This is a genomic window from Bradyrhizobium sp. MOS003, assembly GCF_003020125.1.
Lineage (GTDB): Bacteria > Pseudomonadota > Alphaproteobacteria > Rhizobiales > Xanthobacteraceae > Bradyrhizobium.
In genome coordinates this window covers 111771-168636 of the sequence record NZ_PYFW01000010.1, presented here as the reverse complement: position 1 = coordinate 168636, position 56866 = coordinate 111771, and the positions used below count along the sequence as shown (strand labels likewise).

Here is a 56866-nt window from a genome sequence, read left to right as displayed (position 1 = left end):
GTGCAGGTCCCACAGGCCGCCGTCGCAGACGGCGGCGGCAAGCCGCGGCTCCTGCAACACCGCGCGCGCCACGAAGGACGAGCCCCAGCCGTCGGCGATGATTCCGACCCGGGCGAAATCGATGTCGCCGCGCGTCTCCAGATAGTCCATGACGCAGGGAATCGCGCTTTCGAGATCCCCCCGCCGCAACAGCTCGTCGAGATAGTCGTCGCGCTGGTCGCCGAACAGGTCGAGCGCCAGCATCGAGAATCCACGCTCGCGCGCATGCGGCACGAGCTTGTGCAGGAATTCCTCCTTGCGGTGGCCGGGCTCGCCGATGCAGATCACGGTCGGAGCCCGCCCGCTCCCCGACGGCGCGGAAAGGAAGTAGCCCTGCAGCGCATGCCCGTCGAGCCAGGGGATCGTCACGACTTCGCCGGCGGGAGCGCGCGCCGCGAGGTAGCGGCGGGCGCATTCCTGCATCGCGAGCACCGCGACCCAGCGGCGCTCGTCGTCCGGCTCGAGCGGCATCGCCGCCGCACCATAATAGTTCATCGCGCGCAGCCAGTTGCGCTGCGCGCTCGCCATGTGGCCTTCCGCGAACGCTGCCTCGGCGCGATGCCGATTGGCCTGCGCCAGTTTCTTCCACTCGCGATGCCAGGACCGGTCGTCGCCCCGCTTCAGCTGCCGCGCGATCATCAGGCATTCGGCGATCGTGGCGCCGCCCTCCTGGGCCGCGGTCAAGAGCCGCGTGAATTCAGCGGAGATGTCCTCCCGCTCCGGGCAGAGGATCCAGTCGTCGGAGAGGCATGCGGGTATCATCGGAGCTACGCTCTATCGTCGCGTTACCCTTGATTGAGTAAACCAATTCAGTGCACCGACCAAGCAGCCGTGCACTGAATGAGAGCCGTCCGAGATCACCATCGCTTGAACGAAACCGGTCCGCTCGCATGCGTGACATTCCAATTCGTCATGAGGTGATCCCCATTGGCAGGAGACGGCACCTACAGATACCTGCACGCCTCTTGCCATGATGATGATCATACCTATATCGGCGCACCCTGGAGGCGATCTCAACCGAGCCGCCAGCCGACCTCCTGCGTAAAGCTTTCGTAGAAAGCGCGATCATAGGCCTGCTCCGGCGTGGCGCGGACGCGTTCGTCGAGGCGCTTGGCGTCCTCGCCGACGAGAATGCGCCAGCGCTCAGCCTTGACCCCGTCGAGAATGATCTTCGCGGCCTGTGCAGCCGTGGTCGGCGCATCCTCGAGGAAGCTGCGGGCGCGCTCGGCGAACACCGCCTGGATGTCCTCGTCCGACATCTTGTCGGCATCGGGCACGCCGGCCGCGACCATGCGCTTGCGCGTCAGCGCGACCTCGTCGGCGTTGAGCCGCTCCGAGCCGTCGGCGCTCTGCACCTTGCGCGAATTGGAGACGATCGAGGTGCCGATGTGGCCGGGCATCACCACCGAGCATTTGACGTGCGGCGCGTGCAGGCGGAGGTCGTTGATCAGCGCTTCGGTAAATCCCTTCACCGCAAACTTGGCCGAGCTGTAGGCGGTGTGTGCCTGGCCCATGCCGATCGAAGCCCAGAAGCCGTTGACGCTCGCGGTGTTGACGATGTGGGCCTCGTCGGCAGCCACCAGCATCGGCAGAAAGGTGCGCACGCCGAGATAGACGCCGCCCCAGCAGATGTTGAAGGTGCGCTCCCACTGCTCGCGCGTGTTGGTGAACAGGCTGCCGCCGCCGCCGATGCCGGCGTTGTTGAACAGCAGATGGATCCTGTCCGTCTTCTGCTGCTCGGCGAGCTCGTCGCGAAAGCGCTTCAGATGATCCTCGATCGAGACGTCGGCGACATGCGTCGTGACGCGCAGGCCTTGCGGCAGCTTCTCGACCTCGCAGAGCCGCTTGGTTTCCGCCATCGCGGCCTCCGAGACGTCGCACATCGCGACATTGCAGCCCTCTGCCACGAGCTGCCGCGCGAGCTCGCGCCCCATTCCCGTGCCGCCACCTGTGATGACCGCGATCTTTCCTGCGAAATCTTTCATGGGACTTTCGGCCCCTCCCCTTGTCGGTCTGTTTCTTCGTCTGCGCCGCTTGCCGGGCACGGGCGAAATGTAGCAGCGCCGCATCCGCAAATGAAAGCGGATCGACGATGCAGGCGTTATTTTGGCGCGCGGACTATCGGCCGTTCCGGTGCTGCTGCCACGCGGTTTGTGCATAAGAGGCACTTCGCCCGCGGCACATCCTTCGCGACGCCCGCCGTTGGCGGGCCCTCAGGATGAGGACTGGTTGCATGGCAGCAGCGTCAACGAACACCGACGTTCATCAGCCTCATCCTTGAGGAGCCCGCGCAGCGGTCGTCTCGAAGGACGAGGCGCTTGCTCGGCATTCGCCGTTGCAAGGCATGGCGGCCGCCCGGGGCAGTATGACTGCGGCTCCCGTATTTGTCCGGCTTCCGTTTAGGGGCAAACTTTTTACAATCCGAATCGTCAAATGGACGCCGGACGCTGAGTCGAGTCGGCCAGGCCAGCGTGTGGTTTGCGTGTCACAGGCTCTGGCACTCCGCTTGCATCTTCTTCGTGGTCAGAAACTACCTATGAGGTGACAGGAATGTTCGTGACCGTCGTTGCCGTGCTCTGCCGGCTGAGCGCAGCCAGCTCAGGCAGTTGCATCGAGGAAATCGTGACCGACAGCAACATGACGCCCGAAATATCGATGATGCAGTGTGCAATCGGCGCACAGGCGCCGTTGGCGAAATGGATGGGCGAGCATCCGATCTATCACGCCAATTGGCGCCTGGATCGGTACAAATGCGTGCCCGGCCATTACGAGATCAAGGGCCACGCCTAAGGCCCGCAAAACTACTGATCCGTCAATGACGGATACGAGGAAACGCCCGGGGGCCGGCTTGTCCCTCCGCGGGCACGACCAGCGCCAAGCCCCCGCGAGGCGGCCCGCCCTGTGACCACGGTCACACCTTTCACCTCAGGCCACCGCACGCATGATCAGCGCCCGCGCGCGCCGCCCTTCCGGCGTCGGCATCAGCGCGTAATTGTGCGGCTGATCACGCAGCAGATGCAGTTCGACCGGCACGCCCACCGCCCTCGCCCGGGCAGCGAGATCGACGCTGTCGGGATAGAGCAGATCGCGCGTGCCAGAGAAGATCGTCATCGGCGCGAGGAAACGGAAGACGCCGTTGAGCGGGCTGACGTAGGGATGGTCGACATCGAGCTCGCCGGCGTAGAGCCGCCCGGCCTCAACGAGGCCCGGAATATCCTGGATCGGATCGCGTGCCGCGATCGTCGCCTGCTCCGGACGACTGACCGACGCATCGGCCGCGGGCGAAATCAGCACCATCTGGTTCGGCTGCCGATGACCACGATCACGCAGCCATTGGCACGCGGCGAGCGCGAGCCCCCCGCCGGCGGAGTTGCCGACCACCGTCACCTTCGCAGACCCCGCGTCCTCCAGCAGCATGCGCAGGATCTCGGCCGTCACCGGCACCACGTCCTTCGCGGTCGCGCGCGGCGCCAGCGGATAGATCGGCACCACGCAGACGACGTTCGCCTTGCGCGTCATCTCGCCGACGAAGCGCCAATGCGCCGGCACGATCTCGTTGATGTAGCCGCCGCCATGCAGGAACATGACGAAGTTGCAGCCCTCATGACCCGAGGACGGCGCGGTGTAATAGACCGGCCATCCGCCCATCTTCGTCAGCGTCGCCTCGACACCGCGACCGAGCCCCGTCGGCTCGAAGGTGACAGGCTTAAGCGCGAGCTTCTGCACATGCGCGTGCACCGCCTCGGCTGATGCGAGCTGCTTCTTGTGGGGGAGCTGCGCCAGCACCGCGTTGAACAGGCGGCTCTGCAGGCTCGGCGCGGGATCGCGGTTTCGCGGCGCGCACATGACAGGACAAAACTGCAAGGCCGACACAAGTCTTGCGACGCTCATGGTCCCCTCTCCGCCTGGCTTTCGCATCAATATGGCGACGAAGACGCTTGCCGGAAGGTCGCCATGGGGCAATATAATGCGAGCATTCGCTCGCTTTTCCTACTCGCATTCGGATCGCATCGCCATGGCCCGCACGCCGCCGACAAAGCCTCGGAAAAACGCCCTGCAGGCGCGATCACGCGCCACCGTCGATGCGCTGGTCGAGGCGACCGCTCGCATTCTGGTGCGCGACGGCTTCGAGAAGACCAGCACCAACCGGATCGCGGAAGTCGCCGGCGTCAGCGTCGGCTCGCTCTACCAATACTTCCCGAGCAAGGAAGCGCTCGTCGCCGCCGTTATCGACCGCCACAACGAGGAGATCATGGGCATCGTCCGCGCCGCGCTCGCGGAGGTCGCGGACCTGCCGATCGACAAGGCGGTGCGAAAACTCGTCACCGTCGCGATCGACGCCCACCGCATCAATCCGAAACTGCATCGCGTGCTCGCCGAGCAGATCCCGCGCACCGGCCAGCTCAGGGATGTCGAAGCCTACAACCGCGAGATCCAGACCCTCGTGCGCGCCTATCTCGAAAGCCGCCGCAAGGAGATGCGCAAGGTCGACCTTGACGTCGCAACCTTCATCTGCGTCAGCACGATCGAAGCGACCGCGCACAACACGGTGCTACATGGCGCCGAGATGCTGTTGGAGAAGATGGTGCGGACGCTCGCGGACGAGACGACGCGGTTGGTGGTGGGGTATTTGAGGTAGGTCGCAGTCGATGCCCAAAGCCTGGACGCGCTTGCCAGAATGCGAGGACATGATGCGCCCTTTGGCGGGCGAAGAGGTCAGGCCGCAATGTCCGTGAAATGGGAAGACCCTATTGAGCGCACTGATCGAGCATGCCGACAAGCTTCGGCCTGCCGCTCCCGATGCTCATCCCCTCAAAACCGAGGAATATAGGTGCCTCATAGGAGACCTGAATCGCCACACCAACATTCTCCCCTTTGCGAAGGGCGACTATTTCCTTTTGCGACAGAGTGTATGTGACCTTGAACAGCCCGTTTTGAATCCGCTTGGAATCCGGACGCAGTCGGTACACCTGCCCATCGATCAAAAGAGAATGGGCGGCCATATTCATGAGCTCAGTATCCCGACGAAGGGTATCGAAGATGGCGAGTAAGAATGCGCGCCGCTTTTCGCAGTAGAGGATGAACTTGTTGATTCCGGATTCTTCGGTTGTTAGCTGTCCTTTCAGATAAAGCTGTCCGTCCGTACTTTCGATTGTCCAGACAGGTCGGGTCCGCCCGTTATTGACGACGTTCAGCCGCTCCAAAGTTACTTTGTCGACCTCCTGCATCCCGTCAGGGCTCGCGGCGGCGCTCAACGTGAATAGATCCGGATCAACATCCATCGAGCGCATGTATTCGACTGCCAGAGCGGAGATGACCTGAGCAGTCCCTTCAATGCGCTCATCGGCCCGCACCGACTTGAATTGGTGAACGCCGTATCGGGACCCCTGCTTCAAATACCTGAACTGACCGCCTAAATATGCGTACGCGCTATAACAGCCGCCCGCATCAATATCGTAGCGCTTCGAAGAGAATGGTGAATTCCGACCGATATCGGTGGACAAACCATATTTTCGGAACAGACGACCGAGTTCGATGCCTGCAGCCAAGCTTCCACCGGGTGAGTTCAGGTAGACAATAGACCGATCGGGAATACGGTTTTGCGTGACATACTGCTCAAACCGCTGGGGTGCATCGGGATCGATGTCTCCGTCCAAAAACACAAACCATCCATTGCCCGCTATCTCAGTGGGTAGCTCCGGCGGGAATCCCTTTACAGTCATGTTCGATTGCGCGTCCGCCGAACCCGACTGAAAAGCCAATAGAAGAGCGAGCGCGTAAATCTTCCGCCACGCCATGGCTTTCACAAGCTGCGCCATCGATCCAATTCCTGCCCCAAACGCCACAAATTAGCGCGGGAGTACAGGCCGTCGCTACACCTTTTGGTAGAAGCAAGCAGTTGCCGGCCCTGCGCCGATGCCAGGCAGCCACACCTCTATGGCAGCCTGCGCTCTCGGAGCTCCCGAATCTGCCTCGCGATCGCGATCGCCCTCTCCTGTGCCCACAGCTGGTCGTACTGAGCGACTTCATGCCGGCCGAGATCTTCCGTCGACGCCCCCTCAATGATCCGCTCTCTACTTCTCCGACTGCAGAAATGTGCAACGAGTCCCGAGATCTTTTGCTGCTCGTCTGGAGTTTGATTGGATAGTCGCGTCAAGCTCTCGCGCCATAGACAATCCTCGCGCGCGATCTCGTCACGAAGAACCTGCATGAGCCGATCAGTTTCTTGATTTTTGGGTCCGTCACCGGCCAAAGTGGCCGAGGTGGTCAGCGCGAGCGCGCAGAGCAGAGCGATCCGGAGCATTCCCAATCCCATTGGCTGGCAAGTGCCGGCATAATGCCGCTACTGCGCCGGACGGGTCAAATCGATTCGGAAAAGCGACATCTGATCAATGACATCGCTACTGTGCATGGGGTTGTTTTTCGACATTTTGGCTTGCCAACCATCAGGGGTCGCCGCGGTTGATCGCCGCGCACGCGTGCCCGGCGGGGAGCGCGTCCCAAACCGACGCTCAATCCGCCCAACCGATGCTTTGAGAAAAATGGTCGGAGCGAGAGGATTTGAACCTCCGACCCCTAGTCTCCCAGACTAGTGCGCTAACCGGGCTGCGCCACGCTCCGAACGTCGTTCCATTAGCTAGGATCGGAGCGATGCGCAAGGCGAGGCCGCAGCATTTTGCCGTCCCTGCCCACAGTCGCCGGAACTGCCCGCAATGCCGCTAAAAAGGCAGTCAGCCGTCCTTCAGCGCCTGGTCCAGCATCTCGCGGCAGGCGACGAGGTCGGCGAGGACGCGGCCTAGCCGTTCCCGGTCCAGCGCACTGGGGCCGGCCGGAGCCGCGGCAGTCGTGCCGCCCTTGCGGAAGGTGGTGAGGATGTCCTCGTCGTCGACCTCGGTGAAGCGGAAGTCGATGCCTTCCTCCTCATCGCCCTGGTAGTCGTCCTCGTCGCTGTCGGTGACGCCCTTGATCGGCGCCTCCTCGTCCTCGGGCTCCATCAGGCTCGCGCCGATGGCATCCTCGATGGCGCCGAACGAAACCGCGGCGGCGCTGTCGGCGAGGCCCTGCACCGATTTGACGCCGTGCTCCTTCAGGATCCGCTGCACCCCGCGGATGGTGTAGCCCTCGCCATAGAGCAGCCGGCGGATGCCCTTGAGCAGGTCGACGTCGTCGGGGCGGTAATAGCGGCGGCCGCCGCTGCGCTTCATCGGCTTGATCTGGGAGAACCGGGTCTCCCAGAACCGCAGCACGTGCTGGGGAATGTCGAGTTCCTGCGCTACTTCGCTGATGGTTCGGAACGCATCCGGCGCCTTGTCCAAATGCCAAATCCTTTGCGCAGGGCGCGACTTACGCCTCGGGTTGAATCTTGCTGCCGTCGCCGTTGGTACGATGCTGCGCGTTGATCCGCTGCTTCAGGATCGCCGATGGCTTGAACACCATGACCCGGCGCGGCGAGATCGGCACCTCGGTGCCGGTCTTCGGGTTGCGACCGATGCGCTGGCCCTTCTTGCGGACCATGAACGACCCGAACGAAGACAGCTTCACCGTCTCGCCCTTTTCCAGGCAGTCGGTGATCTCCTTCAGCACGAGTTCCACGAAGGCGGACGATTCCGTGCGCGACAGGCCCACCTTCTGGTAGACGGCTTCGCACAGATCGACACGCGTTACGGTTTTACTTTGATCGGTCATCGCCCTGCCCCACATCACGGCGAACAATTGTTGTCTGAAATTATGAGCTTACGATACGGCGGTCAACAGCGCTCATCAATGCAGGCGCATCGATAATGGCCGCGAATTCCGGCAAAATTTTATCGACTGTGGCTCTACCAGCGCACCATCGCCGAGCCCCAGGTGAAGCCGCCGCCCATCGCCTCCATGAGAACCATGTCGCCGCGCTTGATGCGACCATCCTTGCGGGCCGCCGACAACGCCAGCGGAATCGAGGCGGCCGAGGTGTTGCCGTGACGGTCCACCGTCAGCACCACCTTCTCCGGCGCAATGTGAAGCTTGTGGGCGGACGCGTCGATGATTCGCTTGTTGGCCTGGTGCGGCACGAACCAGTCGATGCTGTCGGCATTGAGCCCGGTCGCCTCGAAGGCGTCGACGATGACGTCGGTGATCATGCCGACCGCATGCTTGAAGACCTCGCGGCCCTCCATGCGCAGATGGCCGACGGTCTGGGTTGAGGACGGGCCCCCGTCGACGAACAGCTTTGCCTTGTGGCGGCCGTCGGAGCGCAGATGCGTGGTGACGACGCCACGATCGGTCGCAGCCTTGCCCGGCTGCTCCTGCGCCTCCAGCACCACCGCGCCGGCACCGTCGCCGAACAGCACGCAGGTGCCGCGGTCGTTCCAGTCGAGTATGCGCGAGAAGGTCTCGGCGCCGATCACCAGCGCGCGCTTGAAGGCGCCGGTGCGCAGGAAATTGTCGGCGGTGGCGAGCGCGAACACGAAGCCCGAGCACACTGCCTGGAGATCGAAGGCCGCGCCGTGGTTGATGCCGAGGGCGTGCTGCACGGCGACGGCGGTCGCGGGAAACGTGTTGTCCGGCGTCGAGGTCGCCAGCACGATCAGGTCGATCGACTGCGCATCCAGGCCGGCGTCGGTCAATGCAGCCTGCGCCGCCTTGATCGCGAGGTGCGAGGTGAACTCGCCCTCGCCCGCGATGTGCCGCTCGCGAATGCCGGTGCGCTGCACGATCCACTCGTCGGAGGTGTCGATACGCGCCGCCAGCTGGGCGTTGGTCACCACCTGCTCCGGCAAATAAGAGCCGCAGCCCAGCACGACCGAACGAATCTGAGTCACGAAACAGCCTCCTGCGCGGCCTGCACGGAATTGAGTGCACCACCTTCGCGGTTGAGCATCTGATTGATCTTGTTCAGGAGATCGAATTTGACCATCTCATAGCCAACATTGATCGCGGAGGCAAAGCCTTCGGCGCTGATTCCGCCATGGCTCTTGACCACCAATCCGTTCAACCCCAGGAACACGCCCCCGTTGGACTTGTTCGGGTCCATCTTGTTGCGCAGCGCCTGAAAGGCATCGCGTGCCAAGAGATAGCCGAGCTTGGTCATCCAGCTCCGCTGCATCCCTTCGCGCAGCAATTCCGCCATCTGCCGCGCGGTTCCCTCGGCAGCCTTGAGCGCGATATTGCCGCTGTAACCTTCGGTCACGATGACGTCGGCGTGCCCCTTGCCGATGCCGTCGCCCTCGACGAAACCGATATAGTCGAGTTCCGGAAGGTTCCTGGCGCGCAGGATTTCACCCGCCTCGCGGATCTCCTCGTGCCCCTTGATCTCCTCGACCCCGATATTGAGCAGCCCGACCGTGGGGCGCTTCTTGTCGAACAGCACGCTTGCCATCGCCGCGCCCATCACCGCGAGCGACACCAGATGGTGCGCGTCGCCGCCGATGGTTGCGCCGAGGTCGAGCACGACGGATTCGCCCCGCTTGGTCGGCCATACCCCGGTGATTGCCGGACGGTCGACCCCCGGCAACGTGCGCAGATGGAAGCGCGACATCGCCATCAGCGCGCCGGTGTTGCCGGCGGAAACCGCGACATCCGCCTCGCCCTTCTTCACCGCGTCGATGGCAAGCCACATCGAGGAGGTCTTGCGGCCGCGCCGCAGCGCCTGGCTCGGTTTGTCCGAGCCGCTGACGGCCACGTCGGTGTGGATGATCTTCGAAGCGGCCCTAAGGGCGGGATGCTTCGCGAGCTCGGGCTCGATCATGGCGCGGTCCCCGACCAGCAGGAACTCGGTCCCCCGATGCCTCTGAAGCGAGATAGCGGCGCCGGGAATGACCACGGCGGCGCCGCCGTCGCCCCCCATGGCGTCCAGCGCAATGCGAACCTTGCTTGGCATAAAAGTCCCGGAAACCTGGTCTGGTGCGGTCTTGAACGAGCGGGGCCGCAGAATGGGTTCGCCATCGACATGGCGATCGGTCGAGCGCCACGCCGCGCCCCGACCGGGGCGCGACAATAGCGTTTTGTTACCCCGAAACAACCTCTTGCCCCCAGCCTTTTGCTTTCAGGGCGGTCCGGCCGCCAAGCGGCAAATTCACAGGAAACGCATTGGAATCAAACGGATAAATCAGCTTTTCAAACCGCTCACGCAAGCACCTCACGCCCCGTAGCAAAGCGGTGCTGCCGGGAATGCCCAGCTATTTGCCCTTCTTCTTGTCTTGTTTCTTGTCTTGCAGCGCCTTCAGCACCGCAAATGGATGGTCCTCCGGATCGGGGGCGGTGACCTCCGCCTCGAACACAACCCCCTCCTTGCGCGGATAGGGATCGATCGCCAGGAACAGGGCGTCGGTGGCGAGGCGGCCGAGGTCGATGATGCCGTTGACGATCGGCTCCGGCGGGTCAGCGACCTCCGACGAATCCTTGTCGTCCCGCCCCTCCGCGATCAGGTCGGCCAGGCGGCGCGCCTCGGCCTCGGGGGCGAACGTCAGATCCACCTCCTCGTCGACCTCGCTCTCGATCGGATCGAGCGTGACCACGCAGGTTTGGCCGATTCGGGCCCGGACGCTGCCGGTCACCTGGACGCGGCCGCCACTCCTGGGCACCACATCGAAATCGGCCTGGGCGGACAGTATCTCGCGCAGGCCACCGGCCTCCGCCATGGCCTGCCGCTCGGCGGCCGAGGCCTCGAGCTTGCGGTGCAGGCCGGTGTCGGGGATCTGCGCAACGAGGACGGGGACCCGCCAGGGATCGGGCTCGGATCCGGTACTTGGTCGGCTCATGGCGTGTCACCCTCGGAAAGCGCTGGAGGAAACCTGAAGGCGCCGCGCAGCAGCGCGGCCTCGTCGGCCCGGCCGAGATCGGCCTCGCTGGCCCGCGCATAGGCCGCGAGCCGCTTCGCCCGGTCCAGCCCGGTCCCGTTCAAGATATTCTTGCAGATCGCCTCTGCCAGGGCCTCGCCGCCGGCCTCGACGGCCTGGTCGTAGGCCTGGACGCGACCGTAAAACGCCTCGCCGAAGGCCCGCATCCGCTTCGGGACGGTCTGGTCGCCTACCCCCATCTCGCGCAGATTGTCGTCCATGTCCTCGCAGAAGCGGTCGAACAGCGCCTGCGACAGCTCCGAGGCTCCCGCGGCGGCTCCCTGGACCGTCCGCAGGCTCCGCAGCAGCAGCCAAAGATGCAGCAGCAACAGGTCGAAACGCCCGTTAACCGTATCGGGCACGCCCAAGTCACGGTAAAATATGGGTTCTCGCGCCTGCGTCACGATCATGCCATAGATGGCTTCAATGGTGCCGCGCGGGGTTAGCCGGGGTTTCCTGAAGTGATTGAACGGCCAAAGCATTGTGGTTTCCGCAAGCGGGCGCGCGCGTGTTGCATTCAGACGCCCCGCCCGGTACTTCAGCGCCTCGCGCGATGCAAGGGGACGGAATCAGTTCCGCTATGACGATAACGAACCAGACCAGCCTGCGCGCGGACAAGCGGCGCGGCCTTCATGCACGCTGGCGCGGCTTGCGCATGCTCGCCGCCGTCGCCCTGGTCGGCGCCGCGCTCACGGGCTGCACCGGCGAGCAATTCCAGAAGGGCTACATTCTGCCGCCCGGCGCGCTGGAGCAGATTCCGATCGGCGCGAGCCAGGACCAGGTGCTGATCGTGATGGGCACGCCCTCCACGGTGGCAACCCTCGACGGCGAAGTGTTCTACTACATCTCGCAGCGCTCGGAGCGCATGGTCGCCTTCATGAACCAGAAGGTGGTCGACCAGCGCGTCATCGCGGTCTATTTCGACAAGAACCGGCGTGTGCGCCGCCTTGCGAATTACGGCCTGCAGGACGGCAGGATCTTCGACTTCATCAGCCGGACCACGGCGACGTCGGGTCAGGAGATGAGCTACCTCGCGCCGCTGTTCAAGCTGCTTAGCTTTAACTGAGAATCGCACCTGCGGCGTCCTGCCGCTGTCGTTGCAGCCGTCGCGGTCGCATGCGGCTTGCCGTCGCGCGCCTGGTTCCCTACGCTCCCTGCAAAACAAGAAGCAGGGAGAGGATTCGTGCCCAGACATTTGCTATCCCGACGTCGCGTGCTCACCGGTGCGGCCGGCCTTACGGCCGCAGCGATCCTGCCGCGATCGAGCCTGGCCGACTGGAAGCCGACCGAAAACGTCCGTCTCGTCGTGCCGGCCGCAGCCGGCGGCTCGACCGACGTGTTGGGCCGGCTCCTGGCCGCGCATCTGCAGACCGCCTGGGGCCAGTCGGCCGTCGTGGAAAACCGCTCCGGCGGCGGCGGCACCATCGGCACGGCCGAGGTGGTTCGCGCCAAGCCTGACGGCCACACCATCCTGGTCGGCAATCCCGGTCCGAACGCGATCGCCTACAGCATCTTCAAGAATCTGAGCTACAAGCCGGACCAGCTCCAGCCTGTCTCCAACATGATCCGGATTCCGAACATCGTGTCGGCGCATCCGAAAACCGGCATCAAGTCGATCGCCGAGCTGATCGCCTATCTCAAGGCCAATCCGGACAAGCTCAGCTACGCCTCCTCCGGCGTCGGTCAGAGCCCTCACCTCACCGGCGCCTGGTTCCTCCAGCTCACCGGCCTCAAGATGACGCACATCCCGTTCCGCGGCGCCGGTCCCGCGCTCCAGGCCGCGCTCGCCGGTGACATCCAGATCCTGTTCGACAATCTCTACCCGAGCCTGCCGCAGGTGCAGAACGGCACGCTCAACGGTCTGTGCGTCACCACCACCGAACGCAGCGACCTCGCGAAAGACCTGCCGACCATGCGCGAGACCGCGCCGGAGCTGGCGAATTTCGACGTGTCCTCGTGGTTCTCGGTGTTCCTGCCGAAGGGCGTCTCGCCCGAGGTGCTGAGCGCGCTCAATCTCCAGGTCAAGGCGATGCTGGAGCGCGACGACATCAAGAAGCAGATCGCCGCCATGGGCGCCCGCGCCGACTACGGCACGCCCGAGCAGTTCGCCGCCTTCGTGGATGCCGAGACGAAGAAGTTCGCCGGCATCATCCAGAAGGAAGGGCTGCAGATGGACGTGCAGTAGCTGACGTCCGCGATCCGTGTCGGCGGATGCACTTCGCGACCCCGATTGGCGCCGCGCCCAACGTGGCGATCGCATCGCACCTAGGACGACTTGTTGATCTTCTTGACCTTGGCATCGGTGGCCTCGATCGCCAGCGCGAGCTCCAGGATGGCCTTGGATAACAATTCGGCGGCCTCCTTCTGGTCCTGCGACTTGGCGGCGCGGAGCGCATAATTCCGGGCGGATGAGAGCGACATGGATTGATCTCCGTGTTTGTTCGCATGGAGCGAACGAGGTTGTTGCCAAGCAAAACCCCGCGGCTCGCGCCGCGGGGTTTTGTCTTGTCTGGTCTGCGCCGCTCAGTGCGCCAGGATCGCCAGCAGCAGCAGCGCCACGATGTTGGTGATCTTGATCATCGGGTTCACCGCGGGACCCGCGGTGTCCTTGTAGGGATCGCCGACGGTGTCGCCGGTCACGGCCGCCTTGTGGGCGTCGGAGCCCTTGCCGCCGAAATGACCGTCCTCGATGTACTTCTTGGCGTTGTCCCAGGCGCCGCCGCCCGAGGTCATGGAGATCGCGACGAACAGGCCCGTCACGATCACGCCGAGCAGCATGGCGCCCACCGCCGAGAACGCCGCCGACTTGCCGGCCACGCCGCCACCCGCGATCGCATAGATCGCGAAATAGACGAAGATGGGCGACAGCACCGGGAGCAGCGAGGGGATGATCATCTCCTTGATCGCCGCCTTGGTCAGCAGGTCGACCGCCTTGCCATAGTCCGGCTTGTCGGTGCCCTGCATGATGCCCGGCTTCTCACGGAACTGGCGCCGCACCTCCTCGACGATCGCGCTCGCCGCACGGCCGACTGCGGTCATGCCCATCGCGCCGAACAGATACGGCAGCAGACCGCCGAACAGCAGGCCCACCACGACGTAGGGATTGTTCAACGAGAAGTCCGGATTGACGCCGGCGAAGTAGGGATGATGCGCGGAGTCCGCAACGAAGAACTTGAGGTCCTGGTTGTAGGCTGCGAACAGCACGAGGGCACCGAGACCGGCGGACCCGATCGCATAGCCCTTGGTGACTGCCTTGGTGGTGTTGCCGACCGCGTCGAGCGCGTCGGTCGATTTGCGCACTTCCTTCGGCAGGCCCGCCATCTCGGCGATGCCGCCGGCGTTGTCCGTCACCGGGCCGAACGCGTCGAGCGCGACGACCATGCCGGCCAGCGCTAGCATCGTGGCAGTCGCGATCGCGATGCCGAACAGGCCGGCGAGGCTGTAGGTGACCAGGATGCCGGCGATGATCACGATCGCGGGCAGCGCGGTCGCTTCCATCGAGACGGCAAGCCCCTGGATCACATTGGTGCCGTGGCCGGTCACCGAGGCCTGGGCGATCGACTTGACCGGACGATAGTCGGTGCCGGTGTAGTATTCGGTGATCCAGATGATCAGCGCGGTGACGACGAGGCCGACCACGCCACATTCGAACAGCGCCATGCCGGTATAGTCGACGCCATCAAGCTTGCCGAAACCGATCAGGCTGTAGATCACGCCGGCGATGCCGATCAGCGACAGGACGCCGGTTGCGATCAGGCCCTTGTAGAGCGCGCCCATGATCGACTGGCTCGGCCCGAGCTTGACGAAGAAGGTGCCGATGATCGAGGTGATGATGCAGATGCCGCCGATCGCGAGCGGCAGCGTCATCATGTTGGCGAGGATCGGCGTCTTGGCGAAGAAGATCGCAGCGAGCACCATGGTTGCGACCGCGGTCACCGCATAGGTCTCGAACAAATCGGCGGCCATGCCCGCGCAGTCGCCCACGTTGTCGCCGACGTTGTCGGCGATGGTGGCCGGGTTGCGCGGATCGTCCTCGGGAATGCCGGCCTCGACCTTGCCGACGAGGTCGCCGCCGACGTCCGCACCCTTGGTGAAGATGCCGCCGCCGAGACGGGCGAAGATCGAGATCAGCGAGGCGCCGAAGCCGAGCGCCACCAGGGCGTCGATGACGATGCGGCTGTCAGGTGCAAGCTTCAGCGAATGCACCAGGAAGCCGAAATAGAGCGTCACGCCGAGCAATGCGAGACCTGCCACCAGCATGCCGGTGATCGCGCCGGCCTTGAAGGCGAGCTCGAGGCCGCCGGCGAGCGACGTCGTCGCGGCTTGCGCGGTGCGCACATTGGCGCGGACCGAGACGTTCATGCCAATGAAGCCGGCGGCTCCCGACAGGACGGCGCCGATCAGAAAGCCGATGGCAACGTAGATTCCGAGGAAATAGACGAGCAAGACGAAGATGACCACGCCAACCATGGCGATCGTCGTGTACTGGCGCCGCAGATATGCCTGTGCCCCCTCCGCGACCGCTGCCGCGATCTCCTGCATGCGCGGCGACCCCGCATCCGCGCTCAACACCGAAGACGTCGCCCAAATCGCGTAGACGACGGAAAGCACTCCGCAGAGCACAATCAACCATAATGCTGTCATGTGATTTTTGCCTCAGATCCTTGATGTGTCCCCGGCGCCTTTTGTTGTCCGTCGTGCGGTGCGGCGCCTTGATTTCGAACAAAGCCGCCCCCTACCCAAAAGGGGCGGCCTTAGTCGGTCACAAGCTTGCCAAAATCGAATTGAGGGTGCAACGCCGGATAAGGCCGAAAACGCCGATCTCGGCAGGTAATTAGGCCAAGCACCGAGAACTTGGATGCCGGTTTGGAGCAATTCCTAGAAGTGGCTGTAGGACAGCCGCCTCAAGACCAATTCCTGGCCCTGCCCGTCCAGGAAGCGCGGCCCCTGCTGGCCCGCGACGATCGTGCCGATCGCGGTAACGGCAAGGCCGGTCGCCCGCCCCGCGGCAATCAGCGCATCTGCCTGCGCCGGCGAGACGGTGCACAGCACCTCGTAATCGTCGCCACCCGCAAGCAGCGTCTCGACGCAAACGGCGTTACGGGCAACCAGGCCTGCGGCCGCGGCCGAGAGCGGCACGCGCGCCACGTCGACCGTGGCCGAGACCCCGGACGCCGCGCATAGTTTGGTCAAATCACCGGCGAGGCCGTCGGAGACGTCCATCGCCGCGGTCGCATGATCGCGCACGGCCCGTGCCAGCGGGTTGCGCGGCTGCGGCACCCGATAGCGTGACACCAGGGCCTCTCTCGCAGCGGGATCGGTCGCGAGCGCGGCCGCAGCGGCACCGCCGGTGAGCACCTCGAGGCCGAGCGCTGCGTCACCGATCGTGCCGGTCACCAGAATGCGATCGCCTGGCCTCGCACCGGTACGGCCGACCATCCGCCCCTTCGGCACGCGGCCGAAGGCGGTGATCGAGATCATCTGCGGCCCCGGCGTCGACACCGTGTCGCCGCCGAGCAGCGGACAGCCGAATTCTCTCGCGTCCTCGCCCAGCGCGTCCGCGAAGGGCCGCAGCCAGGCATCCTCCTTGCTGCGCAGCGCCAGCGTCAGTACGAAGCCGGCCGGCACCGCACCCTTGGCCGCGAGATCGGACAGGTTCACCCGCAGCGCTTTTCGCGCGATGGTGTCAGGCGGATCGGTGGCAAGATAGTGCACGCCTTCGACGACGGCGTCGGTGGTGACGACAATGTCGTCGCCCGACGACGACAGCACCGCCGCGTCATCGACCAGGCCGAACGCGCCGGGATCGGTCGCCAGCGGCTTGAAATAGCGCGCGATGAGGGAGTCTTCGGGGGAAGGATTGTTCGCCATCATCGGCAGCTACACCCACCACTGTCTTCGCCCTCGCGGGAAACTACCCGCGCCCGAACTCGTCGCCGCGAAACTGGCGGCCGATCTGGTCGAGCACGGCGTTGACCATTCCGGTCTCCTCGCGGTCGACAAAGGCGTTGGCGACATCGACATATTCGGAGACGACGACGCGGCCCGGCACGTCCTTGCGGTGCTGCAGCTCATAGGCCCCTGCCCGCAGCACCGCGCGCAGGATCGCTTCGATCCGCTTCAAGGGCCAGCCCTTCGACAGTGCCTCGTCGATCAGCGGATCGAGCTTCTGCTGGTCGCGCACGACGCCCGAGACGACGTCTCGGAAGAAGGCCGCTTCTGCCGGCAGGTACGTGTCGCCCTCGACCTCGTTGCCGAGCCAGTGGCTCTCGAACTCGGCGAAGATGTCGTTGATGCCGGCGCCGGCGATGTCCATCTGGTACAGCGCCTGCACGGCTGCGAGCCGTGCTGCACCACGTCGGTTCGCCTTCTTCTCCGTGGGCCCCGCCGGTTTCTTGTTGTCAGCCATGATCAAGCCCGCGCCAGCCGGCGCTTGATGCGCAGCATCGCGATCGCCGCGCGCGCGGCATCGCCGCCCTTGTTGAGCTCGCTGGCGCGCGCCCGCGCCCAGGCCTGGTCCTCATTGTTGACCGTGAGAATTCCGTTGCCGAGCGGCAGCTTGCGCGCCACCGCAAGGTCCATCAGCGCGCGCGAGGATTCCTGCGAGACGATCTCGAAATGAATGGTGTCGCCGCGTATCACGCAACCGAGCGCGATCGCCGCGTCATAGGGCTTGCCGTTGGCGGCAGCCGCGTCGACGGCGATAGCCACCGCCGCCGGAATCTCAAGCGCGCCCGGAACCGTGATCACGTCATGGGTCAGGCCAGCCGCCTTCAGCTCGGCCACCGCGCCGTCCAGAAGCGCGTCCTGGAGGTCGTCATAGAACCGTGCCTCGACGATCAGCGCGCGCGCGCCGGAAATGTCGGTCTGGTCCTTCAGGGGTGCGCGCCGCGCGTCTGCCATGGTCAACCTATTCTGTCATTGCCGGGCTTGACCCGGCAATCCATCGGGCTAGCCCCTCTTAAGAGGATGGATGCGCGGGTCAAGCCCGCGCACGACGACTTTGTACGCCGTCACTTCATTTCCGTCAGCCGCGCCGCGTACCGGGCCATCAGATCGACCTCGATATTGACCTCGTCGCCCGCCTTCCAGCCACCGATCGTCGTGACCGAAAGCGTGTGCGGGATGATCAGCACCGAAAACGTCACGTCCCTGACCGTATTGACCGTCAGCGAGACGCCGTCGAGCGTGATCGAGCCCTTGGTGGCGATGAAACGCGCCAGCTCCCGCGTGGTCGAAAGCTCGAACCGCGCCATGTCGGGCAGATCCTCGCGGCTGACGAGTGTGGCGACACCGTCAGCGTGGCCGGCGACGATGTGGCCACCGAGTTCGTCACCGATCTTCAGCGCCCGCTCGAGATTAAGCCGTGCGCCCCGCTTCCAGTGCCTTGCCGTCGTCATCGCCAGCGTCTCGGCCGCGGCATCGACGTCGAACCAGGTCCTGCCGCCTTCGACGCCGGAGGCGACCACCGTCAGGCAGACGCCGTTGCAGGCGATCGAGGCGCCGTCGGCAATGGTGGTCTGGTCATAGCGGCAGGCGATGCGCAGCCGGTGCAGCTGTCCCTGCGCCGTCGGCGTGAAGCCGACGATCTCGCCGAGATCGGTGACAATGCCAGTGAACATTACGCGCGCTCGTAGATGGTGAGAGTATCCTTGTCGAATGTTTCGCTAGCATGAACCTTGTAGGCCTGCGACTGCGTGATTTTCGACAGGGGCAATGCATCGAGCGCATCTATTCCGCCGGGCCCAACCGCTTCCGCTCCGCGGAACAGCCAGATTTCGTCGACGAGGTTGGCGGCAATGAACGATGCGGCGACCCGGCTGCCGCCCTCGACCATCAGCCGCGTGATGCCCTTCCCGGCGAGAGCATGGAGCACGGACGGAAGATCGAGCCCGGACGCGCTCCCGGGCGGTACGCGGATGATCTGCGCGCCGGCAGCGCCAAGACGGGTCGCGGCGGCGGCTTCGGCGAGATCAGAACCGACCACCCAGAGCGGCGCCTCGCGCGCGGAGCGCACCAGTTGGCTTGCGGCCGGGATGCGCAGATTCTGGTCGAGCACAACTCGCACCGGAGAACGCGCTTCCAGGCCTGGCAGGCGGCAGTTGAGTTGCGGATCGTCCGCCAGCACCGTGCCGATGCCGACCAGGATGGCATCGCTCTGCGCACGGAGCAGATGCACGCGGTTGCGCGCCGCCTCCCCGGTGATCGCGACCGGCCTGCCGCCGGAAGCACCGATCTTGCCGTCGGGCGAGACAGCGAGCTTCAGGATCACATGCGGGCGGTGGTCGCGGATGCGGCGGAAATGCCCGGCATGGTCGAAGGCCGCCTCCGCCGCGCACAGACCGACGTCCACATTGATGCCGGCAGCGCGCAGCCGCGCGTGCCCCTGGCCTGCGACCTCCGGATTGGGATCCTCGATCGCCGCCACCACGCGCTTGATGCCGGCTGCGATCACCGCATCGGCGCAGGGCGGCGACTTGCCGAAATGCGAGCAAGGCTCGAGCGTGACGTAGAGCGTGGCGCCGCGGGCGGCTTCGCCTGCCCGCCGCAGGGCTTCGGGCTCGGCATGCGGACGCCCGCCCGCGTGGGTCCAGCCGCGGCCGACGATGATTCCGTCTTTCACGATGACCGCGCCGACGGCCGGATTGGGCCAGGTCCGCCCCTGCCCGCGCCGGCCGAGCGCAAGGGCCAGCTCCATGAAACGGCGATCGGAATCCTTGGCCTCGCGGATCTTCTGCGCGAACTGATCCTCCAGGATACGGAAGATCATTTGGGGATCGCGGCGAGCCGCGCTTCCTCCTCACCGGAGAGTTCGCCGAGCACATCGGCGAAATCCTTGGCCTCGCGGAAATTGCGGTAGACCGAGGCGAAGCGCACATAGGCGACGTCGTCGAGCGTGCGCAGATGCTCCATCACGGTCTCGCCGATCACCTCCGAGGAGATCTCGGCTTCGCCCCCGGTCTCGAGTTCGCGCACGATGGTGGAGACCATCTTCTCGACGCGCTCTGGCTCGACCTGCCGCTTGCGCAAGGAGATCGACACCGAGCGCATCAGCTTGTCGCGGTCGAACGGCACGCGGCGGCCGTTGCGCTTGACCACGGTGAGCTCGCGCAGCTGCACGCGCTCGAAGGTGGTGAATCGGAAATTGCAGGCGACGCACACGCGCCGCCTGCGGATCACGGACGAGTCCTCGGTCGGACGCGAGTCCTTTACCTGCGTATCGAGACTGTTGCAGTTCGGGCAGCGCATCCGTTGACCTTGACCTTACTGGTAGATCGGGAATCGGTCGGTGAGCGCCTTGACCCGCTCCTTGATCGCGGCCTCGACCAGCGGCGCCTTGCCGTCGTCGGACTGCGCGACCGCGTTGAGGACCTCTGCGATCATGCCGCCGACCTGCTGGAATTCGGCGACGCCGAAGCCGCGGGTGGTCGCCGCCGGGGTGCCCAGACGAATACCGGAGGTGACGAACGGCGACTCGGGGTCGAACGGAATGCCGTTCTTGTTGCAGGTGATGGCAGCGCGAACCAGCGCCTTCTCCGAGGCGTTGCCCTTCAGGCCCTTCGGCCTGAGATCGACCAGCATCAGATGGTTGTCGGTACCGCCGGAAACAATATCGAAGCCGTGGCTCTTCATGGCTTCGGCCAGCGCCTTGGCGTTCTCGACGACGTTCTTGGCGTAGACCTTGAAGTCCGGACGCAGCGCCTCGCCCAAGGCGACCGCCTTGGCCGCTATCACATGCATCAGCGGGCCGCCCTGCAGCCCCGGGAAGATCGCCGAGTTGAACTTCTTGGTCAGCGTCTCGTCATTCCACAGCATCAGGCCGCCGCGCGGACCACGCAGCGATTTGTGCGTCGTCGTCGTGGTGATGTGAGCATGCGGCACCGGCGAGGCATGCACGCCGCCGGCGACCAGGCCGGCGAAATGCGCCATGTCGACCAGCAGATAAGCGCCGACGCTGTCCGCGATCTCGCGGAAGCGCTTGAAGTCCCAAGCGCGCGAATAGGCCGAGCCGCCCGCGACGATCAGCTTCGGCTTGACCTCTTCGGCCTGCCTGGCGACCGCATCCATGTCGATGATCTGGTCCTCGCGGCGCACGGTGTAGTGCGCGGCCTTGAACCACTTGCCGCTCATGTTGACGGGGGAGCCGTGGGTGAGATGGCCGCCGGCCGCAAGGTCGAGGCCCATGAAGGTGTCGCCGGGCTGCAGAAGCGCCAGGAACACCGCCTGGTTCATCTGGCTGCCGGAGTTCGGCTGCACGTTGGCAAATTTGGCACCGAACAGCTTCTTGGCGCGATCAATCGCAAGGTTTTCGGCGACGTCGACCCACTCACAACCGCCGTAGTAGCGCGCGCCCGGATAGCCTTCCGCGTATTTGTTGGTCATCACCGAACCCTGCGCTTCCAGCACGGCCCGGCTCACGATGTTCTCGGAGGCGATCAGCTCGACCTCGTGGCGCTGGCGACCGAGCTCGCCCTTGATGGCGGTGGCGATTTCCGGGTCGGCCTGCTCGAGCGAGGCGGTGAAAAACGAATCGGGCGCGGAGGCGGTTTTGGCGAAGGTCATCTTGCGAATATCTCCACCGCCGCAGCCTTTTGGCGGGCTACGGGCGGTCTGGTGTGGCGATCGGAAGCGGCGAGCGCGATCTACCACATCGCCCGCAACAGGCCAAGTGGTTGCGGGTCGGGCCTGAGATTTGTGCAAGATATGGTGGAGCGTGGAGATTTGCGCGCTTGGGCCAGCCTTTGGGAACCGCCCGACCGCCGCCTCCCGAACGGGCCGCTTTGGCCCTAACTCCTCATTTTTTGGATCCGCCGGCGGCCTGTCACAGGCCGGTATACCCCGCTTTCACCGGATCCACGCTGCCGTCGAGTTGGCGCAGATAGGTCAGGCCGCACACCGTCAACCTGTGGGTGTCCTTCTCGCCGGCTTCCATCAGGGTGTTGAGATAGTTCGTGACCTTGGCCCTCGCCTCTTCGCTGGCCGCTGCGGTGCGGTTGGCGAGCATGTCGTAGGTCTGCATGATGCGGTCGATGGCGGCTTCCATGGCACCCTCTGGTTGGTCAATGTTTTGGGATTGTCGATCAGGCAACCGCGCGGGCCTCGGCCTGCGCCTGGAACCGGGCGATCGCCTTGTTGGCAAGCCTGATCTTGTTGATTTCGCCGCTGTGCAGCAGCTTGATGATGATCCCGAGCAGGCGTTCATCGGTGACGAGCGTATCGGGTATCGCGCCGGAGCGGCGCAGGTAATTCGCGGCGATGGCGTAGGCCTCGCTCACGAGTTCGACATTCATCGCCTGAAGCCCGCGCTCGACCAGCATCGCCGTTTCTCCGATCCGAAGGAGATAAGCGCAAAGCCCGGAACTGGTTCCTGGGGACCGCAAGATTTTCTTCGCAGGTGCAAAAATGCAAAACGCACCGGTCCGGGGCAACTCCGGGCCGGCGCGCTTGGGGAAGTTGAGGCACGTTCGGGCGGCTTGCCGGTCTTGTTGCGGGCCGGCTTGGCCTATCCCGTTAAAACTCAGAGCCGATACAGGATCTGGTCGGTCCAGAACCGCTCGAGGCGGTGCAGCGACTTGTTGAGGGTCGAGAATTCTTCGCCCGAGATGCCGCCGACCTGCTCCACCGTCTTGACGTGCTTCTGGTAGAGCGTATCGACGATGCGGCGGACTTCCTGGCCCTGCGGGGTCAGGCGGATGCGCACCGAGCGGCGATCGACGCGCGAGCGCTGATGATCGAGGAAGCCGAGCTCGACGAGCTTCTTCAGATTGTAGGAGACGTTGGAGCCGAGATAGTAGCCGCGCGTGCGCAGCTCGCCCGCGGTCAGCTCCTTGTCGCCGATGTTGTAAAGCAGGAGAGCCTGCACCGAGTTGATGTCCGCGCGGCCGCGGCGATCGAATTCGTCCTTGATCACGTCGAGCAGCCGGCGATGCAGCCGCTCCACCAGAGTCAAGGCTTCCAGATAGAGCGACTGCACCGAACCCTGCTGGCCGGAGACGCGCTCCGCGGTATCTGCCGCAGTTGCGACGGCTTTCATCATGACACTTCCCCTGTTGTCGTTTTTATCGACACTTATTCGACGAAACTTGTGTCCCGCCTGATAGGTGCAACTTAAGGGGGGCGTTTGAAGATCGCCTTAAATAAGAGAATAAAGAGATCATGAATTTAAGACAGTGAATTGCGGATTAAGCCTGTGCCACAAGGGCTTTTCGCAACGCTCTGTTGACCTTCGCAAGGTCCTGTTCACCCTCCGTCCGCCCCCCTTGTCGCATTCCAGAACAGCCCCGCTCCGTTTCGAAACGGGCGTGTAACAGCTGTGGCGGGATGCACGAGGTCAACGAAAAGTTACCTCGAATTTTAGGCAACCAGCCGTCAACCAAATCGGCACAACCGCGCTCTCGTGTCCCGGACGAGCGAAGCGAGATCCGGGACTCAAAAAGCCCCAGACGAGATCGTGGAGAGATGGGCTCCGGCTCTGCAACGCATCACGCCGCAAGTGCGGCGCGCTGCATGCGTCCGGGGCACGAGACTGTTTGCTGGCTACGGCGCCACGCTATGGCGGTCGCTCGCGCGCGGCCATCCAGGCGAGTGCGAGATAGGCCGCGAGCATGAAGGCTTCGACGCCCACGACGATCAGGCTGCCGCCGTAGATTCCCGGGAACATCAGCTCGATCACCGCCATCGACACCACGGTCGTGAGCCACACCACCGCGCCCCACGGCGTCGCCAGCCACAGGCCGACCGCGGCGACGAGTTCGATCACCGCGAAATAGACGGTGGCGGCCTGCCAGGCCATCGACTGGTTCTCGAACGCCTCGTCCTCGCCGCCGACGAAGCCCGTCACCTGCGCCCAATGATAGAGGCCCTTGAGGATCGAGAGCAGCGCCATCACCCGCAGGAACAGCACGAGACGGCGCGTCCACACATTGTCGTCGGACTCCGGGCGCTCCGACGAGATCGCGGCCACCGACATCGCGCTGTCTCTGGCACTGTCTCTGACGGCGTCCCTGGGGCTGCCGTCGCGGGCCGCATCGCGGGTGGTGATCTCGGACATGGCCCCCTTCTGGCTGCTTCGGCTCGCAAAATCAATCGGCCGCCCGTCACGTCAATTCTGCCTTGCGGCAGGTCAAGCCGCGGTGACGGGAGCCATGCGAGCTGGTATAAGAATAATTCCAGCCGGAGGAAGAGTGATGGCGATCAAATACGGACGTCCGATCGAACTGCGCGAGGTCTCGCGCCGGGAGGGTGCTGCGGTGCCCCATGCCCTCGATCTGACCGTCCGCCCGCGCCGCAACCGCAAGGCCGAATGGGCCCGGCGGATGGTGCGGGAGAACGTGCTCACCACCGACGACCTGATCTGGCCCCTGTTCCTGATCGACGGCCACAACAAGCGCGAGCATGTCGCATCGATGCCCGGCGTCGAGCGCCTCAGCGTCGACCAGGCCGTGCGCGAGGCCGAGCGCGCGATGAAGCTCACCATCCCCTGCCTGGCGCTGTTTCCCTATACCGAGCCGTCTTTGCGCGACGAGGAGGGCTCGGAAGCGACCAACCCGAACAATCTGGTCTGCCAGGCCGTGCGGGCGATCAAGAAGGAATTCCCGGACATCGGTATCCTCTGCGACGTCGCGCTCGATCCCTTCACCAGCCACGGTCATGACGGCCTGATCTCGGACGGCAGGATCTTGAACGACGAGACGGTCGCGGTGCTGGTGCGTCAGGCGCTGGTTCAGGCGGAAGCCGGCTGCGACATCATCGCGCCCTCCGACATGATGGACGGCCGCGTTGCCGCGATCCGCGAGGGGCTGGATCACTCCGGCCTGACCGACGTGCAGATCATGGCCTACGCCGCCAAGTACGCTTCCGCCTTCTACGGCCCGTTCCGCGACGCGATCGGCTCGGCCAAGACGCTCACCGGCGACAAGCGCACCTATCAGATGGACAGCGCCAACACCGACGAGGCGCTGCGCGAGGTCGAGCTCGACATCGCCGAGGGTGCCGACATGGTGATGGTGAAGCCCGGCATGCCCTATCTCGACGTGGTCCGCCGCGTGAAGGACACCTTTGCGATGCCGACCTTCGCCTACCAGGTCTCCGGCGAATACGCGATGATCGCGGCTGCCGCCAACAACGGCTGGCTCGACGGCGAGCGCGCGATGATGGAGAGCCTGCTGGCTTTCAAGCGCGCTGGCGCCGATGGCGTGCTCAGCTATTTCGCGCCGAAGGCGGCGGAGAAGCTGCGCAGCCAAGGCTAAGGCTGTCGCCGGGCTCCCGCCCCCGAATCGCCGGAATATTTTGGCTCGTTAATGTCCGGGTGCCCTTGGCACGGGGATGGCCTGTTCCCATGTCCTGCCACGGGAGAACTCCTTGGGAGACGGACATGCCGTATTCGGATTCGGGCAATACGTGGCGCAATGACGGCGGGGCGCAGCCGCACGCCTACGACCCCTATCTGCATCCGGAATTGTTCCGCGGCGTTGCGACGCGGCGGGTGTTCGCGTTCCTGATCGACATGGTCGTGATCTCGGTGCCGGTCATCCTCGGCTACATCTTCATCGCTCTGTTCGGCGTGGTCACGCTCGGCATCGGCTGGGCGCTGTTCTGGCTGGCCTGGCCGGCCTCCGTGATCTGGGCCATCGTCTATTACGGCGCCTGCATTGGTGGCCCCTCCTCCGCGACGATCGGGATGCGGGTGATGGATCTGGAGCTGCGCACCTGGTACGGCGCGCCGGGTTATTTCGTGCTCGGCGCCACCCACGCGGTGCTGTTCTGGGTCACGGTCTCGTTCCTGACGCCCTTCGTGGTGCTGCTCGGCCTGTTCAACGGCCGCCGGCGCCTGCTGCAGGATTTCGTGCTGGGAACGGTCGTAATCAACAATTCTGTTCGCGCGCCGGTGGCGCAGGCGGCAAGGACCTGGTGATCACGAGGACCTGGTGATCAACGGCCTGCTAACTGGGATCCACTAAGCTGACCGCTGATCTGACCTGCCGAGCTGGCCAATTGACCGGGGGCTTTCGTAGCGCGATGCTGTTACTCACTTCGGAGGCCCACGACGTCCCTTGACCCAGCACTCGCGCGACACCCCCCAATTTTACCTCACGGCGCCCTCGCCCTGCCCCTATCTGCCGGGCCGGCATGAGCGAAAAGTGTTTACGCACCTCGTGGGTGAGCGTGCCGGTGACCTCAACGACCTCCTGACCCATGGCGGCTTCCGCCGCAGCCAGTCGATCGCCTACCGGCCGGCCTGCGATCAGTGCCGCGCCTGCGTCTCGGTCCGGGTCGTCGCCAACGAGTTCCGCCCCTCCCGCAACTTCCGCAAGGTGATGGCGCGCAATTCCGACATCATCGGCGAGCAGCGCAGCGCGGTGCCGACCTCCGAGCAATATTCGGTGTTCCGCGCCTATCTCGACGCCCGCCACCGCCACGGCGGCATGGCCGACATGACCGTGCTCGACTACGCCATGATGGTGGAAGACAGCCATGTCGAGACCCGCATCATCGAATACCGCAAGCGCGGCCCCGACAGCGGCATCACCGGCCGCGGCGAGGAGCTGATCGCAGTCGCCCTCACCGACGTGCTCAGCGACGGGCTGTCGATGGTCTATTCGTTCTTCGAGCCGGGCCAGGTCAGCCGCTCGATGGGTACCTTCATGATCCTCGACCACATCGCCCGCGCCCGCCGGCAAGGGCTGCCTTACGTTTATCTGGGCTACTGGATCGAAGGCTCCAAGAAGATGGACTACAAGGCCCGCTTCCTGCCGCAGCAGCGCCTCGCGCCCTCGGGCTGGCTGCGCATCGACGCGCAGGGCGATGCGGCGTCCGAGCCGCAGGACTGAGGTCCGATTTCGCGGTTTCAGGGGGCCGCGGCTTCGGCCAGTTCCGAGGTCGCGAACTTTGCCGCCCCCTCTTCACTGACGATGAATTTGAGCGCCGCAAGTCCGGGCAGGAAGAAGTAGCCTCCCCCGAGCGTCGTCGTGAAGTTCGCCAGGGAGACCTCTCCACCGCTCGGCAGGCCCGGCAAGGACAAGGCCTTCGGGAAGGTCTGTGGGTCGGACGACCCGACGAACGGATCGTCGGCGTGGAGGTTGACGAAACTCGGATTCCGCGCCCAACGCTGCTGGACGAACTCGAACTGCCGCTCGATATCCGCATTGCACGCGATGAAGAAGATGCCCTTTCGCGTCTCGCCGTTGCTGTCCTCGCGATACGGCCGGCCGCGACGCAGCAGTCTGTGCAGCTTGGTCGACTTGATGCTCGACTTGAGGTCGACACCCAACGTGTCCCGCGGATTCATCCGTCGAATGTGCGACCCCTTCGGGCATATGAAGCCATTGGCGTCGTCGACACGATAGCGAAACGCGTCAAGTTCCGAATCCGTTTTTGGGTTGGTCGGGTCGTATTTCCACGCGAGCGGCCAGCCATTGTCCTGGCGCCCCATCAGCTTATTGCAGATGTCCTTGCCATTTACCGCCTGGAAGCGATCGAACGCCGCCACGTCCTGCTCGATCTGGCGCACGGCGAGGTAGCTTCCGTTCAGGGCAAAACGGCCGCCGGGATGTTTGGCGAGGCCTGAGGGCCCCCACCCCTTCACGTCCGGGCAATAAGTGAGTTCATCATATTCGTTGCGATAGCCGAGGATGAACTCTCCAGGCTGAACGACGCGATCGTCGTACAGCGCATCGGCCTCCTTCTTGTCCTTGTCCTTCTCTGACCGGCGCGGTCGGACACTGTCGTCTTGCTTCAATCCCCTGATGACGGGCTGCGCCAGGCCGTCGCGAAACCCGAACGCCTCGCGCAATTTCTCTTCGTTGTCGCCTTCCAGTTTTCGAAATGAGCAAGGGTCGTTATCGACCTGGATGGCGCTGAATATCGTCTCATCGGGGCGCGAAATGATCGGCCCGACGCCTCTCTCCGTCCATTCGGCAATCAGGACATGTACGGCATCGCCGCTATCACCATCAACGTCAGACCAGCGCCATGCTCGGGGATTGTCCCTCAGCAGCAACGCGCGTGCATCGCTGCCCATGCCACTGCGGAAGGGTGTCGGGAATGGATAAATGTCGTCTTCCACGCATCCGAGCTTTATCAGCCCCGAAAAGCTGAACGCGACCGCCGCAGCCTTCGCGATCGGATGCGTTCTCGACTTTCCAACCTCGTTGGCGTTGGCAATGACGCCGCTCTCCACGAATTTTGCGAGCCATGCCCGAGCCGGGATCTCCTGCCCGTCCCTGATCGTCAGCAGCCAGAACCGACTGTCTTGCAGCCAGCCGTAGCCGCTCCTCAGCATTCCCTGGATGTCATCGAAATGGTGCGCGAGATGTGCTGCCGGCGCTTTCATGATTCGATGGCCCTCATGATCAGGTCGTCGTTGCTGTCGTTCCGCTCTCCGAACAGAGCGTCGCGCAGTCTCGTTGCGAGGTTGATCTGGTCGACTGATTCTTTGCGCGCGTCGAAGCGGAACATATGCGGAAGCATGCTGTCGCGCGCATATGACTTGAACTGCAGCTCGCGCTTCACGCCCCGGAACACGATAAATCGCGTCGGCGGAAAGCTGCGCGCATGCTCGACCGCAGGCTGGCCGACCGCTGCCAGTTTGCGCGGTTTCAGCGTTGTCCAGCGCCAGGCCAGATTCGTCCCGACGGTGGCGCCATTGATGAAATCGTCGAGATAGCCGCCGAAACTGCCATCATAGTTCGAGCAGAACAGGTAGCGGCGCCCGTCCTCGATGATGTGCCAATGGCCGAAATGAATGCCCGGCGCACTGCCCAGCCGACTCTCGGTAAAGATCACACGTCCAAACAGCGTCACGATGCGCAGCGACACCCGGATCCACCAGGCACTCCAGCCGTTGGGACTGCGGAGATCCGTCAGGCTGACCATATGTGCGGTTTCGCGCACCACCAGCCCTTCGCTATTCTCGATCGACGGATCGACCTGTTGGGCGCGAGGCACGTTGTCTTCGTAAGGTTGAAAGAACCAGTTGCCAACTTTCGCGAGATCCTGACTGATCCGGGACAGCAGCCCGACCGCGCAGACCGACACGACGATCGCGAGAATGACGAAGGCGATGATCTGCCATCCGAGAAATTTGGCAGTCAATGCTTCGTATGCGTCCACGATCGTCGAGGGCCAAAAGATGAAGGCGAACGCGAGCGCGACGAGGGCGAAAGCGATCGGCACGCTGAGCAACAGGCCGATCCGATAGGTAAGCCATGACGACCACGTGTCGGTGGGCCGGTCGAGCTCGCGCCCCACGCTCTCCAGCCAGCGCCGCCACGTCCTGGAAAGGGCTGGCAGAGCAATCAGGAACAGCCATACCAGGACCCCGAACCCGAGCAATGCAAGTACACTGCGGATACTGACGCCAAGCACCCAGCGACTGGCCCTTGAAATGAAGGCCACTACGTCCGTCACGCCGGAATATGGCGGCCCGAACAACCAAGTGTAGACGCCGAGCGCACCGCGCGGCACCGCGCCGACCAGCCAGACTGCGATCAGCCACAGCACGAACAGTGTCAGTACGTAGCCGATTTTTGCGGAGATGCTCGCGCCCTTGCCGCGCCAGTACGAACGAGGCGCCGGATCCAGTGCCCAGCCGAAGCGAGGATTTTGGAATGCCCGTTGCGCGAGCGCCAGGGCGAACGCCGATCGGTCATGGCCATAGAGCATGGCTTGCTTCATGGCTCGCGCCTCGTCTCGCGTCCATTCAAGCAGCTCCTGCTCCTTCTCGATCTGCCGGGCCGTTCGATCGCGGGCGCCGATGAAGCCGCCATCGGCGATGCTGAGATGCTTCATCAACATCTTGTGCAGCTTGTCGTTGCGTTCGCTCCGCAGCGCTGTGGCATCGCCCGGCCAGAACGAGCTGTACAGCGACCACATCGCCTCGCTCCAATGGTAGACGAGCCGGTAGAGCATATCGTAGGGATCGATTCCTTCTTCGATCGCGAGCTCGAGCATCAACAAGGGCCGCTTGTCGCCTGCGTCGGCCCTGGCCGGCAGCAACGCGATTGAGGCGAACTGGACGACCTCGACGTCTCGGAACAGAGAGTAAAGCCCCGTGGAAACGGGGCTGTCTTCCGATAGATCGGTCGTTCCGTTCCAGCCCGGCACGACGATACAGATCATCTGCTGGCGGACTATCTCGAGCATGCCCGTCTTCTCCCGCCTGCTAGATGAAACTCACGCGCATTCGCGACATCAGCGGTCCGTCATAGGTGATGGGCTTGCCCTCACCCCGCGCCAGTTCCAGCTCGGGCAGGATCAACAGACCGATCAGCGCACTCGTCAGGATCTTGACCGCGTAGACCATAGCCGGACACTGGCGCGTGCCGTATCCGAACATCAGCCAGCGCAGATCTTCGTTCGTGCCCCAGTTGCGCGCCGGAGCAAATTGGCTGATGTCTTTGTCTATCGCGGTATCGAACATTGCGGCGATCCCCCAGATCGCCATCTTGCCGCCGGCAGGGCACTTGGCATTGTGCCGCGCACCCGTCTCGAATTCCGTGTCGCGCGGCACATCGCGCGCGAGCAGCGGAAAGATCGGGCGGAAACGCAAAAGCTCCAGCACATGGTCTTGCACCCGCTTGCGGAAGGCCTCGTCCTCCCAAACCATGTTCGGTCCCATTTCCAGAAGCCGCTGCGCCTGCCCGCGCAATTCCTTGTGAACATCGGGACGCCCCAGCAGCTCCTGCACGGCTAGTGCCCCCGACTGCACGGTGACAGGATGCGAGATCCAGGCAAGGCCGACCGCGTTCCGCTTGATGACCCCGAACGGACAGGACGTCCCCCATGCGAGCTGGATGTCTTGGCCCACGCCAGCGATACGCGATCTCAGTGCGTCAGCGTTGAGTTCAGCCCTGCGCTGCACTCTGAGCGTCGCCGAGCTGCCAGCGAGGAGTTGCCCCGCCACATAGCGGATCTCGAGGAGATATTGCCGCTGCAGCCCTGGATCATCGAGGCTTCCGGTCGCGCCCGCTGCCACCCTGTTGGTGGCCTCCCCGAACAGGGGATGCATAGCGAGAAACACGATCCACATTAGGTAATCCTCGATGAGATCGAACGATTTCTTCTTGCCGAGCGGCCGGAGCTTCTCAACGTAGTCTCGGACCGCGAGATCGGCCGCGGCAGGCAATGTCGCGTCCAGGACAGCCAGCCGACCATCCAGCAGAAGCCTGTCCGCCTTGTATGTGGCGTCGGGATCCATGCCGATCAGATAGTCGCCGGCCGACAGGTTCGCCGCGTGCGCGGTGTTGGAGAAACTGTTCGGCCTGGTCAGCACTCCCTTGACCGCGCTGGCGCGGACCGCCATGCCCAACCAGCCCCCCACGAACGGCCAGAGCCGAAACACAGCACCAATCGCTCGCAAGGCGCGCGGATGGCGGTTGGCCCAACAGAAGATCCCGTAGGTGAGGCTCCGGAGCCCCGGCGGCATTGCATCAGGAGTGCCAGCTGAGAGTTTCATGCTGCATACCCGTCCTTCCAGTCTGCGAGCGCTGCAGCGGCCCGTCTCTGATAGTGAGGCATGCCGAGACGCTCCGCCGCCTCGGCGGCTCGCTTGAAATGCGCTTCGGCACCTGCGAGATCGCCGGCCTGCCGCAAGGTCTCCGCTAGCTCGTACAGGGCTTCGGTCTGGTGTCCGTATTCCTCGGCGGCCTGTTCGACCGCCTTGCGTCCGACAACCATCGCATCGTCCAGTCGTCCGACCTTGCGATAGGCGACGCCCAGGCTCACGCGCATGAACGTCCTGCCGTAAGGGCCGGCCGCCTCGTAGATGCGATCGGCGAAACCCTCCTCCAGCATGGGGACCGCTTCGGCGGCCTTGCCGTTGCGCGCCAGCGCGCTGCCGAGAACGCCGGTGCACACGGACAGCATGGTCGGCACGTTGTACATCATGCAATGCTGCACACCCGTGCGCATCAGGGACTCGGCACGGTCGAGCTCGTCGCGTTCGATCCAGATCTGCGATTGGACAGTGTCGATCAACAGACGGGAATATGGGTGATCGATGTTCGATAGAATCTCATAGCTTCTGGCACAGAAATCATCGGCGGCGGCGCCATCCCCGAGGCGCCACAGCGTGCTGGCAAGAAACGCGTACAGGTTGACGATCGGAATCGCGGCCCAGCCGGGCTGGACATAATGCGCCGATAGTTCGCGTTCGTAATCGGACAGCAGGCCGCGGCCCTCGGCAGCCGCCTCCGCGTATCGCCCGAGCGCATGCAGGTGCATCAGGCGGGCCTGATGCGCCGCCATCATCATGTGACGACGCTGTGCGAGGCGAGCCGCCTCCAGGCCCTGCGAAGCGTAGCGCAGCCCTTGCTCGAAACGTCCGCGCATCCAGAGAAATACTGCCGTCTCGGTCGAAACCGCAGCCCTTGCACGCTGATCGTTCAGTTGCACGGCGATGGCTTCAGCCCGCTCCATGTTGTCGAAGATCTCGTCGATCTGCCCAAGGGCCATCATTGCACCAATGGCCTCGAGCCGAAGCGCGAGCTCGAGGGTCTGGGCCGTCGTCGCTCCCTCGATGCGCTGTGCGGCCTGGATGCCATTCTCCAGCAATTGGACGGCCTCCCGATTGGCCGAGCGCGAGATGGCACGAGCCATCGACTTGACGGCGAATTTTGCCGCCTGCTCCCACTCCTCGCCGCCGAAGGCATGATGCGCCAGGGCCGGCGCGGCATCGACATCGGCCGCGCCGGGCTGCGCATGCAGCGCCAGGAAGGCCTGGCGATGCAGCGCCTTGAGCCTGGCACGCGTGAGTACCCCGAGCACGACGTCACGAACCAACGCATGACGAAATGCGAAGGCGTGCGACCCGCGCGAGCTCCTCGCCTGGTCCGGCCCCGTCAGCAACCCGGACGCGACACAAAGACCCAGCAGCTCTTCGGCGCGCTCGAGGTCCACGGCCTGCATTGCGGCAACCAGGTCGTGCGTGATGGGATCCCCGAGGATGGCCGCGGCCTCGATCGCCGACTTGGCAGCGTCAGGCAGCCTGTCGACGCGTGCGCCGATCACCGCCGCGATGGAGCCCGGCACGCGCAGCTCGCCGAAAGGCCTCCGCAAGCGGTAGGCGCCGGGGGTTCCTTCCAGCGACCCGTCGTCGATCAGCGTGAAGACCAGTTGCTCCAGGAAGAAGGGATTGCCATCGGCGCGCGAGACCAGTTCGCTCGTGATGCCGAGCACGGACGGATCGTCGCCGAGACAGGCGCGCGCCAGCCGAAGCATCTCTCCATCCCCCAGCGGCTCGATCATGTGCTCGGCAAACCAGGACGCCCGGTGCCACTGGTGCTCGAAATCCGGACGATAGGTGACGCAAATCAGGACCGGCAGCCCCTGAAGTTTGGGAAGCAGACCCTCGAACAGCCGCCGGCTCTCGCGATCGGCCAGGAAGACATCCTCGAGCACGAGCACGAAGGCGCCGGACCGCACGCGTCTGCGCACGAGCCAGAGCAACGCCTCGCCGATCCGGCGCCGCCGTTGCGCCGGGTTCAGCGCCAGCCAGGCCTCGTCCGGCGCGGCAAGTCCCAGGAGATCATTGACCGCCGCCAGGTGCTCGGCGCCGTCATCGGGCCATTCCGCAATCAACGCCTGCTTGGCCGAATGCCGAATGTCGGCCGCACTGGTTTGCGGAAGCCCGACCAAACTTGCGGTCAGATCGGTGGCGGTGCTGTAGGCACGCGTGCTCGCATACCCTCTCGCCTGCGAAAAGCAGATCTCCATCCCCTCTCGCGCGAGGCTGTCCATCCAGTCGACGATCAGGCGCGACTTGCCGATCCCGGCATCGCCGCACAACCCGATCGTTCGCATGCCGGATTTCTGAACGGACTCCAGCGTCTCTTCCAGGATCCTCAGCGTGTTTTCGCGTCCGATCAGAGGCGCCCAGCGCGGCTTGCGCGTCAATGGCGCGGCCGCTGAACTTTCGGTCTCCACCACGACTTCATGCACTTCGATCGGAACGTCCAGTCCACGCACGGCCCGCACGCCGGCCGTACGCGTGTCGATCTGCTGCGCGACCAGCCGCTGCGTCGCGGCGCTGATCAGGATGCCGCCGGGCGGCGCCATCTTCTCGAGCCGCGAGGCGAGATGGATCGTCTTTCCGTCCGCGCCGTAATGGGACCACCGGTACTGTCCGACGATACCGACGAGCACCTCGCCCGAATTGATACCGATGCGAAGCGTCGGGCTGACGATGCCTCCGACGTCATGGCCTGGGATGGACGCTCTCTGCATCTTGAGAGCGGCAAGGCACGCCCGCAGGGCGTGGTCTTCCTGGGCCACGGGCGCGCCGAACAAGGCGACGAGGCCATCGCCGAGCAACTGGCTCACCGTGCCGCCATAGGTCTCGACCGCCTCGGCCAACCGGTCCAGCGCCCTGCCGAGATAGATGCGGGCTTCCTCGGGGTCGACATGTTGCACCAGGGAGGTCGAATTGCAGAGGTCGACGAACAGCACGCTGACCTGCTTGTTTTCAGTCAGCATCTGCGAGCGAACCGGAATATGATGGTGCAGCTCAACGACGCGCGCATCGCGGTTCGGGGCGCCCGGCTCTTCCGCGTTACGATGGAGACTCGCGCCGCATTGAGAGCAGAAGCGATGCTCAGGGGAAATATTGGCTGAACAAGCGGGGCACCTGGTCACGGCAGCACACACTCATCAATGACTTGAACGAAATTGCAAATGCGTTCTGGCTTGAACATCGCCCCTTCGAGGCGCGAACCCGCTCAGTAGAAAAACAAGCTGTCGATCAATCCAAACGATCAAACCGAATATTTCGTGCGCCAACCATTCGCGCACAACCGATAGATGAATCCGGAAAACTGCAGTGGCCGCTCTGGTCCGGCGCGGGACCCGCCGATCATCCCGCCGGAAGCAAAATCAATGCATAAACAGGGTCATTATTGTACGCCCGGTCAGCAATTGCAACCAGTATACGCCTGTCGCACAAATTGAAAAGTGACAGTTTGCCAAATCGACCCCGACGTCTTCCTCGGCAGACCTGCGCGCGAAAACGGGGAACACCTTCGCCAGCCGACACATCCCCGCTGGGGCGGACGCTCGCGTTCGGGAAGGTCATTCTCGCTGTCTGATCGGGGGGCCGTCGAGCACGTCCCCCTTGAACGGGCCGGACGGATCGCCGCCGCCCTCACCCGAACAGCGTGTCCACCAGCAGCTTCACGTTCAAAACCACGATAACGCCGGCGACGATCCAGGCGATCGCTGCGACATATCCCGGAATCGCGAACTGTCCCATCTTGCGACGGTCGGAGACGAAGCGGACCAGCGGGATCACCGCAAAGGGCAGTTGCATCGACAGCACGACCTGGCTGAACACCAGGAGGTCCGCTGTGCCGCGTTCGCCATAGATCGCGGTGACGACGATCACCGGAATGATGGCGATGCCGCGCGTGAGCAGGCGGCGCGCCCAGCTCGGCAGGCGCAGGTCGAGAAAGCCCTCCATCACGATCTGGCCGGCGAGCGTCGCCGTCACCGTCGAGTTCAGGCCCGAGGCGAGCAGCGCCACCGCGAACAGGGTCGAGGCGATGCCGAGGCCGAGCAGCGGCGACAGCAGCTCGAAGGCCTGGCCGATCTCGGCAACGTCGGAATGGCCGCTCTTGTGAAAGGTTGCCGCCGCCACGATGAGGATCGCGGCGTTGATGAACAGCGCCAGCATCAGGGCGATGGTCGAGTCCGTCGTCGCCCATTTGATTGCCTCGCGGCGCCCCGCGTCGTTGCGCTCATAGGCGCGCGTCTGCACGATCGAGGAGTGCAGATAGAGATTGTGCGGCATCACCGTCGCGCCGATGATGCCGATCGCGATGTAGAGCATCTCAGGGTTGGTGAAGATCTCGCTCTTCGGCATGAAGCCGTGCAGGACCTCGGCGACCGGCGGCGCCGCCGCCACGATCTGGACCGCGAAGCACACCGCGATCACCCCCAGCAGCGCGATGACGAAGGCTTCGAGGAAACGGAAGCCGCGGTTCATCAGGAGCAGCAGCAGAAAGGCATCGAGCGCCGCGAGCAGCGCCCCGCCGATCAGGGGAATGCCGAACAGCAACTTCAGCGCGATCGCAGTGCCGATGACTTCGGCGAGATCGCAGGCGATGATCGCGGCCTCGCAGGCGAGCCAGAGCAGGAAGTTGACCGGCGGCGAATAGGTGCCGCGGCAGGCCTGCGCGAGGTCGCGGTCGGTGACGATGCCGAGCCGTGCCGCCAGCGACTGCAGCAGGATCGCCATCAAATTCGAGAGCAGGATGACCGAGAGCAGCGTGTAGCCGAACTTCGAGCCACCGGCGAGGTCGGTCGCCCAATTGCCGGGGTCCATGTAGCCGACGGAGACCAGATAGCCCGGGCCGACGAAGGCGAGCAGCCGGCGCCACCAGATGCCCCCGATCGGAACGGCAACCGTGGCGTTGACCTCGGGGAGGCTCTTGGTGACGGGCGCATCAGCGCGCCAGCCGGCGTCGGGGATCAAATCAGGAGATCGGGCATCCATGCGAAGAGAATACCGAGTTCGCGGCTTATTGCAACTCATTTGCAACTGCATCTAGTGGCATGGGGTCCCGCTCCTGCCCGTTATTCGTCGCCGTATCGGGAAACGGGTGGGTCCGGCGGCCCTTTACGCTGGATACTGGCGCCAACCCGACTTTGCAGAAAATGAGCCATGTCAAACCCGCCTCGCCTTCCCGACACTTTTAGCCGCCTCGCATGGTCCAATCTCGCGGCGCAGTCGGCCGAGCAGATCGCATTGGCCGCAGCCCCGATCGTCGCCGTGCTCACGCTCGGGGTCGCGGAAGGCCAGACTGGTCTGTTGCAGACCGCCCTGACCCTGCCCTTCGTGCTGTTCGCGATTCCGGCCGGCCTGCTCGCCGACCGCATCTCGCGGCGCTCGCTGATGGCCGGCGCCGAGGCGCTGCGGGCTGTGGCCCTCGGTACAATCGTGCTGTTGCTCGCGCTCGGCGCGCTCAATCTTCCGCTGCTGGCGCTGCTCGGCTTCGCGGCCGTATGCGGCACCGTCGTCTACAGCGTGGCCGCTCCGGCGCTGGTGCCGTCCTTGGTGACCTCCGACCTCCTGCCGGCGGCGAATGCCCGCATCGAACTCGCGCGCACCGTCGCCTTTGCAAGCGGCCCCGCCCTTGGCGGCGCACTGGTCGGCTGGTGGGGCGCGAGCCCGGCCTTCGGCTTTGCCGCGGCGCTCTCGGCCGTCGCTGTCGTGCTGCTCTCCGGCATCTACGAACCCGCACGCGCGCCCGCCCCGCGGCGCCATCCGTTGCAGGACATCCGCGAAGGCGCGGCGTTCGTGTTTCACCATCCGCTGCTGCGGCCGGTGTTCATCACCCAGTTCATCTTCAACACCGGCTGGTTCCTGCAGATCGCGGTGTTCGTACCCTATGCCGTGCGCCATCTCGGCCTCACCGCCGCCGGAATCGGGACGGTGCTGACCATGTACGGCGTCGGCATGGTGATCGGCGCACTGCTTGCCACCCGCGTGATGCGGCGCATCGCGTTCGGCACCGTGGTTGGCCTCGGCCCGGTCACCGGCTTCGTTGCGGCGGTGGTGATGGCGCTGACGGTGCTGATCCCTTCGCCCTGGCTCGCGGCCCTCAGCTTCTTCCTGCTTGGCGTCGGACCGATCCTGTGGGTGATCTCGACCACGACGCTGCGCCAATCGGTGACGCCGCCGCGCCTGCTCGGCCGCGTCTCCGCCATCAACATCATGAGCTACGGCGCACGCCCGCTCGGCTCGGCGCTGGGCGCAATCGTCGGCGGCCTCTGGAGCGCGGAAGCGTGCCTCTATCTCGCAGCCGCCGTGTTCGGCGTGCAGGCGCTGGTGATCTGGCTGTCGCCGGCGGTAGCGCTGGACCGGCAGCCGGACATGGTGGGGGACGAGGTGGTGGCCCGCTGCTGACCACAACCGTCATTGCGAGGAGCGTAGCGACGAAGCAATCCAGAATCCCTCCGCAGAGACAGCCTGGATTGCTGCGCTTCGCTCGCAATGACAGCCTACGTGGAAACAGCCGGGCTAAATCGCCAGATACCGCTCGTAGCTTCCCGTCACCGGCTCGCTGGCGTCGACTTCGGGATCGAGCGTGTAGAGATCCTGCGCGCGGCCGATGCCGCGCAGTGCGTAACGGCCGGTGGAGACGAGATAGCGTCGCCCGGCGGCATCGAGGCCCTGGTAGAACTCGGATGAGGCCAGCAGCTCGCGGTCGACCGAGCGGCTCATCGAGGCGATGCGGCTGACCTCGTTCACCGTTGGGCCTACAACCGTGAAGTCGAGCCGGTCCTCGCTGCCGATATTGCCGTAGAAGACCTCGCCGACATGCAGGCCGATATAGGCCGAGGTGGTGGGACGGCCATCGGCCTCGCGCCGCTTGTTCAGCGCCGCGATGTTCTTGCGGAACAGATGCTCGGCGCGCAGCGCAGCGCGGCGCGCATCCGCCATGTCCTCCCCCCAGAACATCGCGAGCACGCCGTCGCCGATCAGCTTGAGCACGTCGCCGCCGGCCTCGTGGATCGGGTCGATGACGGCCTGCGCGTAGTCGTTGAGGAACGGAATGATCTCGTCGGGCGCGATGCTCTCGCTGATCCCGGTCGAGCCGCGCAAATCCGAATACCACAGCACGGCGTTGATGCGCTCGGTGACGCCGCGCGAGATGCGCCCGCGCAAGACCTGCTCGGAGGCGTCGCGGCCGAGATAGACGCGGCCGAGCGTGCGGGCGATGTCGACCTGCTGCGCCGATTTGATCGCCAGCCCCAGTACCGGCACGAGATCGCGCAACGCCTCCAGCTCAGCGTCGCTGAAGCCGCTGTCGCGGCGCGTGGTCCAGCAGGAATAGAGACAGTCCATCAGGCCAAGCGCGCCGTTCTCGCCGAAGCGATGCACGAAGGCGAGATAGTGCTTGTGGCCTTTTTCGGCGAGCTCGCCGATCTGCGAGAAATCCAGCGACGGCGCCTCGGCGAGATCGATCACCATCTCGTCGTGGCCATTCTCGAGCATGTGGAAGAACACCGAGCGGCGCCAGCTTGCGGCCGCGTCGCCGTCGGCGGTCGAGCCGTATTCGAACGCGTCGCTCTCGTTGCTGGGACGGTCGCTCCAGCGGAAGCCGCGGCCCTCGTAGATCGGATGCAGCGTGTCGATCACGACCAGCGCGCGCGACAGGTCGAGCCCTTCGGCGCAGCAGCGCTCGCAGAAGCCGCGGAGCAGGTCGATTTCGGGAAGGCCCGTGAGCCCCTGGCCGGTCAGCCAGTTCATCAGCGCTAGGCGCGAGGTCAATTGCATGCGCCATTATGGCGTGCATTCGTGACGAGCGGAAGGCCGCGCACGAACGTCATGCCCGAGGCTCCCGTTTCGAGGCTCCCGTATCGAGGCTCCCATCCCAAGTCTCCCGTCCGTAGCAGGTCCAATATGTCGTCGCCGCGGTTGACGCGCTGTCGATGCCGCTGCAAATGGAACCGATGACATCGCCGACCAGAAATACGGCAATATGAGCCAGCGCCAGCTTCCGATCATCCTGGCGCTCGGCACCACGCAGACGCTGGCCTGGGCATCCAGCTATTATCTGCCGGCGCTGATCGCCGATCCCATGGCGCGCGACCTCGGCGTCTCCTCCAACTGGATCTTCGGCGCGTTCTCGGCCTCGCTGGTGATCTCGGCGATGCTCGGCCCGCGCATCGGACGGCAGATCGATCTCGTCGGCGGCCGGCAGGTGTTGTCCGCCTCGAACCTGACGATTGCCGCCGGCCTCACGCTGCTTGGCCTCGCGCATTCCGTCCCGGTGATGGTGTTCGCCTGGCTCGTGCTCGGCATCGGCATGGCGATGGGGCTCTACGACGCCGCCTTCGCTGCGCTCGGGCGCATCTACGGCACCGAGGCGCGCAGGCCCATCACCGGCATCACGCTGATGGCGGGCTTCGCCTCCACCGTCGGCTGGCCGCTCACCGCCTGGGGCCTTTCGCATATCGGCTGGCGCGAGACCTGCTTCGCTTGGGCCGCCGCCAACATCCTGATCGGCCTTCCGCTGAACTTCTTCATGCTGCCCGCGATCAAGGGCGCCAAGCAGGCGGCGGCGACGGCCGAGAAGCCGCACCTGCCGCTCGACCGCACCATGGTCCTGCTGGCCTTCATCTTCGCGGCGGTCTGGACTGTCACCGGCGCCATGGCCGCGCATTTCCCGCGCATCCTGGAGACGACGGGGGCGACGCCCGCCGAAGCCATCGCGGCCGGTGCCTTGATCGGCCCGGCGCAAGTCGGGGCCCGCATGTTGGAGGCCGGCTTCCTCAGCCGCTTCCATCCGCTGTGGTCGACCCGGCTCGCCTGCCTCACACATCCGATCGGCGCGGTGATCGTGGCGATCTTCGGCGGTGCAGCGGCGAGCGCGTTCGCGCTGTTCCACGGCTCGGGCAACGGCATTTTGACGATCGCGCGCGGCACGCTGCCACTGTCGATCTTCGGGCCGAAGGATTTCGGCTACCGTCTCGGCATCATCGGCGCCCCTGCACGGATGGCGCAGGCGGTGGCGCCGCTGGCCTTCGGCCTGCTGATCGACGTCATGGGCGCCAAGGTGCTTATCGTATCGTCAGCGCTGAGCCTCTCGGCGCTCGCGGCCTTGTTCATGATCCGCACGAGCGCCCGGCCCGATTGACCGCGCGACGGCTTTCGCGCACAAGCGAGCCATGAGCCAAGACAACAGCCCGCCCCGCACATTCAAGGGACTCCTGCGCTGGGCGACCACGCCGCCGCAGGCCTGGGGCGTCTATCTCCTCGCCATCATCCTTGTGTGGCTGGTCTCGTTCTACGCCGGCACGCTGAAGCCCAAGAAGACGCCGGAGGCGAGCCCGGCGACGGTGACGGCACCGAAGGGCTGAGGCACCTTCCCCCCACAGCACATCCTTCGAGACGCCCGCCGTTGGCGGGCCCTAAGGATGAGGACCGAATGTGTTGCGCCGGATTAAACGCGCACCATAATGCCGTTCAGCCTCATCTTGAGGAGACCGCGCAGCGGTCGTCTCGAAGGACTGAGACGCTTGCTCCGGCACGGCCGCGACCCAGTTGGTCCTGTCAATGCGGGCAGGTCTCGACCTCGATCGTGACGTGGCTGAGGCCCTTCAATCCGGCGAGCCGCCGCTTGTAGATGGCCGGCTGCTTCGGCTTGTCCGACACCACCGAGAGCAGCACGGCACAATGGCCGGGGCCGACCTGCCACAGATGCAGATCGGTGACGCGGTCGTCGCCGGCCTCCATGCGTGCGCGGATCACCCGCTCCAGCTTCTCGTCGGCGCGCACGTCGAGGAGCACCGCGCCCGACGTCTTGACCAGGCCGAAAGCCCAGCTCGCGATCACCGCGCTGCCGATCAGGCCGACGGCCGGATCGGCCCAGACCCATCCGGAATACATCGCCACCACCAGAGCTGCGATCGCCAGCACCGAGGTCGCGGCATCCGCCATGACATGGACATAGGCCGCGCGAAGGTTGTTGTCGTGATGATGCTGGTGGTGGCCGTGATGATCGTGATCGTCATCATCATCGTGCGCGTGGCCGTGACCATGATCATGGCCGTGATGATGGTGGTCGTGGCTGTCGCGCAGCAGCCACGCGCTGGCGAGGTTGACGCAGAGCCCGAGCACGGCCACCGCGATGGCCTCGCCGTAGACGATCGGCACCGGTGTGAACAGCCGCAGCACGCTCTCATAGGCGATCTCGACCGCGATCAGCCCGAGGATGATCGCACTGGCGAAGGCGGCGAGATCGCCGAACTTGCCGGTGCCGAAGGTGAAATGCGCATTCCCCAGGTGCCGCCGCGCGAAGCGGTAAGCGAAGGCGGCGATGCCGAGCGCGGCCGCATGCGTGCCCATGTGCCAGCCGTCGGCGAGCAGCGCCATCGAGCCGAACAGCGAGCCGGCGACGATCTCGCCGACCATCATGACCAGCGTCAGGACCACCACGAGCCAGGTGCGCCGCTCGTTCTCGTCGTGCTTCTCGCCCAGAAAAGCGTGGTCGTGGGTCCATTGTTCGATGGAATGGGAATGCATCAGGTCAGGCTCCGGGAACAGATTCCTCAGCCCAATATAGGCCGCGGCAACCGATCTTTCTAACGCTCACCGCCTTCAAAACCGGCGATTGACAGGCCCGCGCGATTTGGCTGTAATGCCGCCATGGGGATTTGAGCGATCTCCCCACGAGGCGACATGCCCAAGTATCGCGTCCCGTTTCGTTTATGCGAGGACGCATCATGTCAATGTTTACGACCATATCATCCGACAAATTGACACGGCTGATCGGCACGGCGAACGCCCCGGTCCTGATCGACGTGCGCACGGACGAGGATTTTGCCGCCGACCCCAGGCTGATCCCCGGCTCCATCAAGCTCAGCCACGATAATGTCTCCGGCTGGGGCAGCGAGCTTTCGGGCCGCTCCGCCATTGTCGCCTGCCTGCGCGGCGCAAAGCTCGCGCAGGGCACGGCGGCCTGGCTGCGGCAGCTCGGCGTGCAGGCCGAGACGCTGGAGGGCGGCTTCGAGGGCTGGAAGGATGCCAAGCTGCCGCTGGTCGACGCGTCGAAATTGCCGCCGCGCGATGCCAAAGGACGCACCGTCTGGGTGACGCGGGCGCGGCCAAAGGTGGACCGCATCGCCTGCCCTTGGCTGATCCGCCGCTTCGTCGATCCCAACGCGGTGTTCCTGTACGTGGCGCCGTCCGAGGTGGTCGCCGTCGGCGAGCGGTTCGGCGCGGCGCCCTTCGACATCGAGAACGTGTTCTGGAGTCACCGCGGCGAGCTCTGCACCTTCGACGTCATGATCGAGGAGTTCGGGATCGCGACTCCGGCCTTGCTGCGGCTGGCAACGCTGGTGCGCGGCGCCGATACCGCGCGGCCGGACCTCGCGCCGGAGGCGCCCGGCCTGCTCGCGGCCTCGCTCGGGCTGTCGCGGATGTACGACGACGATATCGAACAGCTCGAGGCCGGCATGCTGCTCTACGACGCCTTCTACCGCTGGTGCCGCGACGCCACCGGCGAGACCCACAATTGGCCGACCAACAAAGTGAAGTGAAGGCGTGATGGATACCCGCGTCAATGAAACGGAAGCTGATGCCGGTCACGGCATCAGCTTCAACGAAGCGTTTCGCGTCTGGCTTCGCGTCGCCTGCCTGAGCTTCGGCGGGCCCGCGGGCCAGATCGCGGTGATGCACCGCATCCTGGTCGAGGAGAAAAAGTGGATCTCCGAGGGCCGTTTCCTGCACGCGCTGAACTATTGCATGCTGCTGCCGGGACCGGAGGCGCAGCAGCTCGCCACCTATGTCGGCTGGCTGATGCATCGCACCGCCGGCGGACTGATGGCGGGCGGGCTGTTCATCCTGCCCGGCATCATCGCCATCATGGGCCTCAGCTATATCTACGCTGCCTTCGGCAATGTCAGCTTCGTCGAGGCGCTGTTCTTCGGGCTGAAGGCCGCCGTGCTCGCCATCGTCATCGAGGCCGTGGTCCGCGTCGGCAAGCGCGCGCTGAAGAACCGCGTCATGATCGCGCTCGCCGCCATCGCCTTCGTCGCGATCTTCTTCTTCGCGGTCCCCTTCCCGATCATCATCATCGCCGCCGGTCTCATCGGTTACGCCGGCGCACGCAGCGGCCGGCCGGAATTCGCGCCCGCCGGTCACGGCCATGGCGGCGGCAGCGCCGTCATCGACAGCATGCTCGGCGACGCCGTGCCCGATCATGTGCGTCCCGACACCGCGCGAACGATCCGCGTCGGCGCGTTGTGGCTGGCGCTCTGGCTGGTGCCGGTCGCCGTGTTGCTGCTCGCGCTCGGCCAAGGCAGCGTGTTCAGCCAGATCGCGCTGTTCTTCTCGAAGATGTCGCTGGTGACTTTCGGCGGCGCCTACGCCGTGCTGGCCTATGTCGCCCAGCAGGCGGTCGAGCATTATCACTGGCTGAAGCCGCACGAGATGCTGGACGGCCTCGGCATGGCCGAGACCACGCCCGGTCCACTGATCATGGTGCTGCAGTTCGTGGGCTTCATGGCAGCCTTCCGCGATCCCGGCGGCCTGTCACCGATGCTGGCGGCGACACTCGGCGGCCTGCTCGCGACCTGGGTCACCTTCACACCCTGCTTCCTCTGGATCTTCGTCGGCGCGCCCTACATCGAGCGCCTGCGCGGCAACGCGGGTTTGGCCGGCGCGCTGAGCGCCATCACCGCCGCCGTCGTCGGCGTCATCCTCAACCTCTCGATCTGGTTCGCCCTGCACACGCTGTTCCGCGAGACCGTGCCGGTTCACGCGTTTCCGCTGGACTTCGACAGGCCGGTGCTGACGAGCGTGGACATCCCGGCGATGCTGCTGGCGATCGCGGCGGCCACTGCGATCTTCCGGTTCAAGCTGGGGATGCTGACGGTGCTGGCGGGAAGCTGCGCGGCGGGCGTGGCGCTCCGGCTGGTGGGATGGATCTAAGGCATGATCCGGAAAAGCGCGTAGCGGTTTTCCGAAAAGAGGACCAGCAGCGACAATTCAGGCGGCTGCAACAACCGAGCTCAGCGGCACATCCAGCGAATAAACGAAGCCGCTTGGTTCGTAGGCAAGCCCCACCTGACCTGCCAGTTGCTGTCCGAGAGACCCCATCATCCGGGTGCCGAAGCTCCGCCGCACCGGCGGCTCGACCGTGGGACCTCCCCTTTCCGTCCAGACAAGACGAAGTCTCTGCTTTGCGTCGTCGACTGCCCATGCCACTTCTACGCGGCCTGTGGGGACAGACAGCGCTCCGAATTTGGTCGTGTTGGTGCACAGCTCGTTCATCGTCATCGCAAGCGCGATGACAGCTACGGAGCTGATCCTGATGTCTGGTCCATTGAAATGAAAACGACGGTCGCCATGGCTGTCATAAGGTTCCGTCGCGCTGCTCAGCGTGTGAGTGAGGCTTGCATCCGCCCAACTGACCTGCAGCAGCAGATCGTGGGCTCGGCCCAATGCGAGCAGCCTTCCCTCCATCGCCTTCTGTCCGTGCTCGATACTCAGCGCTCCGCGGAAGCTTTGGGACGCAATGGCGCTGACCATGGCAAGCGTATTCTTGACGCGGTGATGAAGCTCGCCCAGGATCAGCTTCTGCAATTTGTCGGCCGCGGTTCGCTGCTCGGCTTCGATCCCGGCTTGGACCATGAGTGCCCGGGCGTCTATCTCGGCTTGTTCGAGCAGCAGGCGGAGACTGTCGTTTTCGGCCGACAGAATGGTCTCGTGTGTTGATCGAGTTGACGGATCGGCCATTTGCGTCGGCTGAGCCGCCTCACCGGCCATCCAATCGGTTGCAGACGGAATGATCTGCAGCGCGCCTGCACCGATCATGGCCTGCAACTCGGTGACCATTTGCTCGACACCGAGCGGTTTGCCGAAGAAGCGGCTGTTGGCTGGCCTCTCTTCCTCGGACGGCTTCACTTGACCGGAAACCAATATGATCTTGATCGATGGCCAGCGTTCGCACACCGCATGGGCGAGTTTCAAGCCGTCGATGCTGCCAGGCATTTGAATGTCGGTGAGAAGCAACGAAATATCCGAGCGGGATTCGAGGACCGAGATTGCCTCGTCGGCGTTGATGGCCTCGACGGGGCAGAAACCGGCGTCCTCCACGATATCGACGGCACGCATGCGCAGGATCATCTCGTCTTCCACGATCAGAACGTTCGGCACATGAGTAGGATTTGTAGACATGGCAATATCTCTCTATTTCACGGCGGCCGATGCGGTTGCCGACGGAGAACCAGACTCTTCCGATTGCCCGCCAACCACTGGCGGCAACCGCGTGCCGTTGCTGCACTTTGGAAACGACAGCGGCCCAGTCCGACGCACACGAGCGCATCTCGACACGATCACCGTCGTCCTGACGGGCTAGAAGCAGGAAGCGCGCTCTCGCTTTGCGGCAAGTGCTGGAAAGAGATTATCGACGGGCAGTTACCAGGCGAGCTTCCTGAAGCTTTGCTCCGGAGCCGGCATGCCGCAAGCAGGAAGTAGCAAAGTCCGGCCAGACCTGGGTCGAGCAATTCGAATCAACGCCCCGCAGATCAAGCCGGTCGCCTTTGGCCAGCGCCGCGACTTCATCCGCTTGCACTTTAGGTGCAAACCCCGGCAAAGCGATCACCGAAGCTCCGAGGAGGATAAAGATCGCGAGGGACAGTAGGGATTTGATCATGAGAGACTGCTGACTTTTTTGGTCTTCGATCCTCGACGTCCGGGGATCTGCAGAACAACAACCAAAACGAGAGATCGTTCCAAATTTTCGCTTATTCGTTGAATCGTGCCTTTGCGTCGCAAGCACTGTCCGCTTTGGAAAATTGACGATGGGCGAAGGGGGCGCAGGATTGCGACGCTTCAATCCACGAGACCGTGCTTACTCATTCGCAAAGCGACAACCCCACCCTCGTCCCACCGGTCGAACGCTATAGTGCCGCCGAGCTGTGAAGCCATGCTTCGGTGCAGTGTCTTGCTTCCAAGCCTTCCAGCTTCGCGGTTGCGACGACCGGAGGGCCGCCGCGTTCGGTCCACATACGAACACGACAGCGAGGCAAGCGAGCTTCGGCTACGACCACAACGAATATTGGATGAAAGACGCCGTCACGTAAGGCGCGTTCTCCTCGAATGGCGGGCTTTACGTCGGGGCAGGCCCACCAGGGCTCAGCCATTGCTGGATACGCAAGGCGTTCTCACTCAGTCGCGCGGCCTTTAACAAGGCTTCCCGCTTGGGGCCAGGAGGCGCTGTCTCTGCATGGCTGCGAGCGATACTCGCCATTTGAGTGAGGCGTTCCGTTAGGGAAGTGGTTGGCTTGAGCATGAATGGCTCCGCGTGCTTGGCGGGAGCACGGGGCTCTCAGTCACCGATAGGCGCCATGATGGTGCCGGTGATGACATCCACTAGGCGCCTATTCGCTCGAAATAGATACAGAATTCGGCAGCAGGCCCGGTCGCACGGGCGAGGTTAACTTCAGTACATTTCCCAGCGCTCGCTGTTTTGCTGCCGGGAGGCGCCATCGAAGCGACGGCGCTACATGACTGTTAGGGCAAATAAGGGAGCATGACGGGAGCCGAGGCTTGCCGGCTGCGTTCCTTGGAACTGTTCAATCTATCGGACCTGCTCGCGGCGCACCTCGGATGGCGTGGCGCCATACCGGCGGCGGAAGGCGTGATTGAAATGCGACAAGTCGCCGAAACCACTGGCGTATGCGATTGCGGCGATTGACTGGTGAGCATGACGCGAATCCAGAAGCAGGCGACGGGCGCAGGCGAGACGGGCAACCAGCACATGCTGGGAGAAGGTCGTGCCCTCACCGTCGAACAGCATATGGATGTAGCGTGGCGTCACGCGTTGGCGCAGCGCGACCGAGCCGACGGAGAGATCACGCGACGTTAGATTGGCGGCGATGTCGGCCTTGACCGCTTTCAGTCGTGCCACGCGCACGCCGCGGCCGCTGGCGATCTCTGCGGCGTCGCGTGTACTCCCGAGCGCCAGCGCCAGCAGATCGTGGATGTAGGTGACGCTGAGACGGCGAACCGCGGGGTCGGTGACGTCGAAATTCTCCCGCCATGGCAGGAGGTAAGTCTGCAGAAGCCGCAACGCGTCGTTCGCCACGATGCGCGTCGCGGCCGCCTCGACATCGGGAACGAGCGGTGCGAGAGCGGATCGGGGAACCATGACCACCATGTCGTCGAGCTGCCGAAATTCAAGGCTGCCGGGCTCACTATGGAGAATGCCGACGGCTTCCCCAAGTTTGACCTCGACATCCTGGCCGCGCTGGGATCGCTGCACCGCGCCGGCAAGCGGCATGACGAGCGCAAACGTATCGTCCCCATCCTTCACCAGGTCGCTGGTCCTGCTCCAGCGAGCAGCCGCGCCGGAACAGCACCAGCCGATGCTCAAGCCGGGCAGCGCAAGCAAGTTGGCTTCAACATCCAACGGGTTGTCCGATAGAGATTCGAATTCGAGGCGGCACATTTGCCGGGCGAACTCTTCCCTCCAGAAAGCTGTGCGTTGGGATTCGGGAATGTCGCGCGTCGATACGCGCAAGTGAGAAACATCCGTCGATAGCGACGCCATCGGCTTGCCCTGCCCTCAACTTCCAAGTCCCTACAAATAAGTACCAGTTCGAAACGTGCGCGAAAAGCCTTCAAATTGCGCTCTCAGCCAAGACTCGCTTCTCTCCTGCCCAAGACGGAACCACGACCCGACATTAGTTTCGGCAATTATGGCCGGTTGGTCGGTCGCAAGCCGGACCGCTGTTACTTGGAATGATTTGAAAAAGAATGCGCGCGATTTTCAACAGCGCTGTCTGCATATTGGCCCTCGTGCTCGTTGGCGCATTTTCGCCCGCAGAAGCAAGAGACACGTTTCTCACCGGGGGCCCAGGCGGGGGAAATTTCCGCGACCAATGCGGGGCGGGCCAATATTTGACCGGCGTTGCCGTCAATTTCGGCAGCGTGCTGGACGCGGTGGTTCCCTTCTGCGCCACCTTCAATGCCAAAACCGGCCTGCTCGGCGCACCGGGGTTTCCGATGGAACGCCACGGCGGCAGCGGCGGCGGCGCGGCCGGGCCCACGACCTGCAACAATGGCCAGTACGTCTCCGGGATGATGTTCGGCTACACGCAGGACGGCAGCGGCCGACCCAAATATGTCGCGTCAATCCGGCTCGACTGCGCTCCGATCCGTGCCGGGGGCGACTCCGGCAAGCCCAGGATTGGTGCGGGCGGAACGCTGGCTCAGGGCGGCGTCACCTGTGGTGACAACCAAGCCGTCATTGGAATGATCGGACGTTCCGGCGGTTTTGTCGATGCGCTGGGCCTGATTTGCGGCCCGCGACCCGTCGCGACCGGGCCGGTGGCTGCGCCGCCAACGCCCGGCCCGCAGCCGAAGCCGGACGCGGTCCTCAATCAAAAGGCGTCCTCTCTCGCCGAGCAAAGCTTCAATCGGCCGGGCCAGGACTACCAGAACTCCGAGATGTCCACGGCGGACGCAAGCCTTTGCGAAGATTCCTGTCGCAGCGACTCCAAATGCAAGGCCTGGACTTACGTCAAGCCGGGCGTGCAAGGACCGAAGGCGAAATGCTGGTTGAAGTCAGGTGTGCCTCCGCCCACGCCGAACAATTGCTGCGTCTCGGGACTGAAAGCGGGGATTTGTGACAGCGGATTGCGCTGGGATAGCAGCGCCGGTCAATGCCGGGAGAACATTCATTAGTCCGGCAGAGCCAGCGTCCTATGCAGTGCGGATTTGAGGCCTTCGCGGTTTTGGGAGTGACCAGCATAATGTTTCGGCGGGCATGGGTCTTTGCGTTACTGAGCGGATTGTGTTGCGTGCTGGCTTTCGGACTGGCGCATGCGGCTGAAGTGGAATCGGGCGTCAACAGGGCCGGCAGCGACTACAAGAACTTCGAGATGGTGCCCACCATTGCTGGGTTTGAGCCTTGCAAATCCGCCTGCGAGTTCGATGAGCAGTGCAAGTCCTGGACGTTCGTCCAATCCGGCGTGCAAGGCCCCAAAGCGCGTTGTTGGCTCAAGAATGCGGTGCCCAAGGCCACAAACGACAAATGTTGCGTGTCCGGTCTCCCGGTCCGCGCGCACGGCTGCGAGATCAACGGCAAGGTGCGGATGGACATCCTGGACAGGGATTGCCAGGAGGCACGGACGACCGGGTGCATCAAGCGGCTCTTGAACGATGAAGAGTACAAGGGATGTCTCAGAGCTCAACCTGTCGTCGGCAGCAGCTGCGTGATCGACGGCGTGAAGCGGAAGGACGTTGCCGACCGCAATTGCAGGGAAGCACAGAAGACGGGCTGCATCAGGCGTCTGTTGACGGATGAGCAATACCAGAATTGCCTCGCGGCGCAGAAGCAGAAGGCCGCGGGCGGCGGCGCCACGACACCTCCGCCTGCCGGCGGGGGCGGAGCAACTCAGGTCCCGGACGAGTGGAGCAAAATGCTCAAGGCGCACAACGATCTCAGGATGAAGCACTGCTCGCCGCCGCTTCAGTGGGACGCGAGTTTGGCCGCGGCAGCGAAGGCGTATGCGGAAACCGGCCCGCTTGACCGGCACGGAGCGTCCAACGAGAACATGGCGAACGCATTGCAGTTGCGAACGACCAATGGCGTGACGACGGCCGTCCTTCCCGCCAAGAGTGACCCGGACGCTTTCCAGGATACGTGGGGATGCGAGGATCAATACTACAAGTACGACGATCCGCAGATCTGCGGCGGCTTCAAAAGCAGCTGCGGCGAACCCAAGTCCGAATGCAAGGGCAATAGCCCAGTGACGGGCCACTTCACGCAAGTCGTCTGGAAATCCGCAACCAGGGTCGGGTGTGGACGCGCGACGCGCAAGATCAACGGGCAAGACGGCACCAACTGGGTCTGCCGCTACGATACCGGCAACACCAATAGCGCGGCTGCGCTGCGTCAGAACGTGTTGCCGGTTGGCTGCAAGCCCTAGAACCGTCGCGGGATCATTTCAGGCGCATCCAGGCTCGAGCCTGGCACAGGGAGCATCACGTGTTCGAAACTGCAGGAAAGAACTACGGGCTGCGCCTCGCTGGCGCTGCGCATGCGTTGGTCGTGGCTTGCATCGTCGGCGCCGGCTCCGTGGGCACGAGCGGCGTAGCGCGCGCGGCAGACTGCCAAAACACGCCCGAAGGCCGCGTGTGCAAGGTGCAGCAGCCGATCACCGCCGGTACAAGGGTCGAGATCGATAGACAGCGCGACCTCGGTCTGGTGACCGTCAACGGTGGCTGCTCCGGAACATTGATCACGCAATTCCTGGTGCTGACCGCGCGACATTGCGTCACCCACAATAGCCAGGTCGACGGAACGATCCGTAACCCGGCTGACGTAACAGTCACCGCCGCATGGGCCCCCTCGGTCACGGCGAGAGTCTATCGCCTCCAGGATTTCAAGAAGAACACCGCTCACAACGACATCATTCTTCTCCGCCTCGGATTCCCGAACTTCGGGCAGGTCAATGCCCAGCGGGTCTATGCCACCAGCGTTCGCTCCGGATCGAGCGTCAAGCTCAGCGGGCAGCTCAAAGAGACGGACACGGTCACCCAGTATGGTCAGGGTTATTCGACCTTTGCTTCAGGAACGTTTGGTACACCTTCTGCAAAGCCGGCGACAGGGCTTGGCACCTTTCGCAGCGCGCAGTTCTCTCCCACCTCCATTACCGATACCAGCTACGATCTAAAGATGAACGGGAGCGCGCAGAGTGGTCACGGCGGCGACAGCGGCGGACCAAGCTGGGTGACTGTCAATGGCTTCAACGAGGGAATCGCCGGGGTTCAGTCGACCTGCCGCCGCACCGGAAACATAGCCGGCACTCCGGCAAGCCAAGAACGAGATTGGCAGTGGGCGACCGGCATCAGTTCCTGCCAATATGTCTCGACCGGACCTTACCTCGCCGAGATCGCCGACGCGAAGCGGGAGGTGCCGCCCGATTACACAGGGCTCTGCAAAGAACATGCAGCCCGCCAGTACGCCAGAGTGACCGAGGCGCGGCGGCTCTCCTGTCCGTTTCTCACCGCTTCGGGTGGCTGGAACAAGAGCGAAGCTGCATTCGAGAAAACATGCCTGGACTTCGGCGACGGTGCCGCCAACACAAGCAAAGAGAATGAACGGGGGCTTCAGGCCAATCTGGATTCGTGTAAGTCGACAGGCAGCGCCGGCAAGGCAGGCACGGAGTCGACTGCGGAGGCGCCCATCGAGAAAGGCGCGATGACTGCACGCGCAGCAGAGGTCCTGGTCGAACCCGGTACGAACCGCGGGGGCAGCGATTATCGAAACTTCGAGGTCGGCAATGCCGACCTCCGCGACCAACCGGAATTGAACTGCCAGGCAGCATGCCAAAAGGACGGTCAATGCAAAGCCTGGACCTACGTCAAACCGGGCGTTCAGGGTCCCAAGGCGCATTGTTGGTTGAAGACGGCCGTGCCGGCCGCGCAAGCCAACAATTGCTGCGTCTCCGGCGTCATGACGGGCGTCGAACCGGGTATCAACCGCGCGGGCAGCGACTATCGGAATTTCGAGATCGGCAGCACGACGCCTCAACCGGACATGAGTTGCCGGGCCGCATGCCAGAAGGACGCCCAATGCAAAGCCTGGACCTTGGTCAAGCCAGGCGTTCAGGGCCCCAACGGCCGGTGCTGGCTCAAGACAGCCGTTCCGGTTGCAAGCGTGAACAACTGCTGCACCTCGGGGTCGCGCTGAATGGCTGAAGAGCGATCCGGTGGCAGCGGCACGGCTGCGGCGCGTGATGCGAGCGTTGGAAGGTGAGACCGAGATGTCGGGATCTGGCTTTGCGAAGTTGGTGCTCGCTGTGCTGGTCGGAGCTCTGCTTCTTGGGAGCTTGCCACCGGCCGAGGCCAGAGAATGCAGATGGTCCGGGACGCCGCCGCTGTGCGAGCCAACCTGTCCCGCGAACTGGAAATATATGTCGAAACGAACGGGAGCGTGCGCGACGGGCTTTCAAATGCTGTGTTGCGAGCCGCAAGGCAGTACCAGCCAGGCCGACACGGTCGCTTCCTGCCACAAGCAGTGCGCCCCGTTGCTCGGATCGGTGCAGCCCAAATCGGAAGGGCAGCGCCTCTATGGCAATTGCCGTGCCCTGTGTGACCGCAAGGGAAACGTCAGGTGCCCCGACGGCAGGGTCAAGCCCTGGAGCAATCCGAAGTGCTGATGCGGCCGTCCTTCTCAAGGGGGCGCCGTCGGGTGAGGCTCAACCGGCGTCGAAAGCTTCGCCTCCAACATGGTTGGAATCAAGAGGCAGATGAGAAGGTAGAGCATGAAGCGCGCTCTGTTGTTCCTGTTGCTCGGAGTCGTGTTGTGCGTGGCCATGCTATGCGCACCACCCGCCTTGCATTCACCAAAGGCGTTTTGGCCGATCTTCCTCGGCTTGGCACCGGTCATGTTTCCATTGGCTTTCGGCCTCATGGCGATTGCCGGAGTGGTCGACTGGTTGCTGGCAGACAAGGGCTGGATTCGCATCATCGCCAGTTCGCTGGTGGCATTTTCGGCTGTCATCGTGTTTCAGTACGTCACGGGGCCGATCGTACCGCTCATCGGCTTCGCAGGCGCACTTCCAGCTGCCATCTGCTCGTGGCTGTCGGTCGGAAAAAGTAAGGCGTAGGTCCGCCATGAACGTGGTTTGCAGCCGGGCGAAACAGCCGACCAATTCCGCCACTCTGCCTGTCAACCCCTGCCTCGTCAAATATTCCACTTTACCGAAATTCGGTTTTGTCGTACACCCGAAACACCCTGGCCCGAGACGAGGGGCTGATCGCGATCGTCACGAACCGCGGGCTGGGCAGCGATGGACGCGACGGCGTCGGGCGTGATTGGCATTGCAGGGCGGGAGACCGTGAGCAATGGCTGTCCCGCGCACGACACGGCGCCGACAGCGTCTTCGCATGGCTTCGGAGGCGAGCACACGCTACCCCCCGGATTCCCAGCGAGGACGTGCGCGGACGGAGAAGTCGTGTGGTCCCGACGCCCGGGGTTCTGGCGCCAAGCCTTGCGGTGATGTAGCGGCCAACCGGCGCGCGCATCAGCATTCCCGCAAGACGACGGGGGCAATAGTGCAACGCTCCCCGAGGAGAGCACGAAGGACACCGTTAAAACCATTCGCGCAGGAAGGCCGGGCGACCGGCAACACCTGTGGTCCACCCCGTGTGCATTTCTATCGCGCACGGATCTCGGGTGCCAGCCGGCGCCCGGCCTTCCCTGCGCCCTCGTCTTTTTCGACGGTGCAACAGGAGCAAAACTCGGGTGACATGCGCCGCGAGAAGGCGAGCGCCTGTCTGTTGTTTGAAATGCGAGCTGTAGAGCGATGGCCCGCCACTCGCTCGTCATTGCGAGCGCAGCCAAGCAATCCAGAGTCTTTCCGCGTTGGGATGCTGGATTGCTTGGCTGCGCTCGCAATGACAGTGTTGATAGAGCTTGCGCCACGCCATTGGTGCCCGGCATGACACCAAGGGTGGCTACTTCATCATCATCCGCGCAATCGCTTCCCCGATCACTACCGTCGTGAAATGCGTGTTGGCCCGACAATCCGACGGCATGATCGAAGCGTCGGCGACGCGCAGGCCGCTTATCCCCTTCACGGTGCCATCCGGATTGACCACGCCGTCGGCATCGTTGAGGCCCGTCATGCGGCAGCTGCCGGCGGCGTGCTGGATGTCGCCGGTCTCACGGCGAAGCACCGCGGCGAGTTCGTGATCCGGCAGCGCGGCGGCCTGCGGCAAGGTCAGGTCGGTGTCGGCGAGCCTGATCCAATCGGCGATGCCAGCGAGCGCCGGCTGGGACGTGATCACGGCGAGCCGCCTCACCGCGTCGATCATGCGCAGCATGTCGCGCGGATCGGCCAGCATGTTCTCCTCGACGACAGGATCAATCGTGGGATCGGCCGAGGCCAGCTTGAGCGTGCCGCGGGAATAGGCGTTGAACAGGCCCGCGCCGATCGCGCCCGGCACGCCGATGCCGCGATGATTGAAGGCAATCAGGATCATGTCGCGCTTGCCGCCGTCGGCAAGGCCCGAGGAATAGGTCACGCAGCAATTGGTGTGCCGGGTGTCCGGATCGGTCGGCCGCAGATTGTCGCGGAGCTGGATCGTGGCGCGAAACAGCGGGTGGTCGAAATAGTGACGACCGACCGGCAGGTCGCGCGCGACGCCAATTCCCATCGCCTTCAATTCCTCCGCCGGACCGATGCCCGAGCGCAGCAGGATCGCCGGGCTGTGGATGGCGCCGGCGCAGAGCACGATCTGGCGCGCGCTGATCTCCTGGGTGCCCTGCCCTTCGACATGAACGCGGACGCCGGTTGCCCGGCCGTCACTGATCAGGACTCGATCGACCAGCGCATGGCCACGGATCTCCAGATTGGCGCGCTCGCGCGCGGGCTCCAGATAACCCTCATTCGTGCTGATGCGGCGCAAGTCGCGGCTGTTGATGGGATAGCAGGCGACACCCTCGCCATCGGGGCCGTTGAGGTCGGCGCACCAGGGATGGCCGCTCGCCAGCGCCGCATCACGCAAGCCGAGATCGATCGGCCCCCATTTTTCTGGCGGAGCGCGATAGACCGGCAGCGGTCCGCCGCGGCCATGGCCATCGGCATCGCCGAACTCAAAATCGTCCTCGATTACCGAGAACAGCGGCATCACGTCCTTCGCCGACCAGCCGGCGCAACCATTGGCCGCCCATTCGTCGAACGCATCGGCAACGCCGCGGATGGCGATCTGCCCGTTCATCATCGAGCTTCCGCCGAGCCCCTTGCCGCGCCAGTAGAAGCGCGGCTCCTGCCCGGCCACCCGGCGCGACAACAGATCGGGCCACTGCCATTTCTCCTGGTACTCGCGCTTGTGGATGATCGGGATCGGATTGGGCGTCCTGACCTCCCAGGGCGCCTCGTCGGCGCGCCAATCCAGTCCCGCTTCGAGCAGCAGGACACGTCGTGCCGGATCCTCGGAGAGCCGTGCCGCAACAGCGGCGCCGGCAGAGCCGCCGCCGACAACAATGACATCGTACATCGCGTTACTTCTCAACGTTCCAGAACACCGGGATGGCGGACGGTATCAGACCACGCAGGGTGGCGCGATAGGCCGCCGGCTGCGCAAATTGTCCCCACGGGATCGCGGGGGCTTGGTCGTACATGACGCTCTGGATCTCCCCGGCGATCTTCTTGCGGTCCTCCTCGGCCGGCGCCTTGGCGAAGGCTTCCATCAGCGGCGTGATGCGCTGATCGCACTGCCAGCCGGTGAAATCGGCACAATTGAAGGCGACCATGACATTGGTCAGCGGCGAGCCGAGGTCGAAACCGCCGGCGTGAACGCCATAGACGCTCCAGCCCTCCTTCTTGGCGCGGCGCGCCAGCACGCTGGCCCAGTCCATCACCTGCAGATCGACGTTGAAGCCGGCGGCCTTCAGCCGCTCCGCCAGCACCTGCGCCGAGACGCGAGGGGCTTCGAGATCGTTGGCCTCCATCACGACGACAGGCTCGCCGGCATATTTGGTCGCCTTCAGCGCGGCCTTGGCCGCCTCGATCGAGGGCTTGGCGGCCGCGTCGGTGCCGGCCTTGCTCTCATAGGTGGTGCCGCAGGTGAAGTATGTCGCGCAAGGCGTCGCGTATTTGGCATCGAGGCCGAGCGCATCCAGCACTTCGCGCTGGTCGACCAGTTTCCACAGCACGCGCCGGATCGCGGGATCGTCGAACGGCTTCGACGCGGCGTTGAGGCGATAGGCGCCTGCGAACATGTTGCCGCCGGTGAAATTGACCAGCTTGACGCGCGAATTCTTCTCCAGCGTCGGCAGCAGGTCGAATGGCGCGTATTGCATGAAGTCGACTTCGCCGGCCTGCAGCGCTGAGGCCGCGGTCGCACCGTCAGTAATGACGCGGATCTCCAGCGTGTCGACGTTGACGCGCTTGCCGCCGGCGAGGAAGTCGGCAGGCTCGGAGCGCGGCACATAGTCGGCGAACTTCTTCAGGATCATGCGATCGCCGGTGCGGTGATCGGCCTTGCTGTAGACGAACGGGCCGGAGCCGACGATCTCGGTGATGCGCTGGTCGCCGGGTGTTTTCGCGATGCGCTCGGGCATCATGAAGGCAACGGGGCTGACGGGATTGCCGAGCGCGTCGATGACGAGGCCGGAGGGCTCCTTCAACGTCAGCACGAAGGTTTTCGCATCGGTTGGTTCAAGCGAGGCCGTAATCGCAAAGATGCGGCGGCCAAGCGCGCTGCGGGTGCCCCAGCGGCGCAACGACGCCACGCAATCGGCCGCGGTGACCGGCTGACCGTCATGCCACTTCAGGCCGTCACGCAGTGTGAACGTGTAGGTCAATCCATCCGCGGAGACCTTCCAGTCCTGCACCATCTGCGGCTTGATCTCGCCCTTGGAGTCTTTCGCGAACAGCGTGTCGAACACCATGTAGCCAAACGTGCGCGAAATATAGGCCGTGGAGAAATGCGGATCGAGCGTGACGATCTCCGCCTCCAGTACCGCGACGAGATTGCCTGCGGC

Annotated in this window: 51 protein-coding genes and 1 tRNA gene (2 of these 52 only partly in view); 16 read left to right on the top strand and 36 right to left on the bottom strand. The window is 64.3% G+C overall.

Annotation, left to right across the window (positions count from 1 at the left end):
* Both C7G42_RS30475 and C7G42_RS30470 read right to left on the bottom strand, forming a co-directional pair.
* A protein-coding gene (locus C7G42_RS30475) for an alpha/beta hydrolase family protein (protein WP_106952581.1) crosses the window boundary here: on the bottom strand, positions 1-801 show its 5' portion. It extends 315 nt beyond the left edge of the window; 801 of the gene's 1116 nt are visible here — the first part of the coding sequence; it begins with the start codon at positions 799-801; the stop codon falls past the left edge of the window.
* A 251-nt stretch (positions 802-1052) separates the two neighbouring features.
* The gene (locus C7G42_RS30470; protein WP_106952580.1) at positions 1053-2024 is read right to left on the bottom strand and encodes an SDR family NAD(P)-dependent oxidoreductase; all 972 of its coding nucleotides are present in this window, start codon (positions 2022-2024) and stop codon (positions 1053-1055) included.
* A gap of 565 nt (positions 2025-2589) precedes the next feature.
* On the opposite strand from C7G42_RS30470, the gene C7G42_RS30465 reads away from it, so the two are divergent.
* Entirely contained in the window at positions 2590-2829 is a 240-nt protein-coding gene (locus tag C7G42_RS30465) for a hypothetical protein (RefSeq protein WP_094891819.1), read from the top strand.
* A 135-nt stretch (positions 2830-2964) separates the two neighbouring features.
* On the opposite strand, the gene C7G42_RS30460 is transcribed toward C7G42_RS30465, so the two are convergent.
* Positions 2965-3930 (bottom strand): alpha/beta hydrolase, encoded by a 966-nt coding sequence (locus tag C7G42_RS30460; protein ID WP_199581217.1) that lies wholly within the window; start codon positions 3928-3930, stop codon positions 2965-2967.
* 76 nt (positions 3931-4006) lie between these two features.
* Here C7G42_RS30460 and C7G42_RS30455 point away from each other — a divergent pair, with 76 nt between their 5' ends.
* Positions 4007-4678: a TetR/AcrR family transcriptional regulator gene (locus C7G42_RS30455; protein WP_106952579.1), complete on the top strand. Its 672-nt coding sequence runs from the start codon at positions 4007-4009 to the stop codon at positions 4676-4678.
* A 109-nt stretch (positions 4679-4787) separates the two neighbouring features.
* Here the strand turns inward: C7G42_RS30455 and C7G42_RS30450 are convergent, their stop codons facing one another.
* The 8 genes from C7G42_RS30450 to C7G42_RS30410 all read right to left on the bottom strand — a co-directional run bounded on the left by C7G42_RS30450 (position 4788) and on the right by C7G42_RS30410 (position 11338).
* Complete coding sequence (locus C7G42_RS30450; RefSeq protein WP_106952578.1) at positions 4788-5858, bottom strand: COG3904 family protein; 1071 nt, start codon at positions 5856-5858, stop codon at positions 4788-4790.
* A gap of 724 nt (positions 5859-6582) precedes the next feature.
* A tRNA-Pro gene (locus tag C7G42_RS30440) sits at positions 6583-6660 on the bottom strand.
* 110 nt (positions 6661-6770) lie between these two features.
* Complete coding sequence (locus C7G42_RS30435; protein WP_106952576.1) at positions 6771-7355, bottom strand: MerR family transcriptional regulator; 585 nt, start codon at positions 7353-7355, stop codon at positions 6771-6773.
* 28 nt (positions 7356-7383) lie between these two features.
* The gene (locus C7G42_RS30430; RefSeq protein WP_199581216.1) at positions 7384-7725 is read right to left on the bottom strand and encodes an integration host factor subunit alpha; all 342 of its coding nucleotides are present in this window, start codon (positions 7723-7725) and stop codon (positions 7384-7386) included.
* Positions 7726-7859: 134 nt separating this feature from the next.
* Entirely contained in the window at positions 7860-8840 is a 981-nt protein-coding gene (locus tag C7G42_RS30425; RefSeq protein ID WP_106952575.1) for a beta-ketoacyl-ACP synthase III, read from the bottom strand.
* Positions 8837-9898, bottom strand: coding sequence for a phosphate acyltransferase PlsX (gene plsX / locus C7G42_RS30420; RefSeq protein ID WP_106952574.1), 1062 nt, complete (start codon positions 9896-9898; stop codon positions 8837-8839). The genes C7G42_RS30425 and plsX overlap by 4 nt, the downstream gene beginning before the upstream one ends.
* Positions 9899-10196: 298 nt before the next feature.
* A complete protein-coding gene (locus tag C7G42_RS30415; protein ID WP_106952573.1) occupies positions 10197-10778 on the bottom strand; it encodes a YceD family protein in 582 nt (193 codons plus the stop codon).
* Positions 10775-11338, bottom strand: a complete 564-nt coding sequence (locus C7G42_RS30410) for a ubiquinol-cytochrome C chaperone family protein (protein ID WP_106952572.1) — start codon at positions 11336-11338, stop codon at positions 10775-10777. The genes C7G42_RS30415 and C7G42_RS30410 overlap by 4 nt, the downstream gene beginning before the upstream one ends.
* A gap of 98 nt (positions 11339-11436) precedes the next feature.
* Between C7G42_RS30410 and C7G42_RS30405 the strand changes: the two genes are divergently transcribed.
* Together C7G42_RS30405 and C7G42_RS30400 are read left to right on the top strand one after the other, a co-directional pair.
* Positions 11437-11922 carry an outer membrane protein assembly factor BamE gene (locus C7G42_RS30405; protein ID WP_199581215.1) on the top strand — a complete coding sequence of 162 codons (486 nt, stop codon included), beginning with the start codon at positions 11437-11439 and terminating at the stop codon, positions 11920-11922.
* Between the two features lie 117 nt (positions 11923-12039).
* Positions 12040-13041 (top strand): Bug family tripartite tricarboxylate transporter substrate binding protein, encoded by a 1002-nt coding sequence (locus C7G42_RS30400; protein ID WP_106952571.1) that lies wholly within the window; start codon positions 12040-12042, stop codon positions 13039-13041.
* A gap of 80 nt (positions 13042-13121) precedes the next feature.
* On the opposite strand, the gene C7G42_RS35545 is transcribed toward C7G42_RS30400, so the two are convergent.
* From C7G42_RS35545 to C7G42_RS30340, 13 genes are all read right to left on the bottom strand, one after another.
* Positions 13122-13277 (bottom strand): hypothetical protein, encoded by a 156-nt coding sequence (locus C7G42_RS35545; RefSeq protein ID WP_008129438.1) that lies wholly within the window; start codon positions 13275-13277, stop codon positions 13122-13124.
* 102 nt (positions 13278-13379) lie between these two features.
* Complete coding sequence (locus C7G42_RS30395; protein ID WP_106952570.1) at positions 13380-15500, bottom strand: sodium-translocating pyrophosphatase; 2121 nt, start codon at positions 15498-15500, stop codon at positions 13380-13382.
* A 234-nt stretch (positions 15501-15734) separates the two neighbouring features.
* Positions 15735-16727, bottom strand: coding sequence for a thiamine-phosphate kinase (gene thiL, locus C7G42_RS30390; protein WP_106952616.1), 993 nt, complete (start codon positions 16725-16727; stop codon positions 15735-15737).
* A gap of 43 nt (positions 16728-16770) precedes the next feature.
* Complete coding sequence (gene nusB / locus C7G42_RS30385) at positions 16771-17265, bottom strand: transcription antitermination factor NusB (RefSeq protein WP_106952569.1); 495 nt, start codon at positions 17263-17265, stop codon at positions 16771-16773.
* 2 nt (positions 17266-17267) lie between these two features.
* A complete protein-coding gene (gene ribH, locus C7G42_RS30380; protein ID WP_092029955.1) occupies positions 17268-17759 on the bottom strand; it encodes a 6,7-dimethyl-8-ribityllumazine synthase in 492 nt (163 codons plus the stop codon).
* A gap of 110 nt (positions 17760-17869) precedes the next feature.
* Positions 17870-18478 (bottom strand): riboflavin synthase, encoded by a 609-nt coding sequence (locus tag C7G42_RS30375; protein WP_106952568.1) that lies wholly within the window; start codon positions 18476-18478, stop codon positions 17870-17872.
* Positions 18478-19626 (bottom strand): bifunctional diaminohydroxyphosphoribosylaminopyrimidine deaminase/5-amino-6-(5-phosphoribosylamino)uracil reductase RibD, encoded by a 1149-nt coding sequence (gene ribD / locus C7G42_RS30370; protein ID WP_106952567.1) that lies wholly within the window; start codon positions 19624-19626, stop codon positions 18478-18480. The genes C7G42_RS30375 and ribD overlap by 1 nt, the downstream gene beginning before the upstream one ends.
* Entirely contained in the window at positions 19623-20105 is a 483-nt protein-coding gene (gene nrdR, locus C7G42_RS30365) for a transcriptional regulator NrdR (protein ID WP_106952566.1), read from the bottom strand. The genes ribD and nrdR overlap by 4 nt, the downstream gene beginning before the upstream one ends.
* A 15-nt stretch (positions 20106-20120) precedes the next feature.
* Entirely contained in the window at positions 20121-21419 is a 1299-nt protein-coding gene (gene glyA / locus C7G42_RS30360; RefSeq protein WP_106952565.1) for a serine hydroxymethyltransferase, read from the bottom strand.
* A gap of 259 nt (positions 21420-21678) precedes the next feature.
* Positions 21679-21900 (bottom strand): hypothetical protein, encoded by a 222-nt coding sequence (locus C7G42_RS30355; protein WP_094977594.1) that lies wholly within the window; start codon positions 21898-21900, stop codon positions 21679-21681.
* A 37-nt stretch (positions 21901-21937) separates the two neighbouring features.
* Positions 21938-22174, bottom strand: coding sequence for a hypothetical protein (locus tag C7G42_RS30350; protein ID WP_106952564.1), 237 nt, complete (start codon positions 22172-22174; stop codon positions 21938-21940).
* A 200-nt stretch (positions 22175-22374) separates the two neighbouring features.
* Positions 22375-22893 carry a transcriptional regulator LdtR gene (gene ldtR, locus C7G42_RS30345; RefSeq protein ID WP_106952563.1) on the bottom strand — a complete coding sequence of 173 codons (519 nt, stop codon included), beginning with the start codon at positions 22891-22893 and terminating at the stop codon, positions 22375-22377.
* A gap of 513 nt (positions 22894-23406) precedes the next feature.
* Entirely contained in the window at positions 23407-23907 is a 501-nt protein-coding gene (locus C7G42_RS30340; protein ID WP_094891836.1) for a DUF6163 family protein, read from the bottom strand.
* Between the two features lie 136 nt (positions 23908-24043).
* Between C7G42_RS30340 and hemB the strand changes: the two genes are divergently transcribed.
* The 3 genes from hemB to C7G42_RS30325 all read left to right on the top strand — a co-directional run bounded on the left by hemB (position 24044) and on the right by C7G42_RS30325 (position 26686).
* The gene (hemB, locus tag C7G42_RS30335) at positions 24044-25105 is read left to right on the top strand and encodes a porphobilinogen synthase (protein WP_106952562.1); all 1062 of its coding nucleotides are present in this window, start codon (positions 24044-24046) and stop codon (positions 25103-25105) included.
* A gap of 125 nt (positions 25106-25230) precedes the next feature.
* The gene (locus tag C7G42_RS30330; protein ID WP_199581214.1) at positions 25231-25770 is read left to right on the top strand and encodes an RDD family protein; all 540 of its coding nucleotides are present in this window, start codon (positions 25231-25233) and stop codon (positions 25768-25770) included.
* Positions 25771-25909: 139 nt separating this feature from the next.
* Positions 25910-26686 carry an arginyltransferase gene (locus C7G42_RS30325; RefSeq protein WP_097663231.1) on the top strand — a complete coding sequence of 259 codons (777 nt, stop codon included), beginning with the start codon at positions 25910-25912 and terminating at the stop codon, positions 26684-26686.
* 17 nt (positions 26687-26703) lie between these two features.
* Here the strand turns inward: C7G42_RS30325 and C7G42_RS30320 are convergent, their stop codons facing one another.
* The 5 genes from C7G42_RS30320 to C7G42_RS30305 form a co-directional block, all read right to left on the bottom strand.
* Positions 26704-28188, bottom strand: coding sequence for a Dyp-type peroxidase (locus C7G42_RS30320; protein ID WP_199581213.1), 1485 nt, complete (start codon positions 28186-28188; stop codon positions 26704-26706).
* The gene (locus tag C7G42_RS35540) at positions 28185-29999 is read right to left on the bottom strand and encodes a hypothetical protein (protein ID WP_199581212.1); all 1815 of its coding nucleotides are present in this window, start codon (positions 29997-29999) and stop codon (positions 28185-28187) included. Before C7G42_RS35540 ends, C7G42_RS30320 begins: the two co-directional genes overlap by 4 nt.
* 19 nt (positions 30000-30018) lie before the next feature.
* A complete protein-coding gene (locus tag C7G42_RS30315; protein WP_106952559.1) occupies positions 30019-31311 on the bottom strand; it encodes a cytochrome P450 in 1293 nt (430 codons plus the stop codon).
* On the bottom strand, positions 31308-34328 hold the full coding sequence (locus C7G42_RS30310) for an ATP-binding protein (RefSeq protein ID WP_245428071.1): 3021 nt from the start codon (positions 34326-34328) through the stop codon (positions 31308-31310). The genes C7G42_RS30315 and C7G42_RS30310 overlap by 4 nt, the downstream gene beginning before the upstream one ends.
* A gap of 664 nt (positions 34329-34992) precedes the next feature.
* Positions 34993-36342: an Nramp family divalent metal transporter gene (locus C7G42_RS30305; RefSeq protein ID WP_106952557.1), complete on the bottom strand. Its 1350-nt coding sequence runs from the start codon at positions 36340-36342 to the stop codon at positions 34993-34995.
* Positions 36343-36510: 168 nt separating this feature from the next.
* On the opposite strand from C7G42_RS30305, the gene C7G42_RS30300 reads away from it, so the two are divergent.
* Complete coding sequence (locus C7G42_RS30300) at positions 36511-37755, top strand: MFS transporter (protein ID WP_106952556.1); 1245 nt, start codon at positions 36511-36513, stop codon at positions 37753-37755.
* A 114-nt stretch (positions 37756-37869) separates the two neighbouring features.
* On the opposite strand, the gene C7G42_RS30295 is transcribed toward C7G42_RS30300, so the two are convergent.
* On the bottom strand, positions 37870-39129 hold the full coding sequence (locus tag C7G42_RS30295; RefSeq protein WP_106952555.1) for an adenylate/guanylate cyclase domain-containing protein: 1260 nt from the start codon (positions 39127-39129) through the stop codon (positions 37870-37872).
* Between the two features lie 205 nt (positions 39130-39334).
* Between C7G42_RS30295 and C7G42_RS30290 the strand changes: the two genes are divergently transcribed.
* Both C7G42_RS30290 and C7G42_RS30285 read left to right on the top strand, forming a co-directional pair.
* Positions 39335-40492, top strand: coding sequence for an MFS transporter (locus C7G42_RS30290; RefSeq protein WP_106952554.1), 1158 nt, complete (start codon positions 39335-39337; stop codon positions 40490-40492).
* Positions 40493-40523: 31 nt separating this feature from the next.
* Positions 40524-40715, top strand: a complete 192-nt coding sequence (locus C7G42_RS30285) for a hypothetical protein (protein WP_106952553.1) — start codon at positions 40524-40526, stop codon at positions 40713-40715.
* Positions 40716-40908: 193 nt separating this feature from the next.
* Here the strand turns inward: C7G42_RS30285 and dmeF are convergent, their stop codons facing one another.
* Complete coding sequence (gene dmeF, locus C7G42_RS30280; RefSeq protein WP_106952552.1) at positions 40909-41880, bottom strand: CDF family Co(II)/Ni(II) efflux transporter DmeF; 972 nt, start codon at positions 41878-41880, stop codon at positions 40909-40911.
* Between the two features lie 200 nt (positions 41881-42080).
* On the opposite strand from dmeF, the gene C7G42_RS30275 reads away from it, so the two are divergent.
* Positions 42081-42896: a chromate resistance protein ChrB domain-containing protein gene (locus tag C7G42_RS30275; RefSeq protein WP_147250308.1), complete on the top strand. Its 816-nt coding sequence runs from the start codon at positions 42081-42083 to the stop codon at positions 42894-42896.
* A gap of 7 nt (positions 42897-42903) precedes the next feature.
* Positions 42904-44289: a chromate efflux transporter gene (gene chrA / locus C7G42_RS30270; protein WP_106952550.1), complete on the top strand. Its 1386-nt coding sequence runs from the start codon at positions 42904-42906 to the stop codon at positions 44287-44289.
* Positions 44290-44346: 57 nt separating this feature from the next.
* On the opposite strand, the gene C7G42_RS30265 is transcribed toward chrA, so the two are convergent.
* From C7G42_RS30265 to C7G42_RS30250, 3 genes are all read right to left on the bottom strand, one after another.
* On the bottom strand, positions 44347-45537 hold the full coding sequence (locus C7G42_RS30265; RefSeq protein ID WP_106952549.1) for an HWE histidine kinase domain-containing protein: 1191 nt from the start codon (positions 45535-45537) through the stop codon (positions 44347-44349).
* A 226-nt stretch (positions 45538-45763) separates the two neighbouring features.
* The gene (locus tag C7G42_RS30260; protein ID WP_106952548.1) at positions 45764-46015 is read right to left on the bottom strand and encodes a hypothetical protein; all 252 of its coding nucleotides are present in this window, start codon (positions 46013-46015) and stop codon (positions 45764-45766) included.
* Between the two features lie 927 nt (positions 46016-46942).
* The gene (locus C7G42_RS30250) at positions 46943-47914 is read right to left on the bottom strand and encodes an AraC family transcriptional regulator (protein WP_106952546.1); all 972 of its coding nucleotides are present in this window, start codon (positions 47912-47914) and stop codon (positions 46943-46945) included.
* Positions 47915-48120: 206 nt separating this feature from the next.
* On the opposite strand from C7G42_RS30250, the gene C7G42_RS30245 reads away from it, so the two are divergent.
* The 4 genes from C7G42_RS30245 (at position 48121) to C7G42_RS30230 (ending at position 52982) form a co-directional block, all read left to right on the top strand.
* A complete protein-coding gene (locus tag C7G42_RS30245) occupies positions 48121-49050 on the top strand; it encodes a PAN domain-containing protein (RefSeq protein WP_106952545.1) in 930 nt (309 codons plus the stop codon).
* A gap of 116 nt (positions 49051-49166) precedes the next feature.
* Positions 49167-50297 carry a CAP domain-containing protein gene (locus tag C7G42_RS30240; RefSeq protein WP_158537647.1) on the top strand — a complete coding sequence of 377 codons (1131 nt, stop codon included), beginning with the start codon at positions 49167-49169 and terminating at the stop codon, positions 50295-50297.
* Positions 50298-50356: 59 nt separating this feature from the next.
* Positions 50357-52063, top strand: coding sequence for a PAN domain-containing protein (locus C7G42_RS30235; RefSeq protein ID WP_106952543.1), 1707 nt, complete (start codon positions 50357-50359; stop codon positions 52061-52063).
* 574 nt (positions 52064-52637) lie between these two features.
* Positions 52638-52982 carry a hypothetical protein gene (locus C7G42_RS30230; RefSeq protein ID WP_106952542.1) on the top strand — a complete coding sequence of 115 codons (345 nt, stop codon included), beginning with the start codon at positions 52638-52640 and terminating at the stop codon, positions 52980-52982.
* Between the two features lie 850 nt (positions 52983-53832).
* Here C7G42_RS30230 and C7G42_RS30220 read toward each other — a convergent pair.
* The gene (locus C7G42_RS30220) at positions 53833-55377 is read right to left on the bottom strand and encodes a GMC family oxidoreductase (protein WP_106952541.1); all 1545 of its coding nucleotides are present in this window, start codon (positions 55375-55377) and stop codon (positions 53833-53835) included.
* Between the two features lie 4 nt (positions 55378-55381).
* A protein-coding gene (locus tag C7G42_RS30215) for an ABC transporter substrate-binding protein (RefSeq protein ID WP_106952540.1) crosses the window boundary here: on the bottom strand, positions 55382-56866 show its 3' portion. Its footprint extends 66 nt past the window's final position; 1485 of the gene's 1551 nt are visible here — the last part of the coding sequence; the start codon falls outside the window, past its right edge; its stop codon occupies positions 55382-55384.

What these genes read in the sequence shown, in the direction of transcription:
- glyA (WP_106952565.1), bottom strand. Translation starts at nt 21,419, where the DNA reads ATGACCTTCGCCAAAACCGCCTCCGCGCCCGATTCGTTTTTCACCGCC.
- C7G42_RS30245 (WP_106952545.1), top strand. Translation starts at nt 48,121, where the DNA reads ATGCGCGCGATTTTCAACAGCGCTGTCTGCATATTGGCCCTCGTGCTC.
- C7G42_RS30310 (WP_245428071.1), bottom strand. Translation starts at nt 34,328, where the DNA reads ATGCTGACTGAAAACAAGCAGGTCAGCGTGCTGTTCGTCGACCTCTGC.
- C7G42_RS30450 (WP_106952578.1), bottom strand. Translation starts at nt 5,858, where the DNA reads ATGGCGCAGCTTGTGAAAGCCATGGCGTGGCGGAAGATTTACGCGCTC.
- C7G42_RS30320 (WP_199581213.1), bottom strand. Translation starts at nt 28,188, where the DNA reads ATGAAAGCGCCGGCAGCACATCTCGCGCACCATTTCGATGACATCCAG.
- C7G42_RS30470 (WP_106952580.1), bottom strand. Translation starts at nt 2,024, where the DNA reads ATGAAAGATTTCGCAGGAAAGATCGCGGTCATCACAGGTGGCGGCACG.
- C7G42_RS30455 (WP_106952579.1), top strand. Translation starts at nt 4,007, where the DNA reads ATGCGAGCATTCGCTCGCTTTTCCTACTCGCATTCGGATCGCATCGCC.
- C7G42_RS30305 (WP_106952557.1), bottom strand. Translation starts at nt 36,342, where the DNA reads ATGGATGCCCGATCTCCTGATTTGATCCCCGACGCCGGCTGGCGCGCT.
- nusB (WP_106952569.1), bottom strand. Translation starts at nt 17,265, where the DNA reads ATGGCTGACAACAAGAAACCGGCGGGGCCCACGGAGAAGAAGGCGAAC.
- C7G42_RS30330 (WP_199581214.1), top strand. Translation starts at nt 25,231, where the DNA reads ATGCCGTATTCGGATTCGGGCAATACGTGGCGCAATGACGGCGGGGCG.
- C7G42_RS30340 (WP_094891836.1), bottom strand. Translation starts at nt 23,907, where the DNA reads ATGTCCGAGATCACCACCCGCGATGCGGCCCGCGACGGCAGCCCCAGG.
- C7G42_RS30375 (WP_106952568.1), bottom strand. Translation starts at nt 18,478, where the DNA reads ATGTTCACTGGCATTGTCACCGATCTCGGCGAGATCGTCGGCTTCACG.
- dmeF (WP_106952552.1), bottom strand. Translation starts at nt 41,880, where the DNA reads ATGCATTCCCATTCCATCGAACAATGGACCCACGACCACGCTTTTCTG.
- C7G42_RS30415 (WP_106952573.1), bottom strand. Translation starts at nt 10,778, where the DNA reads ATGAGCCGACCAAGTACCGGATCCGAGCCCGATCCCTGGCGGGTCCCC.
- chrA (WP_106952550.1), top strand. Translation starts at nt 42,904, where the DNA reads ATGGATACCCGCGTCAATGAAACGGAAGCTGATGCCGGTCACGGCATC.
- nrdR (WP_106952566.1), bottom strand. Translation starts at nt 20,105, where the DNA reads ATGCGCTGCCCGAACTGCAACAGTCTCGATACGCAGGTAAAGGACTCG.
- C7G42_RS30410 (WP_106952572.1), bottom strand. Translation starts at nt 11,338, where the DNA reads ATGCTTTGGCCGTTCAATCACTTCAGGAAACCCCGGCTAACCCCGCGC.
- plsX (WP_106952574.1), bottom strand. Translation starts at nt 9,898, where the DNA reads ATGCCAAGCAAGGTTCGCATTGCGCTGGACGCCATGGGGGGCGACGGC.
- C7G42_RS30290 (WP_106952554.1), top strand. Translation starts at nt 39,335, where the DNA reads ATGAGCCAGCGCCAGCTTCCGATCATCCTGGCGCTCGGCACCACGCAG.
- C7G42_RS30260 (WP_106952548.1), bottom strand. Translation starts at nt 46,015, where the DNA reads ATGATCAAATCCCTACTGTCCCTCGCGATCTTTATCCTCCTCGGAGCT.
- thiL (WP_106952616.1), bottom strand. Translation starts at nt 16,727, where the DNA reads ATGGCGAACAATCCTTCCCCCGAAGACTCCCTCATCGCGCGCTATTTC.
- C7G42_RS30315 (WP_106952559.1), bottom strand. Translation starts at nt 31,311, where the DNA reads ATGAAACTCTCAGCTGGCACTCCTGATGCAATGCCGCCGGGGCTCCGG.
- ribH (WP_092029955.1), bottom strand. Translation starts at nt 17,759, where the DNA reads ATGGCAGACGCGCGGCGCGCACCCCTGAAGGACCAGACCGACATTTCC.
- C7G42_RS30465 (WP_094891819.1), top strand. Translation starts at nt 2,590, where the DNA reads ATGTTCGTGACCGTCGTTGCCGTGCTCTGCCGGCTGAGCGCAGCCAGC.
- C7G42_RS30220 (WP_106952541.1), bottom strand. Translation starts at nt 55,377, where the DNA reads ATGTACGATGTCATTGTTGTCGGCGGCGGCTCTGCCGGCGCCGCTGTT.
- C7G42_RS30230 (WP_106952542.1), top strand. Translation starts at nt 52,638, where the DNA reads ATGAAGCGCGCTCTGTTGTTCCTGTTGCTCGGAGTCGTGTTGTGCGTG.
- C7G42_RS30300 (WP_106952556.1), top strand. Translation starts at nt 36,511, where the DNA reads ATGTCAAACCCGCCTCGCCTTCCCGACACTTTTAGCCGCCTCGCATGG.
- C7G42_RS30405 (WP_199581215.1), top strand. Translation starts at nt 11,437, where the DNA reads ATGACGATAACGAACCAGACCAGCCTGCGCGCGGACAAGCGGCGCGGC.
- C7G42_RS30275 (WP_147250308.1), top strand. Translation starts at nt 42,081, where the DNA reads ATGTCAATGTTTACGACCATATCATCCGACAAATTGACACGGCTGATC.
- ribD (WP_106952567.1), bottom strand. Translation starts at nt 19,626, where the DNA reads ATGATCTTCCGTATCCTGGAGGATCAGTTCGCGCAGAAGATCCGCGAG.
- hemB (WP_106952562.1), top strand. Translation starts at nt 24,044, where the DNA reads ATGGCGATCAAATACGGACGTCCGATCGAACTGCGCGAGGTCTCGCGC.
- C7G42_RS30355 (WP_094977594.1), bottom strand. Translation starts at nt 21,900, where the DNA reads ATGGAAGCCGCCATCGACCGCATCATGCAGACCTACGACATGCTCGCC.
- C7G42_RS30250 (WP_106952546.1), bottom strand. Translation starts at nt 47,914, where the DNA reads ATGGCGTCGCTATCGACGGATGTTTCTCACTTGCGCGTATCGACGCGC.
- C7G42_RS30460 (WP_199581217.1), bottom strand. Translation starts at nt 3,930, where the DNA reads ATGAGCGTCGCAAGACTTGTGTCGGCCTTGCAGTTTTGTCCTGTCATG.
- C7G42_RS30395 (WP_106952570.1), bottom strand. Translation starts at nt 15,500, where the DNA reads ATGACAGCATTATGGTTGATTGTGCTCTGCGGAGTGCTTTCCGTCGTC.
- C7G42_RS30350 (WP_106952564.1), bottom strand. Translation starts at nt 22,174, where the DNA reads ATGCTGGTCGAGCGCGGGCTTCAGGCGATGAATGTCGAACTCGTGAGC.
- C7G42_RS35540 (WP_199581212.1), bottom strand. Translation starts at nt 29,999, where the DNA reads ATGCTCGAGATAGTCCGCCAGCAGATGATCTGTATCGTCGTGCCGGGC.
- C7G42_RS30295 (WP_106952555.1), bottom strand. Translation starts at nt 39,129, where the DNA reads ATGCAATTGACCTCGCGCCTAGCGCTGATGAACTGGCTGACCGGCCAG.
- ldtR (WP_106952563.1), bottom strand. Translation starts at nt 22,893, where the DNA reads ATGATGAAAGCCGTCGCAACTGCGGCAGATACCGCGGAGCGCGTCTCC.
- C7G42_RS30430 (WP_199581216.1), bottom strand. Translation starts at nt 7,725, where the DNA reads ATGACCGATCAAAGTAAAACCGTAACGCGTGTCGATCTGTGCGAAGCC.
- C7G42_RS30265 (WP_106952549.1), bottom strand. Translation starts at nt 45,537, where the DNA reads ATGTCTACAAATCCTACTCATGTGCCGAACGTTCTGATCGTGGAAGAC.
- C7G42_RS30285 (WP_106952553.1), top strand. Translation starts at nt 40,524, where the DNA reads ATGAGCCAAGACAACAGCCCGCCCCGCACATTCAAGGGACTCCTGCGC.
- C7G42_RS35545 (WP_008129438.1), bottom strand. Translation starts at nt 13,277, where the DNA reads ATGTCGCTCTCATCCGCCCGGAATTATGCGCTCCGCGCCGCCAAGTCG.